The 57671-nt window shown below is 57.2% G+C and carries 53 protein-coding genes and 1 pseudogene (2 of these 54 running past the window's edge); 21 read left to right on the plus strand and 33 right to left on the minus strand.

The genetic code is table 11. The features are described 5' to 3' along the window. The 4 genes from ACHZBS_RS15165 to ACHZBS_RS15180 all read right to left on the minus strand — a co-directional run. Window positions 1-96, minus strand: partial view of a hydrogenase iron-sulfur subunit gene (locus tag ACHZBS_RS15165; protein ID WP_319407361.1) — the 5' end (the start) only. 1512 nt of this gene lie to the left of the window's left edge; the window shows 96 of its 1608 coding nt (coding positions 1-96); its start codon is at window positions 94-96; its stop codon lies off the left edge, out of view. A 70-nt stretch (window positions 97-166) separates the two neighbouring features. After that, window positions 167-634, minus strand: a complete 468-nt coding sequence (locus ACHZBS_RS15170; protein WP_319407362.1) for a hypothetical protein — start codon at window positions 632-634, stop codon at window positions 167-169. Between the two features lie 27 nt (window positions 635-661). Beyond that, window positions 662-1408, minus strand: coding sequence for a 4Fe-4S binding protein (locus ACHZBS_RS15175; protein ID WP_319407363.1), 747 nt, complete (start codon window positions 1406-1408; stop codon window positions 662-664). A gap of 108 nt (window positions 1409-1516) precedes the next feature. After that, window positions 1517-2032 carry a PocR ligand-binding domain-containing protein gene (locus ACHZBS_RS15180; protein ID WP_319407364.1) on the minus strand — a complete coding sequence of 172 codons (516 nt, stop codon included), beginning with the start codon at window positions 2030-2032 and terminating at the stop codon, window positions 1517-1519. A gap of 265 nt (window positions 2033-2297) precedes the next feature. Here ACHZBS_RS15180 and ACHZBS_RS15185 point away from each other — a divergent pair, with 265 nt between their 5' ends. The 7 genes from ACHZBS_RS15185 (at window position 2298) to mscL (ending at window position 8294) form a co-directional block, all read left to right on the plus strand. Next, on the plus strand, window positions 2298-2756 hold the full coding sequence (locus ACHZBS_RS15185) for a YaiI/YqxD family protein (protein WP_394707993.1): 459 nt from the start codon (window positions 2298-2300) through the stop codon (window positions 2754-2756). Between the two features lie 69 nt (window positions 2757-2825). After that, on the plus strand, window positions 2826-4250 hold the full coding sequence (locus ACHZBS_RS15190; protein ID WP_319407366.1) for a serine hydrolase: 1425 nt from the start codon (window positions 2826-2828) through the stop codon (window positions 4248-4250). 163 nt (window positions 4251-4413) lie between these two features. Then, window positions 4414-5133 carry an SDR family oxidoreductase gene (locus ACHZBS_RS15195; protein WP_319407367.1) on the plus strand — a complete coding sequence of 240 codons (720 nt, stop codon included), beginning with the start codon at window positions 4414-4416 and terminating at the stop codon, window positions 5131-5133. Window positions 5134-5311: 178 nt separating this feature from the next. After that, window positions 5312-6718, plus strand: a complete 1407-nt coding sequence (locus ACHZBS_RS15200) for a cytochrome ubiquinol oxidase subunit I (protein ID WP_319407368.1) — start codon at window positions 5312-5314, stop codon at window positions 6716-6718. Then, complete coding sequence (gene cydB, locus ACHZBS_RS15205; RefSeq protein WP_319407369.1) at window positions 6711-7736, plus strand: cytochrome d ubiquinol oxidase subunit II; 1026 nt, start codon at window positions 6711-6713, stop codon at window positions 7734-7736. The genes ACHZBS_RS15200 and cydB overlap by 8 nt, the downstream gene beginning before the upstream one ends. Beyond that, complete coding sequence (locus ACHZBS_RS15210) at window positions 7720-7842, plus strand: hypothetical protein (protein ID WP_319407370.1); 123 nt, start codon at window positions 7720-7722, stop codon at window positions 7840-7842. The genes cydB and ACHZBS_RS15210 overlap by 17 nt, the downstream gene beginning before the upstream one ends. Window positions 7843-7889: 47 nt before the next feature. Continuing rightward, window positions 7890-8294, plus strand: a complete 405-nt coding sequence (gene mscL, locus ACHZBS_RS15215) for a large-conductance mechanosensitive channel protein MscL (RefSeq protein ID WP_319407371.1) — start codon at window positions 7890-7892, stop codon at window positions 8292-8294. Between the two features lie 187 nt (window positions 8295-8481). Here mscL and ACHZBS_RS15220 read toward each other — a convergent pair whose 3' ends face one another. Continuing rightward, a complete protein-coding gene (locus ACHZBS_RS15220; RefSeq protein ID WP_319407372.1) occupies window positions 8482-9363 on the minus strand; it encodes a hypothetical protein in 882 nt (293 codons plus the stop codon). A gap of 427 nt (window positions 9364-9790) precedes the next feature. Between ACHZBS_RS15220 and ACHZBS_RS15225 the strand changes: the two genes are divergently transcribed. The 4 genes and pseudogenes from ACHZBS_RS15225 (at window position 9791) to ACHZBS_RS15240 (ending at window position 12232) form a co-directional block, all read left to right on the plus strand. Next, complete coding sequence (locus tag ACHZBS_RS15225) at window positions 9791-10030, plus strand: MoaD/ThiS family protein (RefSeq protein ID WP_319407373.1); 240 nt, start codon at window positions 9791-9793, stop codon at window positions 10028-10030. 176 nt (window positions 10031-10206) lie between these two features. Continuing rightward, window positions 10207-10890 (plus strand): annotated as a pseudogene (locus tag ACHZBS_RS15230) (SDR family NAD(P)-dependent oxidoreductase); the annotation flags it as partial. Window positions 10891-10915: 25 nt separating this feature from the next. Further along, a complete protein-coding gene (locus ACHZBS_RS15235) occupies window positions 10916-11929 on the plus strand; it encodes an ADP-ribosylglycohydrolase family protein (RefSeq protein ID WP_319407374.1) in 1014 nt (337 codons plus the stop codon). Window positions 11930-12043: 114 nt separating this feature from the next. Further along, on the plus strand, window positions 12044-12232 hold the full coding sequence (locus tag ACHZBS_RS15240; protein ID WP_319407375.1) for a hypothetical protein: 189 nt from the start codon (window positions 12044-12046) through the stop codon (window positions 12230-12232). Window positions 12233-12312: 80 nt separating this feature from the next. Here ACHZBS_RS15240 and ACHZBS_RS15245 read toward each other — a convergent pair whose 3' ends face one another. Further along, window positions 12313-12480 (minus strand): hypothetical protein, encoded by a 168-nt coding sequence (locus tag ACHZBS_RS15245; protein WP_319407376.1) that lies wholly within the window; start codon window positions 12478-12480, stop codon window positions 12313-12315. Window positions 12481-12603: 123 nt separating this feature from the next. Beyond that, complete coding sequence (locus ACHZBS_RS15250) at window positions 12604-13395, minus strand: dienelactone hydrolase family protein (protein WP_319407377.1); 792 nt, start codon at window positions 13393-13395, stop codon at window positions 12604-12606. Window positions 13396-13621: 226 nt separating this feature from the next. On the opposite strand from ACHZBS_RS15250, the gene ACHZBS_RS15255 reads away from it, so the two are divergent. Continuing rightward, a complete protein-coding gene (locus ACHZBS_RS15255) occupies window positions 13622-13819 on the plus strand; it encodes a hypothetical protein (protein ID WP_319407378.1) in 198 nt (65 codons plus the stop codon). A 218-nt stretch (window positions 13820-14037) separates the two neighbouring features. After that, window positions 14038-14814, plus strand: coding sequence for a lytic transglycosylase domain-containing protein (locus ACHZBS_RS15260; protein ID WP_319407379.1), 777 nt, complete (start codon window positions 14038-14040; stop codon window positions 14812-14814). Between the two features lie 171 nt (window positions 14815-14985). On the opposite strand, the gene ACHZBS_RS15265 is transcribed toward ACHZBS_RS15260, so the two are convergent. The 18 genes from ACHZBS_RS15265 to ACHZBS_RS15350 all read right to left on the minus strand — a co-directional run bounded on the left by ACHZBS_RS15265 (window position 14986) and on the right by ACHZBS_RS15350 (window position 34463). Next, the gene (locus ACHZBS_RS15265) at window positions 14986-16686 is read right to left on the minus strand and encodes an FAD-dependent oxidoreductase (protein WP_319407380.1); all 1701 of its coding nucleotides are present in this window, start codon (window positions 16684-16686) and stop codon (window positions 14986-14988) included. A gap of 316 nt (window positions 16687-17002) precedes the next feature. Further along, complete coding sequence (locus ACHZBS_RS15270) at window positions 17003-19471, minus strand: heavy metal translocating P-type ATPase (protein ID WP_319407381.1); 2469 nt, start codon at window positions 19469-19471, stop codon at window positions 17003-17005. Between the two features lie 153 nt (window positions 19472-19624). Continuing rightward, a complete protein-coding gene (locus ACHZBS_RS15275; protein WP_319407382.1) occupies window positions 19625-20143 on the minus strand; it encodes a c-type cytochrome in 519 nt (172 codons plus the stop codon). Further along, on the minus strand, window positions 20144-20371 hold the full coding sequence (locus ACHZBS_RS15280; RefSeq protein WP_319407383.1) for a hypothetical protein: 228 nt from the start codon (window positions 20369-20371) through the stop codon (window positions 20144-20146). It lies immediately after the preceding gene. Between the two features lies 1 nt (window position 20372). Continuing rightward, window positions 20373-20648: a cbb3-type cytochrome c oxidase N-terminal domain-containing protein gene (locus tag ACHZBS_RS15285; protein ID WP_319407384.1), complete on the minus strand. Its 276-nt coding sequence runs from the start codon at window positions 20646-20648 to the stop codon at window positions 20373-20375. Between the two features lie 12 nt (window positions 20649-20660). Next, entirely contained in the window at window positions 20661-20921 is a 261-nt protein-coding gene (locus ACHZBS_RS15290) for a hypothetical protein (protein ID WP_319407385.1), read from the minus strand. Between the two features lie 38 nt (window positions 20922-20959). Continuing rightward, on the minus strand, window positions 20960-21895 hold the full coding sequence (locus ACHZBS_RS15295; protein WP_319407386.1) for a cbb3-type cytochrome c oxidase subunit II: 936 nt from the start codon (window positions 21893-21895) through the stop codon (window positions 20960-20962). Further along, entirely contained in the window at window positions 21892-23262 is a 1371-nt protein-coding gene (locus ACHZBS_RS15300; protein WP_319407387.1) for a cbb3-type cytochrome c oxidase subunit I, read from the minus strand. The genes ACHZBS_RS15295 and ACHZBS_RS15300 overlap by 4 nt, the downstream gene beginning before the upstream one ends. Before the next feature lie 114 nt (window positions 23263-23376). Then, a complete protein-coding gene (locus tag ACHZBS_RS15305) occupies window positions 23377-24006 on the minus strand; it encodes a cytochrome c3 family protein (RefSeq protein ID WP_319407388.1) in 630 nt (209 codons plus the stop codon). 216 nt (window positions 24007-24222) lie between these two features. After that, window positions 24223-25407: a hypothetical protein gene (locus ACHZBS_RS15310; protein WP_394707994.1), complete on the minus strand. Its 1185-nt coding sequence runs from the start codon at window positions 25405-25407 to the stop codon at window positions 24223-24225. 91 nt (window positions 25408-25498) lie between these two features. After that, on the minus strand, window positions 25499-26008 hold the full coding sequence (locus ACHZBS_RS15315) for a DUF3341 domain-containing protein (protein ID WP_319407390.1): 510 nt from the start codon (window positions 26006-26008) through the stop codon (window positions 25499-25501). Next, window positions 25998-27317, minus strand: coding sequence for an NrfD/PsrC family molybdoenzyme membrane anchor subunit (gene nrfD / locus ACHZBS_RS15320; protein WP_319407391.1), 1320 nt, complete (start codon window positions 27315-27317; stop codon window positions 25998-26000). Before nrfD ends, ACHZBS_RS15315 begins: the two co-directional genes overlap by 11 nt. 77 nt (window positions 27318-27394) lie before the next feature. Then, window positions 27395-30340, minus strand: coding sequence for a 4Fe-4S dicluster domain-containing protein (locus ACHZBS_RS15325; protein ID WP_319407392.1), 2946 nt, complete (start codon window positions 30338-30340; stop codon window positions 27395-27397). A 371-nt stretch (window positions 30341-30711) separates the two neighbouring features. Beyond that, window positions 30712-31746 carry a hypothetical protein gene (locus tag ACHZBS_RS15330; RefSeq protein ID WP_319407393.1) on the minus strand — a complete coding sequence of 345 codons (1035 nt, stop codon included), beginning with the start codon at window positions 31744-31746 and terminating at the stop codon, window positions 30712-30714. Beyond that, window positions 31743-32450, minus strand: coding sequence for an ATP-binding cassette domain-containing protein (locus tag ACHZBS_RS15335; protein WP_319407394.1), 708 nt, complete (start codon window positions 32448-32450; stop codon window positions 31743-31745). The genes ACHZBS_RS15330 and ACHZBS_RS15335 overlap by 4 nt, the downstream gene beginning before the upstream one ends. After that, complete coding sequence (locus ACHZBS_RS15340; RefSeq protein WP_319407395.1) at window positions 32441-33598, minus strand: hypothetical protein; 1158 nt, start codon at window positions 33596-33598, stop codon at window positions 32441-32443. Before ACHZBS_RS15340 ends, ACHZBS_RS15335 begins: the two co-directional genes overlap by 10 nt. After that, window positions 33595-33882: a hypothetical protein gene (locus tag ACHZBS_RS15345; RefSeq protein WP_319407396.1), complete on the minus strand. Its 288-nt coding sequence runs from the start codon at window positions 33880-33882 to the stop codon at window positions 33595-33597. The genes ACHZBS_RS15340 and ACHZBS_RS15345 overlap by 4 nt, the downstream gene beginning before the upstream one ends. Before the next feature lie 17 nt (window positions 33883-33899). Continuing rightward, window positions 33900-34463 (minus strand): nitrous oxide reductase accessory protein NosL, encoded by a 564-nt coding sequence (locus tag ACHZBS_RS15350; RefSeq protein WP_319407397.1) that lies wholly within the window; start codon window positions 34461-34463, stop codon window positions 33900-33902. 293 nt (window positions 34464-34756) lie between these two features. On the opposite strand from ACHZBS_RS15350, the gene ACHZBS_RS15355 reads away from it, so the two are divergent. From ACHZBS_RS15355 to ACHZBS_RS15365, 3 genes are all read left to right on the plus strand, one after another. Next, on the plus strand, window positions 34757-35449 hold the full coding sequence (locus ACHZBS_RS15355) for a sulfite exporter TauE/SafE family protein (protein ID WP_319407398.1): 693 nt from the start codon (window positions 34757-34759) through the stop codon (window positions 35447-35449). Window positions 35450-35814: 365 nt separating this feature from the next. Then, the gene (locus tag ACHZBS_RS15360; RefSeq protein ID WP_319407399.1) at window positions 35815-36978 is read left to right on the plus strand and encodes a hypothetical protein; all 1164 of its coding nucleotides are present in this window, start codon (window positions 35815-35817) and stop codon (window positions 36976-36978) included. Window positions 36979-37012: 34 nt separating this feature from the next. Then, window positions 37013-37987, plus strand: a complete 975-nt coding sequence (locus ACHZBS_RS15365; RefSeq protein WP_319407400.1) for a sugar phosphate isomerase/epimerase family protein — start codon at window positions 37013-37015, stop codon at window positions 37985-37987. Window positions 37988-38059: 72 nt separating this feature from the next. On the opposite strand, the gene ACHZBS_RS15370 is transcribed toward ACHZBS_RS15365, so the two are convergent. The 6 genes from ACHZBS_RS15370 to ACHZBS_RS15395 form a co-directional block, all read right to left on the minus strand. Next, on the minus strand, window positions 38060-42061 hold the full coding sequence (locus ACHZBS_RS15370; protein ID WP_319407401.1) for a choice-of-anchor D domain-containing protein: 4002 nt from the start codon (window positions 42059-42061) through the stop codon (window positions 38060-38062). A 445-nt stretch (window positions 42062-42506) separates the two neighbouring features. Beyond that, window positions 42507-42983 carry a ferritin family protein gene (locus ACHZBS_RS15375; protein WP_319407402.1) on the minus strand — a complete coding sequence of 159 codons (477 nt, stop codon included), beginning with the start codon at window positions 42981-42983 and terminating at the stop codon, window positions 42507-42509. Between the two features lie 148 nt (window positions 42984-43131). Continuing rightward, complete coding sequence (locus ACHZBS_RS15380) at window positions 43132-44340, minus strand: histidine kinase dimerization/phospho-acceptor domain-containing protein (protein WP_319407403.1); 1209 nt, start codon at window positions 44338-44340, stop codon at window positions 43132-43134. A 197-nt stretch (window positions 44341-44537) separates the two neighbouring features. Beyond that, window positions 44538-45110 (minus strand): 2-oxoacid:acceptor oxidoreductase family protein, encoded by a 573-nt coding sequence (locus tag ACHZBS_RS15385; RefSeq protein ID WP_319407404.1) that lies wholly within the window; start codon window positions 45108-45110, stop codon window positions 44538-44540. Window positions 45111-45207: 97 nt separating this feature from the next. Continuing rightward, the gene (iorA, locus tag ACHZBS_RS15390) at window positions 45208-47028 is read right to left on the minus strand and encodes an indolepyruvate ferredoxin oxidoreductase subunit alpha (RefSeq protein WP_319407405.1); all 1821 of its coding nucleotides are present in this window, start codon (window positions 47026-47028) and stop codon (window positions 45208-45210) included. Window positions 47029-47257: 229 nt separating this feature from the next. Further along, window positions 47258-47911, minus strand: a complete 654-nt coding sequence (locus ACHZBS_RS15395; RefSeq protein ID WP_319407406.1) for a PAS domain S-box protein — start codon at window positions 47909-47911, stop codon at window positions 47258-47260. Between the two features lie 187 nt (window positions 47912-48098). On the opposite strand from ACHZBS_RS15395, the gene ACHZBS_RS15400 reads away from it, so the two are divergent. Next, the gene (locus tag ACHZBS_RS15400) at window positions 48099-49349 is read left to right on the plus strand and encodes an IS256 family transposase (protein ID WP_319407407.1); all 1251 of its coding nucleotides are present in this window, start codon (window positions 48099-48101) and stop codon (window positions 49347-49349) included. Between the two features lie 32 nt (window positions 49350-49381). Here ACHZBS_RS15400 and ACHZBS_RS15405 read toward each other — a convergent pair whose 3' ends face one another. Continuing rightward, window positions 49382-50200 (minus strand): transporter substrate-binding domain-containing protein, encoded by an 819-nt coding sequence (locus ACHZBS_RS15405; RefSeq protein WP_319407408.1) that lies wholly within the window; start codon window positions 50198-50200, stop codon window positions 49382-49384. 64 nt (window positions 50201-50264) lie between these two features. Beyond that, window positions 50265-54203: a PAS domain S-box protein gene (locus ACHZBS_RS15410; RefSeq protein WP_319407409.1), complete on the minus strand. Its 3939-nt coding sequence runs from the start codon at window positions 54201-54203 to the stop codon at window positions 50265-50267. Window positions 54204-54476: 273 nt separating this feature from the next. Between ACHZBS_RS15410 and ACHZBS_RS15415 the strand changes: the two genes are divergently transcribed. From ACHZBS_RS15415 to ACHZBS_RS15430, 4 genes are all read left to right on the plus strand, one after another. Further along, window positions 54477-55343, plus strand: coding sequence for a branched-chain amino acid ABC transporter permease (locus tag ACHZBS_RS15415; protein WP_319407410.1), 867 nt, complete (start codon window positions 54477-54479; stop codon window positions 55341-55343). A 180-nt stretch (window positions 55344-55523) separates the two neighbouring features. Beyond that, entirely contained in the window at window positions 55524-56516 is a 993-nt protein-coding gene (locus ACHZBS_RS15420) for a branched-chain amino acid ABC transporter permease (RefSeq protein ID WP_319407411.1), read from the plus strand. Then, on the plus strand, window positions 56509-57273 hold the full coding sequence (locus tag ACHZBS_RS15425) for an ABC transporter ATP-binding protein (protein WP_319407412.1): 765 nt from the start codon (window positions 56509-56511) through the stop codon (window positions 57271-57273). Before ACHZBS_RS15420 ends, ACHZBS_RS15425 begins: the two co-directional genes overlap by 8 nt. 1 nt (window position 57274) lies before the next feature. After that, window positions 57275-57671, plus strand: the start of a protein-coding gene (locus tag ACHZBS_RS15430) for an ATP-binding cassette domain-containing protein (protein WP_319407413.1). Its footprint extends 1709 nt past the window's final position; the window shows 397 of its 2106 coding nt (coding positions 1-397); the start codon lies at window positions 57275-57277; the stop codon falls past the right edge of the window.

The following is a 57671-nucleotide window of genomic DNA, read 5'->3' on the forward strand; positions in this document are numbered from 1 at the left end:
GGCAATTTTCCGTGCGCAGGCACCGCTGCCGAAGATCATCACTTCAGGCGGCGGTGAGGCTTGCCTCCGATGGTCGGTATACGTTCTTTCATCCATATCGATTATTTCTCACCGGCATGTTTTCAGCGCTTTTTCCTGAAGGCGTCGAATACCTCCCTCCGGCCTTTTACGAAGCTGTCAAGTATTGGACCAAATCATAGACCGTCTTTTCCGCACTGCTCACACTCTCGGCAATCGTCATCGGGCCGGTGGCCGCACCGGCGGTATAGATGCCTGCCGGTGCAGGGTGGCGTTCGCTTCCGTGAGGCGGCAGGAATCCGCTTTCATCCAAGGTCCAGCCCAATATGCGGGCCATGGGTTCACTGTCTCCAGAGGGAAGCAGTCCTATCGCCAGCACCACGATGTCAAATACAGATTCCCTGGATGCGCGGGTTTCCGGGTCAAAGTAAATGACTTCCAGTTCGTCCGTCTCGGTTCTCAATATATCGCCGGGGATAGCCCTGATCATGGCGATGTTTTTGCGGGCATTGAGATAAAAGGGCTGAAAATCTTTGCCGAAGGTCTGCATATCGATATAGAAAAAGGTGATCTGCGCTTCTTTCTGTCGGGATTGAATCAGTCGCGCAATTCTCATCGATGACCCGCAACATATTTTTGAACACTAGGGATGGCCTGACTGGGCGTCCCGGCTTCCCACGCATTGAATAAAGGCAATGTGTACGGCCGGTCGACCGTCCGACGGACGCTTCATTACGGCATGTTCGCGCAGTAGGCGCTCCGCATCCAGGCTGGTGATGACATTTTGAAACCGGCCGTAACCATACGGTTTGTCGCTGGGATTATAGGGCGCGAAACCGGTGGCTAAAAAGATGGCATCTGCCTGCAGGCTGCCCGATCTCGCCCGAGACCTCAGCGTGATGGCGCCTCGGGGGCAGATATCCCTGCACAGGCTGCAGGCGGCATTGTCGAAATAGCGGCACAGGTCCCGACGAATGGCCACATACGAACCGACGCGCGGGGCGCGGCCCTGGAGAATGGCGCCGGGGACCGGGCATTTTTGGATACAGATGCCGCACCCGTTGCAGCGGTCTGCGTTCACCATGGGCGAATGGGTTCGATAAGCAATCCGATAGGGAGGGGGGCCGCCGACGGTTTCGATCTGTGTGCCGGGATAGATGGCCACATGGGGGTGTCGGGTGGCACGCAGCAGACGGTCTTCGGCTACGCAGGCACCGCATTTGACGCAGGCATCCGTGGCCTTGCAATTGAGCTGGATGGCATGACCGCCGAGAAACGGTGTCTTTTCAATCAACGATACCTGTGCGCCCCAGGTGGCCAACGCGTCGACTGCCGTCAAACCGGCCACGCCGGAGCCGATGACAACGACGTGTTTGTTTTCGAGGTTCAAAAGCGTTCTCCACGTTTCAATTTCGATAAAAATTTTTTTCTTCGAAACGGTGGCGCTTGAATCAACGGCAACTTCACCAGCGGCGTCAATCCCCGGCAATCAAGCGATTCAGTGAGTGGTCGCCTGGTACGCCGCCACGATCCGCCCCACCCGTTCCTGAATGAACCGGCTGATTTCCCGAGCTTTTTCCATGGATATGGCCGGTATGCTTGTGGCCAGTTTCTTCAGGGCCGCTTCTTCAATCCCGGTAATTTTATTGACGAGAAAGGTATCGGCCACGCCATCGTCCAATAACAGGCCGCAGCCCGATACGGTACCGACAAATTCGTCTCCTGAGAAGATCGGCACCACCAGTTTAACCATGCCGGCATCGCATTCTTCGATTACCGGTTCGCGGGACGCTTTGGCGAGATTGGCGATATTCATATGCGCGGTGGCGCAGATAAAACTCTGCCCCTTGGGGTTGGCCTTGATTTCCGGGCATAGCGGGTTAGGCCAAACGGCTGGTGGAATAATGCGAATGCCTTCGGTGCTGAATACGCCCGCATTTAAGCCCGTGCGCTCGCGAATGTCGTCTTCAAGGGTTTTCCACGTTTCGAGAGGACAAAGGTCCAGCAATTCCATGGCGAATCTCCTATTGTTTAGGCTTTGACGATGGGGGGTAAGGATTGATTCGCGATGCACTATAGACGGATTGCGAAAAAAGTGCAAGATTGGAATTTTGCATAACTATTTTAAAGTGTTCAATATTTATTGTATCTCATCCCAAATCGGGATGTCTATCGATTCAGCGATGCGGATGAATGCCAACCGTCAACTGAAAAATGTGGTATACGATTAATTTTATACCAATATCTTCGTTGGGCTCACATTTCAAAGGATGGCTGCGTTGCTGAATATTTATGTCGATGCGGATGCCTGCCCGGTCAAGCAGGAAGTCTGCCGCGTCGCCGGGCGGTGCGGGCTGACCGTGACGTTTGTTGCCAACTCACCCATGCGCGTTCCCGATCCGGGCATATCCAGGCTGGTGGTCGTCGGCAGTGGCTTCGATGAGGCGGACGATTGGATTGTCAATCAGGTTTTAGCGGACGACATCGTGGTCACGGCGGATATTCTCCTGGCCAACCGGTGTATCGGCAGGGGCGCCCGGGTGATCGGCCCTGCCGGCCGGCCATTCACCCTGGAGAACATCGGCCAGGCTATGGCCATGCGCGAACTAATGTCCGATCTGAGAGAGGCCGGAAATATAGCAGGCGGACCGCCGCCGTTTCAAAAGAAGGACCGCTCCCGCTTTCTTCACCAGTTCGACCAGATGATTCAGGCGTTAAAACGTAACAACAAGAAATAGGTGGGGGGCCGTTGGAACCCCTGCCGACGATTAGGGAACCTGCACAGTAGACGATGGAAAGGATCTGCAATGAAGCGAGGCGTGAAAGGTCTTCTGGCTGTCATGGGGGTGCTGTCGATCGGGCTGGCGGTCGCCGCTGTATGGTTTCTGGCCCAGGCCATGCCCATCGGCACCGGCTACGTTGCCAAGTACCTGTGCACCAGCACCTTTATATCCAATAGAGACCCGGAGATCGTTTTTACCGAAGATATCAAGCCGGTCAACCCGCTGGCAAAATTCGTCACCTGGGACATTAACGCAGATAGACAATCCGTCACGGCCACGGCGTTCAAGGTCTTCCATTCCAAGGCCATCTATCGCGGCGGCTGTGGGTGCACCCTGATGGCCGGCATCGTTGAGGAGGAATTACGCAACCAGCGGTTTTATCGACCCGGTGAAGCGTATACGCCGCCGTCGCAATCAACCGCATTGCCCTGGCCGCAAGGCGGCGGGGGGGCTGTCGATCCGGCGGCGTTGGGTGTGGATCCCGGGAAACTGGAACAGGCCCTGGATGAGGCATTCGCCGAACCGGGACCGGAGAACCCCCGTAAGACGCGCGCCGTGGCCATCGTTTTCGACGGGCAGTTGATCGCCGAGCGATACGCACCCGGATTCGGCCCTGAGATGCCGATCCTGGGATGGTCCATGAGCAAAAGCATCACCAATGCGCTGGTGGGCATCCTCGTTCGCGATGGAAAGCTGGCGCTGAAAGACCCGGCACCGGTTCCCGAATGGCAGTCGCCCGACGATCCGCGGCGGAACATCACCTTGGATCAGCTGCTGCGCATGAGCAGCGGACTGGCCTTCGAAGAGGTCTACAAACCGCTGGCCGATGCGACGGATATGCTATTCGGCAGCAATGATTTTGCCGCTTTTGCCGCCGGCAAAGCCCTTGAAACGGCACCGGAGGAAACCTGGAACTATTCCAGCGGCACGGCCAACATTATTGCCCGCGTCGTCCGGCATGAGGCTGAAAAAGAGGCCGTTGACTACTACCGTTTTATCCGCGAAGCTCTTTTTGACCGGATCGGCATGACCAGCGCCATTATAGAGCCGGATCCTTCCGGGACCTTCGTGGGATCCTCGTACACCGTTGCCACCGTCCGGGACTGGGCCCGCTTCGGCCTGCTCTATCTCCAGGACGGCATGTGGAACGGCGAGCGGGTCCTGCCCGAAGGGTGGGTCGACTATACCACCACTCCCACACCCAAGGCCCCCAAAGGAGAATACGGCGCCCTGTTCTGGCTCAACGCCGGTGCGCCCGGCAATCCCGACAACCGCCTGTGGCCCCATGCCCCATTGGATGCTTATGCCGCCCAGGGATTTCAGGAGCAGAAGGTCATTGTGATTCCCTCCAAAAAACTGGTGCTGGTGCGCTTCGGCGCCACGGCCCCGAGGTCGGCCTGGGATACCGATGCCTTCATTGCTGATGTGATCCGGGCGCTTCCCGGATAAACCGCCGACGGGATGCCGGCCCCCTCACCCGGTTAAACCGGAAACAACCCATTAGAAGCATCCATTCTCAAATTTCATTCTGACTTTTTTACCCGATCCGATGGACAGATGCTGCTCGAAGTGGTTATTATCTTTCTCTATGGATGCAAGATCGAGGTGAACCATGAATCACGCGTTGAAAGATAAAACCGTGGTCGTCATCGGCGGCAGCTCGGGCATGGGGCTTGCCGTGGCCCAAAAATCCTCACTGTCCGGTGCCCGGGTGGTGATCGCCAGCCGGAGCCATGAAAAACTGAAAGCCGCCGCCGCGCAGATCGGCGGCGATGTGCACTGGCAGGTGGTGGACACCATGGACGAGGTATCGGTGTCGGGCCTGTTCGAGCGGCTGGGGGCCGTCGACCACCTGGTGATTCCTGGCAGTTCGGTAAAAACCGGCACCCTGCGGGAGATGCCCCTGGCCGACGGTCTGTTTACCATGCAGAGCAAGTTCTGGGGACCCTACTTGTGCGTTAAATACGTCCGGATCAATCCCGGAGGGTCGATCACTCTCTTCTCCGGTATACTGAGCCGGCGGCCCGGTCGGAACGACGCGGTGCTGGCGTCGGTCAACGCCGCCGTGGAAGCCATGGGCCGGGCCCTGGCCAAGGATCTGGCCCCGGTGCGGGTCAACGTGATTTCTCCGGGAATGACGGCCGGCACCGGTGCCTACCTGAAGATGCCGGAAGCGGCCCGGGAAGAGATGTTCACGGCCGTTGGCCGGCGCCTGCCGGCGGGACGGGTGGGCCGGCCGGAAGACATTGCCGATGCCGTGCTGATGTTGATGACCAACGGCTTTATCACCGGCATTGTCCTGGATGTGGATGGCGGTGGAATGATTGCCTGATCGTGTTGTCGTGTCGGACCACTTTCGGCAGCCGGTAGCTGATTCCACGCCTGCCATCCGTTTGCCTGCGGCCGCCGATCGTCGTTCAACTTGACTTTGCCGGCATACCCTCTATTATGGAAATTAAGCGTTTGCTCCCTGCCATTGACAACCCACTATAACCCATCGAGGTATTGCCATGTTCTCCCACCTTGATCCCGTATTTCTGGCGCGTGCCCAATTTGCCTTTACCGTGGCCTATCACATCACCTTTCCGGCGTTTACCATCGGCCTGGCCAGTTGGCTGGCCGTGGTCGAGTGGCGCTGGCTTAAAACCGGCAACCCGCTTTACGAGCAGATTTATCGCATGTGGGTGAAAATTTTTGCCGTGACCTTCGGCATGGGTGTGGTTACCGGTGTGGTGCTCTCCTACCAGTTCGGCACCAACTGGTCCGTGTTTGCCGATCAGGTGGGCAACGTGATAGGACCGCTATTGGGCTACGAAGTGCTTACGGCCTTTTTCCTGGAGGCATCCTTTCTGGGCATCATGCTTTTCGGCTGGAACCGGGTGAGCCGGAAGATGCACTTTGCGGCCACGGTGATCGTGGCTGCGGGGACCCTGATATCGGCCTTCTGGATCCTGTCCGCCAACAGCTGGATGCAAACCCCGGCCGGCTTTCGCGAGGGCGTCGACGGCCTGCTTTACCCCACCAACTGGATTCAAGTGATTTTCAACCCGTCTTTTCCCTACCGCCTTCTTCACATGGTCACCGGGGCCTATCTGACTACGGCTTTCGTGGTGGGCGGCATCGGCGGATACTACCTGTGGCGTGGCCTGCATGTGAAACACGCCCGGATCATGCTGGGCATGGCCATGATCATGGCCATCTTCGTGGCGCCCATGCAGTTGCTTTTCGGCGATATGCACGGGTTGAACACCTTGAAGCACCAACCGGTGAAGGTCGCGGCCATGGAGGGCATCTGGGACACGGAGCAGGGCGCCGCGCTGCGGCTCTTCGCCTGGCCAAACCAGATCGAGGAGCGCAACTCCTTTGAAATAGCCATTCCCAAGCTTTCCAGCTTCATTCTCACCCATGACTTCAACGGCGAGGTCAAGGGACTCAAATCGTGGCCCCGGGGAGATCGTCCGCCTGTGGCCATGGTCTTCTGGGCCTTCCGCCTCATGGTGGGCCTGGGAATGCTGATGATCGCCACCGGACTGGTTGCGCTGGTGCTCCATTTTAAGAAACATCTTTTTACCACGCGGTGGTTTCACTTGTGGTGTATGGCCATGACGCCGGCGGGATTTGTGGCCGTGGTGGCCGGCTGGTTCGTTACCGAGGTGGGCCGGCAGCCGTTCATCGTATTCAACGTATTGCGAACGTCGGAAACCATCTCGCCGGTGGCTGCGGGTCCGGTCGCCATTTCCCTGGCGGCGTTTGTCGTCACCTATGGTCTGGTGTTTACCGCCGGTGCCTATTACATTCTCAAACTCATCGACAAGGGGCCGGAAACCAAAGAAGAAGATGCTTACGGAAGCCACGGCGTCAAGCAGCCGCCGCTGGTAACGGATCTGGCTGCCGGAACAGGAGGGAAAGATGTTTAGTTTCGAGAGTTTTCTGGACCTGCCGCTCGTCTGGTATCTGTTGATCGGCACGGCCATCTTTCTTTACATCCTGTTGGATGGCTTCGACCTGGGCGTGGGTATCCTCTTTCCTTTTGCCCCTTCCGACCAGTGCCGGGACCGCATGATGAATTCCATCGCCCCGTTCTGGGACGGCAACGAAACCTGGCTGGTGCTGGGCGGCGGCGGCCTGTTTGCGGCCTTCCCCCTGGCCTACGCCATTCTCATGCCGGCTTTCTACATCCCGATTATTCTCATGCTGCTGGGGTTGATATTCCGCGGCGTGGCCTTCGAATTCCGCTTCAAGGCCACCGGTAAATCCAGGCGGATCTGGGATTACTCCTTCCACTTCGGCTCCCTGGTGGCCACCTTCATGCAGGGCATGGTGCTGGGCACCTTCGTTCACGGTATCGCCGTGGACGGCCGCAATTTCGGCGGCGGTGCCTTTGACTGGCTGGATGCCTTCAGCGTCATGACCGGCGTCGCCCTGGTAACCGGATATGCGCTGTTGGGCGCCACCTGGACGATCATGAAAACCGAGGGCGACACTCAGGACTGGGCGCGCAAGTGTGCCCGTTACGTGTTGTTATACGTGGCCCTGTTCATGGGACTGGTCAGCCTGATCATGCCGATGATGAACAGTGACATCAAAGACCTGTGGTTCAGTCTTCCCAACTTCTACTTCCTGCAGCCCATGCCGATTCTGTCGGTGGTTTTTTTCGTCATGCTCTGGCGGGATCTGCGCACCGATCGGGAATACCGACCCTTTTTTCTCACCTTGGGCATATTTCTGATGAACTACATCGGCATCGGTGTGAGCACCTGGCCCTGGCTGGTGCCCTTCAAGGTGACCCTGTGGGAGGCGGCCGCCGCTCCTGAATCCCAGTCTCTGCTGCTGGTGGGGACGGTGTTTCTGCTGCCCTGTGTCCTGGCCTATACAGGCTATTGCTTCTGGGTGTTCCGTGGCAAGGCCTCCCACGAACATGATGCGGCTTACTGAAAAACAGCGCCAGTGGTTGTGGTTCGCCGGCCTGTTCGTCGGCGGGATGATCGCCATGCTGGTGCTGGCCGGAATCGTGCGGGTGATGCTGGGGATGGGGGTATAGGTGCCACGCTGAACCGGTCAAATCATAATTTAACGGAGGAACGGATCATGAGCATGATTAAAGAGTTTAAGGATTTTGCAGTCAAGGGGAATGTTGTCGATATGGCTGTGGGCATCATTATTGGTGCGGCATTCGGAAAAATCGTTTCTTCCTTTGTCGGTGATGTGATTATGCCCCCAATAGGTGTGCTCTTGGGCGGCGTCGATTTTACCAATTTGGCGCTCACGGTTAAAGAGGCTTCGGGAGATCTTCCTGCCGTGGTGATCAGCTATGGCAAATTCATTCAGTCCGTGGTCGATTTCACCATCATCGCCTTCGCTATTTTTATCGCCGTTAAAGCCATCAACTCGCTCAAGCGAAAAGAGGAAGAAGCGCCTCAAGCGCCGCCGGAACCCCCTGCGCAAGAAGTCTTACTTAAGGAAATCCGTGATTTATTGAAGGAGCGAAAGTAACTTCTCGTCAGATCACGCGGGTAAAACGGAAAGCCGGAGGGCAGCTGGCTTCCCGAACAATTGCGAGCGTGGGTCCGCATGGGGCGGTTCACAGCAACGATTGGGATATGAACGGACGATGGCCCGCCCGGGGATCAGCAGTCTTTTGCCTGATTCCCATGTGCCTTTTCCAGACGCCTGATCCCATTCAGCTTGTGTCCTTCACTTTCCAGAATCTTTTTTCTTGGGTCATGACCCCCTTTCGTCGCTGCGGGTCAAGGAACCGCTGGTAAAGTTTTTCATTCATGTCGACCGATCTGCCGAGGAGTTTTTCTTCGATCAGTGACAGCGCTTCGATGGATTTGTCGCATACGGGGTAGCCTTTTTCGTCCAGATCGATCGAAGACCCCGGAGAAACCCTTGAGATGTTGTTGATGTCCACCAGACGGATGCCGCCGGCAACGGTGATGATCAGATTGCCTGCTCCGGCCAGATCGGGGATGTGCCCGGCTTCGGTGACCATCCGTTTGATTTTTTCGATGAACCCGGCTCCTTTTTTCCGGACTTCCTTGATCCATCGGGTTTCCGATAGGGTCAGCGTTCCGTCCTGGGCACGAAATGTTTCATACAACCCCGGTAGCAGTTCCGCGGTGCCAAGAATGGTCCACGGATCCAGGATCTCACCCCTGACATATTCCTGAAACCCGCACAGCACCAGGTCCCGGCCTTGGGGCCCCCGATAATCCACGATGCATTCTGTGGACCGGGCCATGAAATCGGGTGCCAGGTATCGCTCGACGATTTTGACCCGCCCGATTTCGAAAAGGGCGTTTTCGAGGGTTTCAAGACGGGCACGGAAAATGCGGAACATCCGGCGCGGCGGCGCTTTGGGAAACCATCTGACCCCGTCGATCACCTTCCCCGATTGCTCGATTTCCACATCCGACGCGTTGAGGATTTCCATGATATGCGATCGAAGGCCCTGCCTGAAATGTCTCCTGAACATATAGGGTGTGGACGATCTGACGAAGTTCAGTGCGGTGACATCGGCATGGCCGATGGATGATCTGTCCCTTATGTCTTCAGGCATATCTACTTTTCCGCTTGGTTGAAATACGGGAACTGCCGATTAAAAAGCCTTCCCGGTATTGCTTGGATGCGTTGGCCAAGACGGTTGCGCCTCCACGGTTCCAGTCGGCAGCATCATGCAAATTCACCATAGCGCACAATTTATCTGCTGTCACTCTCGTGGGAGTAACGGTGGTATTTCAATAGGTGGAGGTTATTTCCGGCTTTCAAACAAACAGTCTTTTGGTCATTCAGTGGTAGGTTAAACCCACCGTCTGTTCCTGTGCTCTTAATAAAACCTATTTAAAACGAGGAGTTGTTTTTTTCCTGCGCCTGCCGGCTAACCCGTCTGTTTCTGCTGCATCTTGAAGATCTCAAGCCGGTGACTACTGTTGAAGTGTACGATTTTTCATCAACTCAAACTGAATTTAAAACGTGTGAGGTGAACCATGAAAATTAATGTCAAGTGCTTTGCATCGCTTTCCAATGACGACACCTGCCGGCACGATCAGCCAATATCCATAACGATTGGTGAAGACAACGCTACCATCGGAAATTTAATAGACCACGTGCGGGTTCCCGAAAAAGAGATTGCCACGGTATTCGTCAACGGTAGACGGGTGGGACGCGATGGCCGACTGGCGGACGGCGACCGCGTGGCTTTCGTACCGGCTGTCGGTGGAGTGTAGGCTGTGGATGCCTGCGGCCAGGGGCAACTTGTGGCAGGCTATCAATATCGGGGCATCGATGCCTGCCGGTCCGAACTCGTCACCATCTTAATCTGGCATATGCAACCGGCGTCCCTGGGTCCCTGAAAATAAATGGAGAATGGGAAATGAGTTCAAAATAGTTTGTCGTAGTTGGCGGCACGTCGGGTATCGGACTTGAGATTACGCACCGAATGGCAGCCAAAGCGTATTCGGTAGTGGCGATTTCTCGGTCGGCGGGCAGTGTGGCTAAGTTGCCCGGCGTGACCTACCTGCCGGTGGATGTCACCCGGGAGGAGATTGATGCGGGTAACCTTCCGGACAGGATTCAAGGTCTGGCCTACTGTCCGGGTTCCATTCGACTGCGACCCTTTCACCGCATCAAGGAAGACGATTTCCTTGCCGACTTGCAGATCAATCTCCTCGGTGCTGTCAATGCCATTCAAGCTTGCCTGCCTGGCCTGAAAAATGCGGAAAGCCCGTCATCCATCGTTTTGTTCAGCTCGGTGGCGATGGGAACGGGTATGCCCTTTCACGCCTCCATTGTCAGTGCCAAGGGGGCCGTGGAGGGCCTGACCCGCTCGCTGGCCGCCGAGTTCGCACCGATAATCCGGGTCAACGCCATCGCCCCGTCCTTGACCGACACCAATATGGCCACCATGCTGTTGTCCGACGACGGAAAACGAACTGCGGCTGCGGATCGACATCCGCTCAAACGGTTTGGAAATGCGGGGGATATCGCGGCTGCGACAATATTCCTGCTCGAGAATGCATCCTCGTGGGTCACCGGTCAGGTGATTGCGGTGGATGGGGGTATGGGCGCGTTGCGGACATTTAAGTAACCGGTATTTAGGGTAAGGCGTCTTTATGGTCACTGCAGCGGACAGGGAATCCAGGATAAAAGGGGCGATCTTGGGCATGTACGTTGGCGATGCCCTGGCCATGCCGGTTCACTGGTACTACGACCGACAGGCACTTGAAAGGGATTATGGTCAGGTGCGTGGCTATCTGGCCCCGAAAAATCCGCATCCGGACAGCATTCTCTGGCGCTCCACATACACACCGATCAACACAAAGGCAGAAATCCTCCACGGCCAGGAGCGGTTCTGGGGACGTGCGGATGTGCACTACCACCAGTTTCTCGAGGCTGGTGAAAATACCCTGAATCTGAAGCTCTGCACCCTGTTGCTCAACAGCCTGTTGGAAAACAACGGCTACAATGCAGATGCCTATCTGGCTGACTACATCGCCTTCCTGACCACCGCCGGCAGCCATCGGGATACCTATGTGGAGGAGTATCACCGTCATTTTTTCAACAACTTTGCGTCCGGAAAGCCGCCACGGGCATGCGGCGTCATGGAAAAGCACATCAGCGGCATTATCGGAATGGTCCCGCTGGCCGTCTTCTACGTCGACGACCCCGACCTGGCCAGGCGGGCCGCATTCGAACATCTTGGCCACACCCATTTGGGTGAGCGCATGGTGGCCGCCGGTGAATTTCTTATGGATGTGCTGCTTCCCGTTTTGAGCGGTGAAGGTCTATTTGACGTGATTGCCGACAAGGTCCGGCGGCAGGACAACCCGCTGCTGGGCCACCCTTTGGTGCGATGGCTTGACGATCCTGACGAAATTGTCGTGGGACGGCGACTCAGCAGCGCCTGCTATGTGGAAGATGCGCTTCCGGCCATCGCCTACCTGGCCCTGAAATATCACGATGATGCGGCCCGGGGGCTGATTGCCAATACCAACCTGGGCGGCGATAACGCCGGAAGGGGAGCGGTACTGGGCGCCTTGTTGGGGGCGGCCAATGGCCACGGGGCCTTTCCCGAATTATGGATAAAGGGGCTGCGTCACCCACCACCGGAAGAGCTCATTCGTTGAGCGGGTGGTCGTGGAAATGAAGTGCTGCAGCATGATGATTTACCAAACTAAAAAACCATTGCCGATTCATCCTCGCTTAGAATAGTCGGCTATTGATTGAAAGGAAAGACACCTATGAGCACAGAAAACAGGGAAACCCTATATGTGAAGGTCAGAGATCTGGCGGGCAACGATTTTGTTTGTCCCCTGGACGAGTTGAGAGATCCGAATAGCATCAGCGATGCGGAAATGGAAAATTGTGTCGAGGACGCTGTGGTCGGCCGGTATGCGGGTCGGCTGAAAATTGTCGATCCTGTGCATTGAAACACTGTCAACCCGATTGACTAAATAAAAAGCGCCGTGAGTGAATGCCCGCGGCGCTTTTTTAGGGACCCTGAATCTAATTAAAGCTTTTCGGGGTTGCACAGGTTCTTGTCGCTTACCGCGCTGCGCCCGCAGTTTTTGCAAAAGTGCACTGCGGGCTGGATCAGTTTTTTAAACGCTTTTGTATTGGATTCGATAAAGCCCTCTTCCTGGAGGGCACACAGGGTTTTTTCTTCGGTATCGCTCATGTCGGTATCCTTTCTATCGTGAACATCAGGGTCTGCTGATGTGGGGTTTTCGGGTGTTGTTGCATACACTGCAACGCGTCTGACAAAATATCTCCGCTGGTCCGTTAACCGGCATAGCGGGATTCATTTTTCATCCCCGAGCACTTCATTGAAAAAGTTGGTCATTTGCTGCCAGGAGCGACGGTCCGCCGACGGATTGTAGGCTAGGGCGGGCATGCCATGCTTGTCCGCATCCGGATTGGTAAAACCGTGGCGGGCACCGCCAAAGACGATCAGCTGCCAGTCGATGGTTGAGGCGTTCATGGCATCGACGTAGGCGGTCAAGGTCTCAGGCTTGTTAAAGGGATCTTCGGCGCCGTGGCAAATCATGATTTTCGCCTGGGTTTGTCCGGCCTGCTCGGCGGAGGGTGAGATCAGGGAGCCGTGAAAACTGACCACCCCTTTGAGGTCGGCACCCCCATAGGCCAGCACCTGAACGGTGGCGCCGCCAAAGCAATACCCGATGGCCGCCATCCGGTGGGTATCCACACGGGGCTGTTTCTTGAGTACGTCCAGTCCGGCCGTTGCCCGTTTCAGCCACTGGTCCATGTTGGCGTTGATCGCTTTCATCCAGGCGGCGGCCTGGTCCGGGTGTTCGGTGGATTTACCCTTGCCGTACATGTCCAGGGCAAAGGCCACGTATCCCATCCGGGCCAGTTGTTCGGCGCGGGAGCGAACGTAGTCGTTGAGTCCCCACCATTCGTGGACCACCAGAATCCCGGGCGCCTTTCCGGAAACGGCATCATCGTAGGCGAGATACCCTTCCAGGGATACGCCGTCGTGCGTGTAGGACAGCGACTGGGAGACCACCTTGGCAAAGGCGGTTCCGGTCGACAACCAAAGAATGAGTGAAATCAAAAAAAGTTTGCTTTTCATGCGGACTCCTTTCAACAGGCCAAATGGCGATGAACCGTTTTCACCACCGCCCCGTTTTTTTGACATGACTGGGTTAAATCGCATCTTTCATGGCCGGTTTACCGCTGAACGGATGGAACATGTTGAACCGGCAGGTCGAACTGGTCGCGTTATCGATGGATGGCGAATGCCTGTCACGCTTTCCCGTTTTCTTCAACAGATGATCTGCCTTCATAGTAGGTAGGATTTGGGAAAGATCAAGGTGGCCGGCGCTGCCGCGGCTGGCAACCCGGCGAGCATGTCAGGGGGGGACGACGGGAAAAATAAAACCGACCAGGAACGCGAACGCATCCTGACCGGTTTAAGGCAAATCACCACATTTCCGGTGGTCGAAAAACTGTTGCGAGAAGCTAACCAGCGATATCGTGCGCTTCGACATCCTTGATTGCTGCACGGCGGGCACCAATCAACCAAAGCTGCGCATATGATAAGAATCGGGTGTCATGTTTTTGGCCGGAACCGGGACGAAATTGACGGGTGGCATGGCGCCTGTTGAATTAATCACCGCCAACCGTATTGTTTTCCGGCATCTTTGACCTTCTCGAAATTGGTATAAAAATTGAATATTTTTTAGTTCGAAAAATCAACACGGACGGGGCGATCATGATTCAGAAAACCGGTATGACCATCGATGCATATCTTAGAAATGCGGGAATCAAGCCAGTCGGCACGATGAGCCGCAGGCAGTTCATTCCCTTGAAAACCGGCACGACGCCATCCTTTTCAGAGGATCTGAATTCGGCGATATCTTCCAACCCTCCTGAAGCCGTCGGCGAAAAAACGGGGATGACGATTTCGGACTACCTGCATCGAGCCACCGCCAATGCATCGGGCGGCTTGTTCCGCAACTCGACCCTTCTAAACGGTTCCCTTCACCCCGGTTATTTGAATACGTTCAGCCTTATTCCCGTTCCGTCTAAAGGGGACCCCACCACCGCCGCTTTCGCGTCGCAGAGCCGTTCGATAAGCACCGACACCGGTGTCACCACCCCTTCGGACGGTGAAACGATTGTCGCCGAGAGTATCAAACGCGCTGCAAGGAAATACGACCTGCCGGAAAAGCTCATAGCCGGCGTGATTCGGGCCGAATCCAATTTCCAGGCGGATGCCGTATCCCCTGCGGGCGCCCAGGGGCTGATGCAGCTTATGCCGGCAACGGCGAAAGAGCTGGGTGTGAACGACCCCTTTGATGTCCGGCAGAATATCGACGGTGGCGCCGGCTATCTCCGGCAGATGCTGGATCGCTTCGGAGGCGATCTGAGATTAGCCCTGGCCGCATACAATGCAGGTCCTGGAACCGTGGAGAAGTATAACGGAAACGTTCCCTATCGGGAGACGCGGAATTATATCGAACGGGTTCTCAAGGGGGTTTCGGCCTGACAGGGGGGGCGATGTGCGCTTGTGCGAGGTTGTCCGCGAAAATCGACTCAAAACCTCATCAATGAATCATAACCCCCTGTTATTCGAATAAGATTGTATTGTTTGCCCCCTTGAGCGTTTTTAAAATTCCGATCCGCTGCCCCGGGTAAAAAAGACTATCCCGGTGGCGTTCTATAGATTCAACCCACATTTGTTCAGGGTTACGAGGCCCCCCTGCACGCTGACCGGATCGGCCAATCCCATCGCCCTCAGGTTGAGCTGGGCTTCGTAGGAGCGAACACCGGTGTTGCACAGCAGGATCAGGTCTTTTCCCGGAGGGATTTCTCCAAGGCGTTTGCGCAGTTCATCCTGGGGAATATTCATCCAGCGGTCCGGATATTTTTTCGCATAGGCGTCCCCATCCTGCCGGGCGCGGCAGTCGAGGATCAACAAATTGCCGTTTCCGTTGATCCATTTTTCGGTGAAAGTATCGGCGTCTATGGGATGGAAATGGCCGTCCAGCATGTTTTCGGCGGCATTGGCCAGCGCGTTGAGTACATCCATGGCTGAAGAGAATGGCGGGGAATAGGCCAGCTCCACATTGCTGAGCCGGTCGATGGTCGGCCGGTCTTCCAACAGGGCGGCCACCATATTGATTCTTCCCACCAGGGCGTCGCCTTCTTCTCCGAATCCCTGAATACCCAGAATCCGCCGCGATTTCCTTTCCACAACCAGTTCCAGGTGTATCATGGCCTTGTCCGGGTAAAAGTGGGCGCGGTCAAGCTGGGCCACCTGGATGCTGACGGCATCGAAGCCCGCTTTGCGGGCCCTTTCCAGACTCAATCCGGTTCCGGCCAGGGCGGCCTCGAATGTCTTGATCACAAAGGAACCGACAGCACCCTTGAACACGGCGCTTCCTCCGGCAAGGTTGGTGCCGATTACCCGACCCTGCCGGTTGGCCATGGACCCTAAGGGGTAGTAGCCTGGCTGGCCGGTGACCAGATTGCGGATTTCCGTACAGTCTCCGCCGGAATAGATGGCCGGGTCGGACGTGCGCATGTGTTCGTCCACCGCAATGGCGCCGGTTGGGCCGATGCGCAGTCCGGCTTCCCGGGCCAGTTCCACATTGGGGGTGGCCCCGATGGCGATGATAACCAGGTCCGCCTCCAACCGGCGTTTATTCGTCACCACGGCTTCAACGGTGTCGGTGCCTTCGATGGCCTGCACCTCTTCGTCGAGGAAAAAGCGGACATCATGTTTTTCCATTTGCCGCTGGGCCATACGGGCGAACTGGGGCCCGACGAAACCGGGCATGATCTGATCGAAATATTCTACCACCGTGGTATCCACCTCCCACATGTCGGCCAGGGCTTCGGCCATTTCCAGCCCGATAAAACCGCCGCCGATGATGACGGCCCGTTCCACCTGACCCTTGGTGACCAGTTCCTTGATCGCCTGGGCATCGTTCAGGTTGGCGGACGTATGCACCATGGGAAGATCGGCGCCGGGGATGTTCAGACGCCGGGGTCGACTGCCGGTTCCCAGCACCAGCTGGTCATAGGCGAGAGTGTCCGCGGTGCCGTCCGGCCGGAGAATGTGAAGTCGTTTGTTCTCTCGGTCGATCCGCTGGGCCCGGGTCTGGGTGAGTACCTCGATATCCTTGCAATCTCGGAAAAAAGCCTCGTCCCGCAGCATGTGAAAACTGGTCTTGCGAAGATCGTTGACATCGCTGACATCCCCGGAGACATAGAAGGGAATTCCGCATCCGCCGTAGGATACGAAGCGGTCCTGATCGACAATGGTTACCTTCGAACGGGGTTCCAACCGCTTGAATCGGCAGGCTGCCTTCGATCCGAGAGCGACGCCGCCAACGATGACGATGTTCTGTGACATTTTCAACCTCTTGTTTTACCTGTTGGTCATCATTTATCCTGCACCCTGGTTATCATTCGATGCAGGACGCTGACGGCCACTTTTGGGTACCATGGGTTACCGCATCGAGATAACGCGCAAAGGGGTATAAATTGTACCTTTTTTTGGGTTTGTCAAGGCTCGGCACAAGAAAACGGGAAGGCACTGCATGCCGGCTTTTAAAGAGGCATGAGGCGTTTCCAGTACGGTTCCATTGAACAGTAATAATCGGGTATTCACAAGGGGAATGGGGTTGCCGACAACCGGCGGCCGGTGAATATTAACGCTGACATTGGTTTCAATCCCGCCGGACCAACAGCAGGGTGTTGCCGATGACGGTCAGGCTGGAGAGCAGCATCGCCGTCGCAGCCACCAGGGGGGTCAGCATGCCGTTCATGGCGATGGGGATGCTAATCATATTGTAGATCCAGGCACACCACAGATTTTGGGTGACTTTGCGGTTGACCTGCCGGGACAAGGGGAAAAATTCCAACAATTGGGCAGGGTCTCCGCGCATGAGGGTAATGTGGGCGGCTTGCCGGGCCAGTCCCTGCCCGGAATGAACGGCCACCGCCAGATGGGCACGGGCCATGGCCGCCGCATCGTTGATGCCGTCGCCCACCATGGCAACCTGCCGCCCCCGTTCCTTCAACGCATCGATATAGTGTGCCTTGTCTGACGGCAACAAACCACCTCTGGCTTTGTTCAGGCCGATGGCCCGGGCTACTTCACGGGTGGCGGCGTCCCCGTCTCCTGATACCAGGTGAATGTCACGGGAATTTCCTTTCAGGGCGTCTATCATCGACGGTACCGTCGGTCGGATCGTATCGCCGAAGATCAGGGTTGCTGCCGGACGGTTGTCGATGCTGAGAAAGACGCGGGAGGTCAGGGTCCCTTCGGATTCCTCCGTGACGCGATCAGAAGACGCCATCTCCCCCCGGGTGAATCCCCGGTTTCCGATGCGTACCATTTTTCCATCCAACCGTCCCTGAACCCCATCTGCGTAAACCATAATATCCGCTGCCGCGGCTGGCGCGATATCCTGAGCGCGGGCATAGGCGTTGATGGACCGGGCGATATCGTGATCCGAGGCCTGTTCCAGACCGGCGGCCCAGGCGGTGATGGTCGCTGGATGGTATCCCGGTTCGCATTCGATATGACTGAGTTGCCAGCTGCCATGGGTCAATGTGCCGGTTTTATCGAAAACGATGGTGTCGATGGCACCGGCCCGTTCGAAGGATTCGATTTCCCGGACCAGAATGCCTCGGCGTCCGGCCAGGGAGATGCCTGCCAGCCGCGCCATGGGGATGGCTACACCCAGAGCGCAGGGGCATGTGATGACCATCACGGTCACCGCCCGCACCACGGCCTGGTTCACGGTCAAGCCGGCCATGGCGCAGAACAGCCCCGTTCCCCCGGCAAGGGTGATGATCATGGGGACGAACCACTTGAGCATTCGATCCGTGCGTCCTTCGAATGCACTTTTCTGCTCGAGGCTGCGGGTCATGATGGCGATCATTTGGCCCAGGACGGTATCGCCGCCTACCTTTTCCGCCGCTGCAATGACCCGGCCGTCGATTATCCGGGTGCCGCTTTTGATGGAATCGCCGATTTTGACAGCGACCGGTCTGGGCTCTCCGGTCAGCGAGGATTCGTCAAGGGCAGCGGTGCCGGATTCCACGCGGCCGTCCGCCGGAACGATCTCATCCGCTTCCACGGCAAACCGGTCTCCCGGTGCCAGTTGTCCGATGGCCACATAACGTCCCTTGGGTGAGGTATCGGTGATCAGGCGTACTTTGGCGGGCTGCAGGGCGAAGAAACTGTCCAGATCCCGGCGGACGCGGCCTTTGGCCTGCTGCTCCAGAACCTTTCCCAAAAGGACCAGGGTGATGAGCATGCAGGCGGTGTCAAAGTATAAATGGATGCTGCCGGTCAGCCAGTTATAGATGCTGTAAACAAAGGCACAGCCGGCACCCATGCCCACCAGGGTTTCCATGCCCGGTGCCCGGTGGATCAGACCGAACCAGGCTTTGCGCAGCATGGGGCCGCCACCATAGACGAAAACCACTGCCGCCATAGCCACGATGGGCAGGGAAATCTTGGATATGGCATCGTTGTCAAGGGCGGTGAAAAAGCCGGCGTAAAGCGCCCAGGAGAGCATCATGACATTGGCGGAGAGCAGGCCGGTGATCGCCAGCCGGATCAGTTCCCGGCGCCGGTTCTCCATTCCTGCGGTTCCGGCATCAGCTTCCCGGAGACCATAGCCCAGGCGCGTGACGGACTCTCGGATCTGGTCGGGCGCCACGCGGTCGGGACGATAACGGCAGCGCATGCGGTCCGTGGAAAAATGGCAGTCTACCGCCTGCACCCCGGCCAGCCGGGACACCGCTTTTTCGATTACCCAGGCGCAGGCGGTGCACCACATGCCGTCGACCATCAGATCCAACGCCAGGGTTCCGGACGGGTCCGAGGCTCCTTTCTCACCGCCCGCTGATCTGGCGGCGGTGTGTGTTTCCTGCTTTTCCTTCTCGTGAAGGCGGCGAAGATCCTCTTCGCTGGCGGGAATCACCCCGGCGGCCACACACTGACGGTATAAATCGGTTTCCTTGAACCGGGTCGGATTGTCGATTTCGGCCGATTCAAGCAGCATGGTGTAGACCATCCGGCATCCGTGGCAGCAAAACCTCAAGGGTTGATCATTGACGGAATGGGAAACGGTGCCGTAGCGCAGGGGTAGGCCGCAGAGATCGCAAGTGGGGGTTGGCATGAAATTCAGCCAGGTTTGGAATGAATGATGCCGGAATGGACATTAGACAATGAAAATGTCAAATGCCAAATGCTGGAATCCTGTCGATTTAAGAATAAGATCTCCCTAATCCTTCAATTGTCATTTGGGCTTTGATATTTGACATTGTCCGCATTATTGGCGCTGGCCGAGGCTCTTGACGTAGGCGATGGCATGCCAGCGATCCTCGACGGCCATGGTCGTGTCCAGGGCCGGCTGCCGTCCGCCGGGGATGCCGTAGCTGATCTCTTTGAACAGCACGCCCTCGGGCATGGACTGTATCCGGTTGCTGCGAAGGTCGCCGGGCGGTGGGGCAAAGCTCTGGCCCACGGTGCCGTAGCCATCGAAATTCTTGCCGTGGCAGTGGATGCAGTAATATTGGTAGGCGATTTTGCCTGAGGCGATGGCTGCCGTTTCATTGAGCGGAAAAGGCGCTGCGATTTCCTCGGCGGCTGCGGAGCGGAAGAGTGCCTCACCACCGTTAACGGGCATGCTGCCCGCCGCCATGACCGGGATGGGGTTTTCGTAGGGTTTGATGCCAGGGGTCTGCCACATGCGTCCCACCGAAAGGAAGTTGTCGTAACCGGTGATCACGCCCCAGGCCACCAGGGCAATTGTCGAAACGATCAGGCCGACTGACAGTATGCGAACCATTTATTCTCCTCCGGCCCCTCTGACGTGCTGCGGGTTGGGCAGCCGCTGGTATACGGCATAGGGTGACGATGCCGGTACATCTTTCACCGGGCGATAGGCCCAGGTGGGCTGACCCATGTCCGAGACCACATAAAAGGCCAGAAACCCTTTAAACAGGATGACGCCCAGCATGACGCCGAGCCATAGCCAGGTTCTGAGCAGGGATTCGTGATGATGGTCGTCGTTCATATCAGATTTTTACTCCCCATATGCCGTGCATGACAATGTAGAAAAAACCCCAGATGAAGGTCCCGGCGATGATCAGCATCATGAACAGGGGGTAGGGCGCGTCGCGCTCCTCGATGCCGTCGGCATAGCGGCCGGTGATTTTTTTCTTGCGTTCCTCGCTGTCCTTGCCATGCAGGTGAGCAAAGGCCAGGCCTACGCCGAAGACCACCATGAAGATCAGGGCCGGGAACAGCCACGCCATGGTATGCTGGAAACCCAACAGTTCATAAAATCTCATGGGTGTTACCTCTTATTTGCTGAAATACAGGGCAAAAGCCAACACCGTCGTTGTTGCGCCAATCCCCGCCATCGCCAGGAAAAAGAGTCCGTAAATTTCAAGCCGATTGAATCGGCTGGCTTTGACCGGTGGTCGGTCGTCATCGTCCCGCAGAGGCAGAAATCGCGCCCGCTGCTGGTCGGTGAACTGACCGGTCTTAAAAGCCCAATAAAACACGACCAGACTGATGGTCAGGCCGATGGTTATATAGGCGATGAAGTAAGGATAGTACATCGTTGTTCAATTCCAAATTTTAAATTAAGAATTCCTCATCAGGGTTCGTAAGCGGCATCGATTCCCTTTGGTTCCATGTTGGCGTCGCTGTCGTTGATGAAATTGACTGCCACATAGTTGCCGACGTCCCAGATTTTTTCCGACTCCAGTTCACGTTTGAAGTAAGGCATGGCCGTGCCGGTGATGCCGTTCATGATCTGATAGTAGAGGATTCCGCCGCTGATTTCCCTGTTTTTCAGGATGGTAAAGTTAAGGGGCGGCGGATAGATCCACGGCTGGGCCGGGCCCATGCCGTCGCCCACCGGACCGTGGCAGCCCAGGCAGAAATCCTGATAAATTTTATGCCCTCGTGCCAGTCCCGCCTCGCTGGTGGGATAGGGGTTGGGCACATCGCGCCATCCTTGGGGAATATGTTCGCTAAGCCACTGCACGTTGGCATCCGGTCCGGCTTCATAGGCCTTGGTGGCTTCCAACTTCCAGAATCGCTGACGCTGCATGCGTCGGTCGGCGTCCTTCATGCCCAGGCTTTGTACGTAGCGGATGAGGTTGCCGGTATTGCCGTCGCCCAGAAATCTGAAAGCCGGCATGATGGACAGCGGCCGCGTGTAGCGGGGATTGGTGAAGTGGGCGGCGTGCCAGTCGTCCGGGTGTTCGCCGCCATCCTGGGACAGGTCCGGCCCGGTGCGCTGGGAACCCAGCAGGATGGGGTAGTCGGCCACGTAGTCTCCGGCCTGGGCGATGCGTTCGGCGCCCAGCCCCCAGTCGATGGTGCGGATGGACTGGCTGTGGCAGTAGACACAGCCGTTGGCGATGTAGAGTTTCCGACCGGCGGCTTCGTCTGCCGCCCGCTGGCGGAAAATGTCCGATGGCGCGGTCTGACTGGTGTTGACATAGGGCAGCAGGATTACCACGAACACAATCGTGGCCAGGATGAGCAGTGAGCCGGTGACTACGGCAAGGGGTGTCATTTTCATGATGACGCTCCGGTCTTTCCGAACAAGGAACGGACAATGTTATAAAAGCCCAGGACCGCGCTGGTAAAGATCATCAACCCCAGGCCCGCGCGCACAACGTAGTAAACGTGGATTTCCGGCAGTACGCGGTAGACGGTTTCGCCGTTGAGCCAGGCGTTTCCCTGGATCAGGCCGGCGATGGTCAGCACCACGGTGAATCCGACCATGCCGATCAGGACCATCCAGTATTGGAAGTCGGCCAGAAAACGGCTGTAGAGGGGTTTCCCGGACAGTTTCGGTATCGTGTAGTAAAGCCCGCCCAGGGCGATCATGCCGGCAAAGCCCAGCACCCCGATGTGGGCGTGGGCGACCACCCAGTTGTTGAAATGGGTTACGCGCTGGACGTCGGGCAGGGCCATGAGCGAACCCTGGATGCTGACGAAGAAGTACATGATGGTGCCGGTGAAGACGAATTTGGCACCGATGTCGGCGTGGATTTCACCCAGTCTGCCCTTGGCCGTGTACCAGATGTTGATCAGAAAGGCCATGACCGGGATCACCATGGCCACGCTGTCCACGATGGCTACCACCTTGAGCCAGGTGGGCACCGGTACCTGCAGCAGATGGTGGGTGCCGATGTGGGTATAGACCACGATCAAGGCCCAGAAGCCCAGCAGGGAGAGGGTGTGGCTGTATAGGGGAGCCCGGCAGGCGCGGGGGATCACGTAGTAGGCCACCGCGGCCGAAAGGGGGGTCAGCAGCAGGCCGAAGACGTTGTGGCCGTAAAACCACAGCAGGATGGCGTCGTGGATGCCTACTAGTGCACCGCTGTCGGGTTTCCAGATCACGTTGCCCAGGGCGAAGGTGCATGCGGTGAGGATGATGCCGGCCAGCACGTACCACACCGAGACATACAGGATCGGTTCCCGGCGGTATTTGACGGTCATGATAAAATTGTAAAAGATCAGGCCGAAGGCGGCCACCACCATGATGTCGATCGGCCAGATCAACTCCGCATATTCACGGCCCTGAGTAAAGCCGGCGGCCAGGCTGGCCACGGCGCCGATCAGGGCGACGTTCCAGGCCACCACGGTAAAGACGCCCAACCGTTCACTGAACAGGCGGGTGCGCAACAGCCGGGGAATGAAGTAGAAGGCCGCCGAGAGCAGACCCGGGGTGACGAAGCCGAAGAGCACCAGGTTGACGTGGGTGGGCCGCACGCGTCCAAAAACGATGCCTCCGATGTTCTCGGTCAGGTCCGGGGCCACCAGTTCCGTGGCCCCCAGCAGTCCGAAAAAGGTGGCGATCATCATCCAGAAGGCGGAGGTTAAGGCAAACCCCTTGGAAGTGGTGTTGGCGGATTCAAGGGTTTGGGTTTCAGCGGCCAATGGCGACTCCTTGCAATTTTTAATTTTGAATTATGAATGTTGAATTAATGGTTGCGGTCCATTTTTAAAACGATAGAATTCCTCGATTCAAAATTCATAATTGTAAATTTTCAATTAACTGTGGCAGGCCAGCCAGCAGCCCAGATTGACCTTTTTCTCCCGGTGGCATTGGATGCAAAAGCCCATTTGGAACCGTTTGCCTTTCAGGCGGTCCATCTGCCGCACTTCATCGTGGCACGATTCGCAGGCGATTTCCTTTTTGATATGCCGCTCATGGTTGAACAGCACATGTTCGGGCAGCAGGTAGACTTTTACCCACGGCGTGGGGGTATCGGTGTTGAAATAGTTGTGCTCTTTTTGTATTTCTGGATGGTTGGCAATAATATAATTATGGCAGTAGAGGCACTTCTCCACGGGCGGCAATCCCGGATTGATGGACCGGTCAACGTAGGAATGGCAGAACCGGCATTCGATAGCCTTGTGGCCGGCATGGAGGCGATGGCTGAAGGGAATGGGTTGAGCGGCACCGATGCGGGTGGCCGGCGATGCATAGAAAAAGAAAAGGAATCCCAGTACCAGCACCACGCAGGCAGACACCCAGAACATGGGTCCCCGGTTTAGCCAGACCTGCGCCAGCGTCTCGCCGAATGCGGTGATAAAACGCATGGGCCGTCCGCGGGTGCCGATCAGGATGACAATCACGGCGAGGGTGAGCAGAGAAAAAGAGGTAATCAGAATTTCCATTATTGAAACTCAGGTGGTTAGGGGTTTAGGTTGAAGACTGAAGGCTAACCGCATCTCCTATTCAATCCCACAATCCCTCAATTCGAAATTCATCAATCATTAGGTTGATATCCCATTTCCCGTAACTCTCGTCAATCGGCCGAGGGAAACATGGACGGGGCCGGCAGGCGCCCATTCCATTTCTCAATCAATACGTCGACTTTTCATCGTCTGCCCCTAAACCCCTTCAACATTCACCCTATCCACCATATTTCCCTTCAGCAGTTCGGGAAACTGCTTGAAATAAGTCGTTACGGCGGCGGCCAGCAGACCGAAGAATCCTACGGCCACGGCCGCTTCCACCCAACCCAGCGGCAGGTGGTGGACATGGTGGTGAAAGGCGGGTCCCAAGAGCAGGTAGTGCTCCAGCCAGATGCCGGTCATGATCGCCAGGCAGATCCCGATCATGGCTTTGGGCATGGTTTTTATCCGCCGGTTGATCAGAATCAGAAACGGCGCGACGAAGCAGCCGACGAAAATGGTCCAGGCCAGCGCGTTCCAGGGAGCGGCCATGGTGCGCTCAATGATGTAGGCGGTCTCTTCGGGGATGTTGCCATACCAGATGACCACGAACTGGGCATAGAAAAAATCGGCCCACACCAGACAGAAAGCGAAAAAGAGTTTGCCGATATCGTGGAACTGATGCTCGTCGACATGATAGTCGTTTTTCTTGCTCAGATGTAAAAGGGAGCTCAGGACGATCAGAGCCCCGAATCCGATATAGACGGCTTTGACAAACGTGTAGGCACCGAAAAGGGTCGAGTACCAGTGCGGGTCCGTGGCCATGATCAGATCGTAGCCCACCAGGGAGAGAACCAGGGCAAAGGCCAGCAGATAGAGGATGCCGAAGACGGTCATGCGGCCGGCCAGGCGCGCCTCGTCGGGCGGATGCCGATCCCAGCGTGCCAGCAGCCGGCGGCCGAAGTAACCGGAGGCGCCCCGGGCTTTCAGAGAGAAGTAGAGCCGGTGGTACAAAAAGGACAGGCCGAGCCCGTAGAGCAGGCAGAGCCCGACCAGGTCCCGTTCGAACAGGAAAGGCAGGTTGAGCCAGACCTCCTTGCCGTGAAGGTCTTCGTGCAGCCAGGGAAAGATATGCTGGCGGCCGAGAAACAGGATCACGAACAGCAGCAGGGAAACCGGGAAGAAGGCGGCGAAGGATTCGGCCACATCTGCCAGTGGCCCGCTCCATTTGGCTTTAACGGTATGCATGAGGGCCGAGAAGAGCACGGCGCCCTGGGCGATGGCCGAGAAGAAAAGAAAGTTGAGCAGGTAAGCCTGCCAGGCCCGGGCCGGGTTGCCGACAAGGGCGACAACAATGAAAATCAGAAACCCGACGGCGGCCAGGGTGTAAAAAATCTTCATCAGCGGCAGTGGTTTTTCCTGATTGGTTAATGCTTGCGTTGACATGCTCGCCTTTCAAATCTGACTTTTTCCGTGTTCGTCTGCTTTTCAATCAGAAATCAGTTTTTATCTCGGCGCCTTTTTCCTCGAAAAAACGAGTCAATTCCTCCTGCTCGTCGGCACTGCAGCGGGCCAACACCCCGAAGTGACCCCCGGAAAAGCGCTCATCGTAGCCCGGCTGGGTATCAAACCGCGGCAGACGGGCCTGGGAGATCAGCCCTAGGACGTTGCCTAATACAGCGAACAAAATGGTGAATTCGAATCCCACGATAAAAAAGGGAACCAGCGCCACCACCGGTTTGCCGCTGACGATCAGCGACCAGCGCATGGAAGTGAAGGCCGCCAGCAAAAACCCGGAGAAGAACCCGACGATGCCGCCGGCCAGGGTAAACCAGCCCACCCGGCTCTTGGGCGGTTCCAGGGCGTGTTCGATGGCGTGGCTGGGGATGGGGCTGTGGACCCGCTCGATGGTCCAGGGAGTTTCCCGCAGCCCGTCAATGGCCGACGCGGCGCGGCGTTCGCTGGAAAATATCCCCATGATGGAAACCGGTTCAGCCGGCATGGGACGCTCCTTCATGCAGAGTTTCTTTCATTTCGGTCATGGAGACCGACGGCATGTGTTTGACAAACAGCACGAACAGGAAAAAGAAGAGGCAGAAGCTGCCGATCATGATGCCGAATTCGATCAGGCTCGGCGAGTAGAGCCCCCATGCATGAGGCAGAAAATCGTGGGCCACCGATCCGATGATGATTACGAACCGTTCATACCACATGCCCACGTTGACCAGCAGGGAGATGACGAAGAGGATGCGGATGTTGGTGCGCACTTTTTTAAACAGCAGAAACAGCGGAATGATGGTATTGCAGGTCACCATGATCCAGTATTCCAGGGCGTAGTCGCCCAGGGCCCGCCAGCGGAAGGTTTCCATCTCCACCGGGTTGTGGCTGTACCAGGCGATGAAGATTTCGGTGGCGTAGGCAAAGGCTACGATCAGACCGGTGAAGACGATGGTTTTGGCCACACTTTCCAGGACGCGGTCGGTGATGATGGCTTCGTATTTGAAGATCATGCGCAGAGGGATCATCAGGGTGAGCACCATGGCTAGACCCGAGTGGATGGCGCCGGCTACGAAATAGGGGGCGAAGATGGTGGTATGCCATCCGGGTACCACACTCAGGGCGAAGTCCCAGGAGACCACACTGTGGACCGAGATGACCAGCGGGGTGGCCAGGGCGGCGAAAAAAAGATAACCGCGCGTGTAGTGGCGCCAGATTTCGAATTCACCGGTCCAGCCCAGGGAGAGCACGGTGAATATTTTGCGCCGCACGCCATGGGCACGGTCGCGGATGATGGCCAGATCCGGTAGCATGCCGGTGTACCAGAACAGGCTGCTGACCGTCAGGTAGGTGGAAATGGCCACCACGTCGAACATCAGCGGGGATTGGAAGTTGGGCCACAAGGTTCGCTGGTTGGGAATCGGCAGCATGTAAAAGACCATCCAGACCCGTCCCAGGTGGACAAAAGGGAACAGACCGGCGGTGCACACGGCAAAGACGGTCATGGTTTCGGCGGCCCGGGCGATGGGGTTGCGCCATCCGGCCCGGAACAGGTGCAGGATGGCGGAAATCAGCGTTCCCGAATGGGCGATCCCCACCCAGAAGACGAAATTGATCAGATAGGTGCCCCAGTGCACCGGGTTGTTCTGGCCACCGACGCCGATGCCTACCAAGATCTGGTAGAGCCAGCACCCCGCGCCCATGAGCACGCCGGCAAAAAGCAGGGCCACGAGTGCCCAGTAGCTGCGCTGGGGCGGTGTCAGGGTGTCCAGAACCGTATCGTCAATTTTGCGGTAGGTGAGTGTCTGTTCCATTGCTACCTTTATTCTATCCCGGATGATTTGGAATCAGCAAAATACAAGCACCAAATCTCAAACAAAACACAATCCAATTAAACGGTTTGAGTCACTTTTTTAAGGTAAATCACCGCCGGTTTGGTATTTAGGTATCCCATCACCTGATAGGCCCGCGGATCCTTGATCAGTTGGCTCACCCGGCTGGCCGGATCCATGAGACTGCCGAAGGTCAGCGCCCCGGTGGGGCAGGTCTGGGCGCAGGCCGGCACTACCTCGCCGTCGCGGATGGCCCGCTTCTCGTTTTTGGCCGTGTTATGGGCGGCCTTGATGCGCTGGATGCAGAAGGAGCATTTCTCCATCACGCCCTTGCTGCGCACGGTGACGTTGGGATTGAGCTGCATCTGCAGCGGCTTGGGCCACTGCCAGTCGAACCAGTTGAAACGCCGTACTTTGTAGGGGCAGTTCTGGGCGCAGAAGCGCGTGCCGATGCAGCGGTTGTAAATCTGGTTGTTGAGCCCCTCTTTGGAGTGGTGGGGCGCATAGACCGGGCAGACCGCCTCGCAGGGGGCGTTGTCGCAGTGCTGGCACATCATGGGCAGGAAGGTGACCCGGGCCATGTCTGCCGGGTCTTGATATCGCTGGATCTGCAGCCAGGCCATCTCCCGGCCTTCAATGATGCGCTTCTCACCGACGATGCCGAGGTTGTTCTCCGCATAGCAGGCCGCCACGCAGGCCGTGCAGCCAATGCAGCGGTCCATGTCTACGATCATGGCCCAGCGGTAGCCGTCATGGTCGTGGGGCGGGTAGAGATCCCGTTCGGGGTCGTACCCCTCGGGGGTCGGCGGGGTCAGGGGAAAGGTATCCATGGTCAGTCCCGGCTTGTCGTGGCCGGACTTGTGGCCGATCTGTTCGATGGCCATGCTGAGGGCGATCTTGCGGCCCAGGGAGACGCGGCTGCCCGAGGTGGCGGCCAGCGACATGCGCGTGCCGGTGATTGCCATGCTTACCAGTGGTGTCGCGAACGACGGCGCCCCTGCGTCGGCATTCACCGATGGATCCAGAACCGACAGCGGGTTGACGCCCTGGCCGCAGGCCCAGCGGCCGAACGTGGTGTGGCCTAGTCCGGCAGGCACCACAACGGTTCCCGGGAAAACCCCCGCGTAGGCATAAACCGGCACCTCGATTTCTCCCGCGTGGGTCTCCAGGACGACCATGTCGCCGTCCTTGATGCCGCCGGCGGCCATGCGGTCCGGATGGATCAGGGCCGGGGTCTGCCAGGCGATCTGGGTGAGGGTATCCGGGATTTCGGCCAGCCAGGGCCGGTTGGCGCCCCGGCCATCGAAAAAACGGATGGAGGGCGGGGCCATGAGCACATCACCCGCTTTAGGCTCCGGCAGGGCCGCCAGGCAGGTTTTCAGGGTTGCCGCCGCTCTCAGGTTAGCCTTGGGGCTGCCTCCCGTAGTGCTGTTGTCACTGAATCGTCCTCCTTTCTGAATCGTTTTCAGCCAGGCCGCGGCGGTCTGACTGCCCTGGCCGGCCAGAACGGATCGGGTCACCAGGGCTTGGTAGTCTGCCGCCGGCCGCTTCTCGGGGGGAAGCAGATTGAGCAGCAGGTCTCCCAACGCGGGCGCCTGGGTGATCTTTCCCATGGTGGGCTGCAGGGTGGCCATCGTGGCGCTGTTGCTTTCATAAGCATCCCAGGTTTCCAGGGCCAGCTGCACCGGAACGATAAGATCGGCGAGGGCTGCTGTCTCATCCATAAAATTGGAAAAGGCCACCACGAAGCGCTTTTTGTCGCTCAGGATTTTGGCGATGCGGTTGCCGCCGGGAATGGAGAAGACCGGGTTGACATTGTTGATCAAGACCAGCTCCACGGATTTTTCATCCATGGCATCGAATGCGTCCAGTACCGTGGACCGACGGTCGGCGATCTCTACCCGGTGGCGATTGTTGAAGTCGAACAGGGACAGTTCAGGATCCAGGGCCAGGTTGAGAAAAAGGGCGGCCAGTTCGGCGGCAATTGAATGTTCACCGCCACTGCCGGCGCCCGTGCCCAGAACCAGGGGCCGTTTTGCCGCCAGCAACTGCCGGCCGACGACGGACTGGTCTTCAACGCTGACGCCCGACAACCGGGCCACCGCTTCGGGGGTGTACGCTTCGGTCGCGCCTGCCAGCGCATCCCGCAGATTCCGGTTCACTTGGCGGCCGTTGGCGTCATCGATCACCAGGCGGACCAACCCCATGATCACTGCGGCCTCGGTGCCGGGCCGGCAGCCAATCCAGCGGTCGGCATTGGCGCCGGTGAGGGATTGGAAGGGGCTCACCTGGATAAACACCCCCTTGCGGCCATCGTTCAGCTGATGCATGGACTTGAATTTGCGTGCGTATTCCACCGGTGAGAGCCAGGTCTCCAGAAAATCGGCGCCGAACCCGAGCAGCACATCGGCCCGGTCCATGTGCAGAACCGGCAGGACGGGGTCGCCGAAGAGCTGCTGGTGAGCAAACTTCAGGGACTCATAGGCCAGGGGTTCGAAGACGACGGGCGGCGGGCTTTTGAAGGTTTGCAGTACCGTGGCAAACAGGTCCAGTTGGGTCCGGCCCACGGTTTCGGTGACCATGGATATGCGGCCGGACCCGCGATTGGCTGCTGCCCCGGCCTTTTTCCGGATTAACGCCTCGGCTTTATCGAAAGGGATTTCCTGCCACCCCTTCTCCGTTTTGAGTTGCGGCATCCACAGCCGGTCGGGATTGTAGAGCCCCTGGAGGGCCGCCTGGCCCCGAATGCAAAGCGTGCCCCGGTTGACCGGGTGCAGGCCATTTCCTTCCAGTTTGATGACGCGTCCCTCACGGTTTTTGGCCAGCACCCCGCAGCCGGCAGGACATTCGCGGCAGGTGGACGCATACCAAGATTCCTGACCGACGACCATATCTTCGGTCGCCCGGACCATGGTGAACAGATTGTCTTCGGATTTGGCTGAGCAGCCGGCGGCCACGGCGACGCTGCCCATGGATGCAATCTTGAGAAAAGTTCTGCGATTCATACGTGATGCCCGTTCGTGCCAGGTTCCCCATGCCGATGACATGGGTTGATCGGGTCCGGTACCCATCCTGTTGCCGATGGATGGTTCAGTATCAGTGAGATTTTCAACCCGTGGTTAGCGGGGCGGTCGTTCTGTCGGTGAATGTCGGGAATAAAACGGTTTGGCGCAAAGTTGAAATTACGATATCAAAAGGCGGATGGGCTTGTCAATCGGTTAGCGTGAGAACCGATGCTATAAGCATATGATTAATATAAGGATTGATAGATTGTAGGAGCGGCTTCCAGCCGCGATCAGTCTTTGGTCTTCCGTCATTCGACTTCAGCCTATATGTGGGGTTGCGCCACAGGCCTTACCGGACAATCCGTTTTTAATTAGAAGGAGCCATCCAGCCAGACGCCGCTGCGCAGGCGCCAGGCGATGGCTGGGCCCGCGGTCAAGATCGTGAAACCGATCAGGGCGATGGATATCCGCCAAGCGGCCTGCCGGATGCGTTTGTCGGCCGGTTCCTTCAGAACCGGGATCCGGCCGCGGGTGCGGTCGGCCAGCCAGAGGGCCACGCTTTCCGTGACGACCACGGCCATACTGGCGAAAATGAAGAATCCGGCGCCGCGATAATCCGGCAGAAACAGGCACCAGGGGCAGGGGTGGGAGAGGACCTGATAATAATAGGCGGACCACACCTGTTTGACGGAAACGGTAGCCCCGACGGACCAGAGGAGGGCAATGGCGCATCCCAGGGCACCCGATCCGCGACCGGGGCGGCGGATGGCAGATACCGCCAGGACCAGCAATGCCGCACCGCCCGCCAGGCTGCCCCAGAGGCAGATCGGCGCCAGCCGTTTCATGGCAACGGATCCGGGTGCGTTATCGAGTACCTGGTCGTACACGGCCGCGCAGCAGCTGACCGGGGGAACGTTTTCGATCCGCATCAGGGCCTGCCAGGAGAAGAAGATCGCCAGGACCAGAAAAGGGGCTGCGCCGATCATTACCCGCGCCCCGGTCCGGGTTAAAAGCCCTTCGGGGTGATGGCTGTCCAGGCGGTCGAGGGTCCGCCAGCCATACAGGACCATCAGGGCGGCGCCCCAGAAAACCATGGCCCGGCTGCCGTCGGTTCCCATGGCCTGAAGGACGCCGGTACCGCACATGGCACCGGGTATAATCCGGTGCCAGACCACGGCAATGCCCACAAGGCCCAGCACGGCGGCTGCCGACAGGCTGCCCAGGGCCCAGTGCCCCAGCAGGGCAGCCATTTCCGCATGGCGTTCCCGCTGCAACTGATCGACATCCGCACGCGCCGGGCGCCAGTTCAGTACCACATCCACAGCCTGAAGGGCGCCGGTTGCGTAAAGCAACCCGCCGGTGGCCGCCGCCATCCAGAATGCCCAGACCAGGGGATGCCAGATCATGCTGGTTCCTGACTGGACCGGTTCCGGGTCAATGCTGCCGAGGCCAGATGAAACCGTCGGTCAACCCGGTTTGACGATCGCATCCGCGGGTCGTGGGAGCAAATGACGACCACCGCTCCTTCACGGGCTGCATTTTCTAGCTGTGCGCCGATCCGCGATGCATGCTCGTCGTCTTGAAAGGCGGTGGGCTCGTCGGCCAGGAGGTATCGGGGCCGGACCACCAGTGCCCGGGCTATCGCGACTCGCTGGCGCTGTCCGCCGGACAGGGCACGTGCCGGCGCGTCGGCCAGGCCCGACAGGTCGGCGTCCGTAAGCTGCCTGAAGATTTCATCCTGCATGCGGAACCAGGGAATTTGTCTCGGGATCATGGGTAAAAGGAGATTTTCCGCCACAGTGAGGTCCGGTATCAATGCGAGATGCTGAAACACGATACCCACCTGCCGCCGCCAGGGATCGCGGTGACGTGACGGCCAACGGGAGACCGGTTGGCCGTCGGCCCACACTTCGCCGGCCGTGGGGCGCAGCAGCCCGGCCAGCAGATGCAAAAGGGTGCTCTTGCCGCTGCCGGTCTCTCCGGTCACCAGGTTGACCGTGCCCGGAGCAAACTGCGCATCTATCGATTCCAGCACAAAAGAGGCGTCGGCCTGTTTTCCGGGCCACCTGAAATCCAGCTGGCGGCAGTCCAGTCCGGTGTTCAATCCCATGGGGCCGCCTGAAGCATGGTCCAGGGAGCACCGGCCGCTCCCCTAAGGCAGGTGAGAAAAACAGTGGCCAGAAAGGGCAGGCCCACCATGGCAGCGATTTCGAGCATGACAAGCGGGGCCCCGGTATCGGACAGGGTCAGCGCCGGCAGGTGCTGGCCGCCGGTGATCCAAAACGCGGTGACCCCTGCAGCAGGCGGATAGAAGACCGCGGCGTAAGCCGACCCCAGGCCCAGTACCACTGCCGGACCGCCCACGAGGGTCGCCTTGGTAATTTGAAGCCGAACGATGTCTGCGGTGGTCCACCCCATGGATTTGAGCAGACCCCAATGGGATTGCAGGCCGGTGGTGTCGACGATCGTTCCGGTGATGATCAACAGCATGGCCAGCAGAGCCGGGATGCCGGCCACCACCGCGATGCCGCCCGTGCGGACAGCCCGTGTGTGATGACGCAGTGCGCTGGTGCTGCGGTCGGTGATTCGCACGGGCCAGGGAAAGGCGGCGGCCAGATCGGCCTGGATGGCCTGCTCCTCCTCCCGCCGGAACAGGTGGACGGCCAGGTCGCTGGCCTGGTCCGGCGCCAGTCCCAGCAAATGGCGGGCATCCTCCGGGGTTGTCCAGACCAGGTCATGGGTGGCCAGACCAGTGTCGGCCGGGAATGTGTCTATGACATCCAGGGTGACGGGGCTGCGGCTGCCCAGATTCAAACGGCTGCCTGACAGGCGTCGGGCGATGCCCCGGCCCACCACGGCCTGGCCGTTGGCCGGGACCTTCAGCCCTTGGCGCACATTTTCAGGGATGATGCCATCGGTGGCCACGACGGTAACCGGACCTTGCGGGCCTGTTACCACGCCCCACAGGCGGGGGGTGGGGTCGAGCGCACCGGGAATTTTACTGGATAGGGCCACCGCGGTTCGGGCCGGAATGGGAGCCCATCCGCCGGCATCGATTCGCCGGACGACGAGATCCGGAGCCTGGTTGACGAGCCGGGCCCAGGTCGCGTCCAGTGCTTGGCTGAACAGCAGGGCCGTGGCGGCCACAAAAACGAGGCTGGCCAGGCAGGCAAACAGGAGCGTGGACCGGCACGGATGGCGCAGGACTTCCCTGGCGGCCCAGATGGCCATGGGCGAATAGCCGGGTTTGTGCATCACGGGTCCGTTTCCAGGCCGGGAGAAAAGCGCAGGTCAACCGCCGGATTCACCGTTTCCGGGTGACGCAGGGGGCTGCCGGCAGTATGCAGGGCCGGTGTGGAGAGGGAAAGTGCCTGCATCCACGCCCTTGCGGCGCGATCTTGACGGGGAACCCGCAGCAGCCAGTCGGCGCCGGCGGCCAGAACTACCAGCGTGCTGGCGAGGATGGCGATGGTCAACAGGCGCCGGGCACCCCGGCTCGGCGCCGGCGGCCGATGGGTTTTCACTTCGGGCAGGTGTTTCATGATTCGGGACTGCCGGTTCAATCCGTTTTGGCTTCCGGCAATTCGCGCCGGCTGATTTGCTTCCACAGATCGTCATCGACCTGATCGAGCGTAAATACGGTTTTGCCGCCATGACGGCCTTTGAAGACGGCCAGTTGCCCGGGGTCGCCCAAGGCGATGATCGCCGGACCCATGGGGCCCACCACATCGGAACCGGCTACCCAGGTGGCCGTTCGCCCGTCAATGGGCTGGCCGGAAAAGTAGTCCCGGACAACCAGACGATCGATTTCGGCCCGGGATCTTCCCAGGTAGACTGCGGACCTCAGCCAGGTCCTGAGCAGGCAGCCGTTGCCGCAGAAATAAAAGGTCTCGCCGCTTTTCAGTGTCATGGCAGCCGCCGTCTGGGGGCGTTGTGCGGGAAACATGGCGCAGACCGGACATCGGTCGGACTTGCTGAGGGTCATCTGCCCGTCGGCCGAAAGTGATTTCAATGCCGGTGCCGGCCCTCCGTCGGCAGCCGGGGTGGCGGCGGGTGATAGGAACAGTGCGGCGGTTACGACCGTTACCCACATCCATTGCCGTTGTTGTGATGAGAATTTCAAACCGGGGCCTCCTTTTATTCAGGAAAGTGAAAGGCACGATCCACTATTGAAAACGAAAGGAAACGAAAAAAGAGAGTATTAATGTAACTGCTTTTGTGCGAAACTGCAAGATCCTGTCATCCAGAATAGGCATCTTGAGGCCCATATCTGCGTTCTCGTGTTTTTGAAATCCTCGACGTAGCGCTGCTACACCAGCGTTTTCAAAAATCCTGCGGCCTTGATCCGGACCTCAACCCACCCATTCTGGAAAAACACGTAGATATGGAACAGGGAATTGAGGAACGGGTGAGAAGATGACAACGCCGATCGATACGATTTCCCTTTTCATGCTGGGCCTGCTCGGCACCGGCCACTGTATCGGCATGTGCGGCCCTTTAGTGGTTGCCCTGCCCGGACAGACCGGGCGGTTTTCCGCCCACCTTGCCTACCATGCCGGACGGCTGATCACTTACGGCATCATCGGCGCGGCCATGGGTGCCGCCGGCAGCGGATTGATCCGCCTGGCCGCAGCCGTCGGCGGCGACCCGATGGTGTGGATCGCCCGGGTTCAGGTGGTGATCAGCGTTCTGGCCGGGCTGTTTCTGCTCTTTTTCGGCCTGTCCCGCCTGGGGTTCGTGGCCGAACCGCGATGGCTGGCCATAGCCATGCCCAACCGGATGCCCGGCTGGCGGCGCCTCATGTCCCGGTCTGCCGGCGGGCGAAGCGATGCGGATCTTTTTATTTTGGGACTGATTCTGGGGGGCCTGCCCTGCGGGCTGTCCTATGCCGCCTTTGCCAAGGCGCTGTCCTGCGCTGGCGTGGTTTCCGGTGCCGCAGCGGCCCTGATCTTCGGTCTGGGTACCCTGCCGGGGATGCTGGCCGTGGGGGTTGGGGCGGCCGTCTTTCTGAATCGTTTCAGGCAGCAGGCGGACATCCTGGCCGGGTTGATCATGATCGGCATGGCGGCAATTCTGCTGGTGAAGGCGATAGAGGTGGTGGGGAAATGACCCCCTTCCGGACTGCCTTGAAGTCCTTTCCGCCGATGCAAATGGTCCCCGTATCCAGGCGCGCAAGGCCGGTAAGCATATTGATGGTCGTGATTGTTGAGGCCACCGTTGGGGCCGGGAAAATCGAACCGTTCGCCGCAGATGGCTCAAAAAAATCGATTGTTAATCAGCGGCCACCAACCGCGTCGGCGGCTTATAATTGGGGTCGGTCTTGACATCAAGCGAATTTAAGTTATTATCCCAATCTCTGAAAAATGTGAACCGTGCATATAGTTGTATATTGCGGCAGGAAGGTGTTAAAAAGAGACAAATCAAAGGTCCGGCTGGTACCTGGCCGTGCGATCGAAACGTTATAGCAACCGTGAATGTTTGACTACAACCAGATAATCGATTTCGATTGTGGAAAATTCATCCAGATAGACGTTGGGCTGGAACCGACATTTCCTCTTTTCTTCGGTTACGATATCGAAGATCATTTCATCGAAACCCTCGACCGTGCAACACGCCGCCATCCTGTAGACCGGGTTTTTTTATTGACCGATCCTTTTATTTTCGACCTTTTTGGTGATCCCTTTTTAAACAAGATCAAACGAACGTTTCCCGATACGGATATCTACTTTCTTCCCCGCGGGGAAACGTGCAAGACCTTCGACGTCCTTCAACAATTATGTGACGAACTTGTTGGAAAAGGGGTCAGCAAACGATCGCTTCTGATCGCTTTTGGAGGCGGTTCGGTTGGAAACATCACCGGCTTGGCCGCCGGGTTGATATTCCGGGGAATTCGTTTTGTCGAAGTCCCGACCACGATTACCCACCAGACCGACGGCATGCTGAGCAATAAGCAGGCCGTAAATGGGAAATACGGCAAAAATAATTTCGGACTTTTCCATGCTCCGGTTTTTGCGTGGGCGGACACGCGATATACCGAGACGGAACCCTTGCGGTTCAAGCGATCCGGCATCATCGAGGGAATCAAAAACGGGTTGATCGACCAGAACGCATTTATCCCTTTTTTGGAGGGCGCCATCAGGCGGAACGGCGATTATTCTTCACGACAACTGACCGACCTCTGCTTTAAATTGATCCGTTCAAAGCTTGAAATCCTCAAAAAGGATCCGACTGAAAGACATTACGGGATCATTCTTGAATATGGACACACCTTTGCCCATGCGATGGAGTGGCTTTCAAAGGGTGCCCTGACACACGGCGAAGCCGTTTCTTTCGGCATGAAAATCGCCGCCGAACTTTCCTTGAACCTGGGTTATATCGATGGTGAAGCGGTAAGCCTGCATTACCGGCTGATTGATGATATACTGGCACTGAGGCCAACGCTTCCCGAGCATCTTAACCCGTCGAATATCTTCAATACCATGTATGTCGACAATAAAAAAATCGGCGGAGATGTTCGGTATGTTCTTCTGCAAAGCATCGGACAATGCAAAAAAGGAAATGGCGACTATCTCGTGCACGTGGATAAAAAAATCGTTCAACGGGTGATCAAGGATTTCTTCAATGGTTATTGCAACTGAATCCAATTCGGTAGCGTATGATTAGGCACCTGGAATGAAAAATCCTAATCTGGGAAAAGCGTCTGACCGGGCATTGAAAAAGTTACCCGCGAATTTCCGGAGCAGATGGCTCCGGACGCTGAATGTGACGGATGCACCGGCGCACACCGACAGCCCCCACTGCGGGTCCATCGGCCATGTTCTGCCATTTCAGGAGAGCTGCCGATTGGCCCAAAAATTCGGATTTGACGCCATCAACGCGGATCGTCGCTTTTTGAGAGAACATGGACCCAGCCAGGCCATCAAACTGATGACGCAGCACCACTTGAAGCCGGGGGCATTCGCATTTTCGGCCGCTTTCAATGCGTGTTATTCCAACTCCGATTTCGAGCAAAGCCTTGCCCTATTCGAGCAGGACTTGTCTTTATGCCGGGATGCGGGTTTCACATGCTGCGTCGGGTATGTGCAGCCATCTTCCAATACGTTGGACTATTACGATCACTTCGCCCTTCTGCGCAGGCGGTTAAAACGGATCAAACCGCTATTGGAAGCCTATGCAGTGCGCCTCGGGCTGGAATTCATCGGCCCGACGACCATGCGACGGGAACGACGATTCGACTTCATCCACACCCTTGACGGCATCAGGGCGCTGATTGCGGCCGCAAATTCACAACACTGCGTGGGCATCAAGCTGGATGCCTTGCATTGGTATACGAGCGGCGCCGGACTGCTGGATCTAGAACGGCTGTCTTCCGAAGAGGTCGTTTATGTAGAGGTCAATGACGGTCTGGATGGAGATTACGACCGGTTCACCCTACCTGAATTTCAAAGGGAACTGCCGGGAGCAACCGGAATGATCGATTTAACCGGCATGCTTAAAACACTTGATGCGTTGGGATTCGATGGTCCGATCGTCGTCGAACCATGGAATGAACCGCTTCGTAAAATGAGTCCTCCGGATGCCATAGAGAAAGTCAAAATCGCGCTGGACCGATGTCTTGAAAAGGCCAATATCGTCCTCCCCGTTTGAGCGGATGTGACGATTACCGGTGTCCACGGATTCGACACCGTAATTGTTAAGGCATCAGCGGTTAGACACTTTTCATTGACATCCATACCCCGCTGATAGACCGGCAACACTGATGAGCCAACGGCATGCCCTCCCGCCGATACCAAGGTGATCACCCGAAACTGTGGTGATAAAACAGCCGCCGCCACCCCCACCACTTCCGCTCTGTGGTCCGTTTACACCCGAATCGTCACCACCCGCCGGTCCGGACGGATCGACGATCACCCCGTTAGCTACGCTGTCCGCGTCTCCATACCCGCCGTCGGTAAGTTCGATTGCCACGGACCGGCGGTCGACACTAATGGTCACATAGCCCGAATAATCGAACCAGCCGCTGATGCTGTCATGCTTGTACCAGGAGACATTCTCGGGCAGGGCGGTCGAATAGTATTTGCTCACCGTCACCGAGTCTCCGGGGGCCACCGCCAGCCTGAATCCGAACAAGCCGAAGGGGAGGTTGTCCGGCCTGCCGTCCGTGTCCGTGATTTCATCGCTGTCGATGCTGTAAAATTCTTCGACGGCACTGGCTTCCGTGTCTTTGAGGCAGGTCCAGCCGGAGCCGTCGGCCAGCGCCACACAGTGCATGTCCGCCTGGGAGAGATCGTCGTTTCCATCGGCGTCCAGATCCGATGTCGTCCCCGCGGCGACCTCTTGGTCGTCGGGAAGCCCGTTGCTGTTCCCGTCGCCACTGTCCGGTGTGGTCGTAAACATTTTCGAATCCGACCAGGGCCACAGCAGCCCATCGCTATCGATATAGCCAACCCGCCAATAGTAAGGGGTTCCGGGTTCAAGAACGCTGAATGGAACTGTTATCCCGGTTTTGTGGTTTTCGGAGGTACTATCAAGTATGGCGGCCGCTCCTGAAAAATCCGGGTTTAGGGAGATCTGCCAACGGGTTCGGGCATGAAGCGATTCAAGTCCCGTGGCTGCGTAGCCTGTTTCCAGCGGCAGGGAGAGAGCTTGCCCGGTCGCCAGGTGATCCGGTGAAACGAGCACCGCCACGCCGGGACCTGGTGTTTCCGCCTGGGGGTCGGTCCCGGTCCGATACTCCTGCAGGTTGGTCAATCCATCGTTGTCCGGGTTGAGGGCCGCATCGTCCGCCAGGGGATCGAGGCCGTTCTGTTGTTCCCAGACCGTTGGCATGCCGTCATTATCATGATCCTCGGCGGCATAGATGGATAGATTGAAAACGGCGCTGTTATCCGTACCGTCATTGACGATGACGGGGACTGTGAGAAAGCCGGTATAATCTTCGGCAACCGTGATTGTCGGGCCGGAACGATCGTAGTCGGCACCGTCCTGGACCGTGAGGGTGAAATCGTCGGGGTAGGTGTTGTCGACGTCGGTGACGACCAGATCGTTCAAGGTGATGGTCAGGGGAAAGGTTTCAATGGGACCGCGTGCAACTTGGTTGACGATTAGCGGCGCATCGTTAACGGCGCTTACCGTCACCGTGGCGCTGAACGTGGCCGACGTCGTGCCGTCTCCGTCGCTCAAGGTGAAATCGATGGTTCGCCCACCGGTGGTAGGGGTGGCCGTATCCGTGTTCTCATAGGTCACGGCCGCAATCAAGGTCGCCGTATTGGCGGCAGTGGCGCTGCTGTTCAAATTCACGACCAGATCCTCTCCGGCGGCAATGGTGCTCCCCAGAGTACCGATCAATGTCCCGTCCACCGACAGGTTCGATCCCATGGCGGTGCCGGCCATGGACACTGTCCCACCGGTATACAGGGACAAGGTGTCTTCGGCGTCATCCTTACCTGCGCCAATGGCCACGGTCAGTGTTCCGCCGTCGAAGTCGACGCTGTCCGCGTCGCTTACACCCGCAGCCGTTCCCTGGTCAATCACCACGGCGCCGTCGCCTTCCTCATAGGCCAGGGTATCGCCGGAGAGGTTGTCGATCACGGGGGCGGCGGCGCCGGTTCCCTGAATGCTGAAATTATAGGGATTCTCGTCAGTATCGTCATTCTCGATGCTGACCTGAGCCATGCGGGTCCCGGTTGCCGATGGATCGAACCGAACGGTAAACGTCGTTGTCCCAGCCGCCGCCACGGTGCCTGCCGGTTGCAGGCTTATCGTGAAATCCGCGGCGTTGCTTCCCGATATGGCCACAATGGGGGTGTCGCTGAGAGTCAGTGGGTCAGTACCGGTATTCAGGATGGTGAAGGTGCGTGATAATGTTACTGAGGCAACATCCACCGTTCCAAAATCCGTATGGTCCGTGATGGATGGTGCCGTATCGCCATCTGCAATGGTGCTGCCGTTGCCCTCGACGCTCATCTCCGGACCGGCACCGGCTATCGTCGGCGAACCCGATACATCGGCATGCGCCGTCCAGCCGGTCAGGCCTGCCGGCGTCGCGGCAACGGATTCTTTGTAATACAGGTAGTCCTCATCCGTATCGTCGGTATCCACATCTATATTCCAGTAGCGTGTACCGCTGAAGTCATCATTGAACAGATAGAAGGATAGCGATTCATGTTTCCAATACTGGAACTCATTAACGATTCCCTGATGAACATAGGTGCCGTTCGCCGCCACCGGCTCGGTGATGGTTGAAATTACCAGATCCCGGGGGGAGAAGCCGTCGCCTTGAATGGAGAACGTGTATGTGCCTTCGTCGCTGTCGTCGCTGGCGATGGAAACCGTTGCCGATTTTGTGCCGGTTGCGGCCGGCGCGAAGGCAACGACGAAGGTCGTGGAATCCGCAGCGGCAACAGCTGCGGCCGGTGTCGCGGTCAAACTGAAGTCGGAAGCGTCTGTCCCGCCGAGGGTCACACCTGATATATTCAGTGTCGTGTTTCCCTGGTTGTGAACGGTATATGTCCTTTCCCGTGAACCGGACGCGATATCCACCGAACCGAAATGGGTGTGATCGCTAAAGGAAGGAGTGGTATCGTCGTCGGCAATATCTGCACTGTTGCCCTGAACATTGATTTCGGGGATCGGTGCTCCCACGGAGATAAACGGATCACCATCGGCACTCGTAGTTGCATTGGCTGTCCATCCGGTGAGCCCGGTGGGTGTCCCGCCTTCGGAAGCGATATAAAAAAACCAGTCTTCATCCGTATCGTCGGTATCCGCATCCAAATTCCAATAGCGTGTCCCGCTGAAGTCGTCGTTGAATATCCAATAGTCCTCAGTTGTGTGTTTCCAATACTGGCATTCATAGATGACGCCCTGATGGAGATAGGTTCCGTTGGCGGCCGCCGGATTGTCGATGTTTGACACCGTCACGTCCGCGGGCGTGAATCCGTACCCCCGGATATCGAAGGAATAACTGCCTTCATCGGCATCGTCATTGGCAATGGTAATGGTTGCATTCCGGTTGCCGACAGCGGACGGATTGAAAGTGACGGCAAAAGACGTGGAACTGGAAGACGCAACCGACGCCGCCGGTGATGCGGATATTGAGAAATCGGAGCTGTTTTCTCCGCTGATGGATACACCGCTGACGGTTAGAGCTGAAGATCCGTTGTTTTGTATGGTAAATGTTCGCGCTGTTGTTCCTGATGAAATATTGGCGGAACCGAACTGGGTATGGTCGGCAAATGTCGGTGTGTCATCTCCGCTATCGATATTGGTGGCGTTGCCGGTCACATTGATTTCGGGGAAATCGACTCCGCCAATCGACACGGTCGGAGACCCGGTCCCATCCAAAGGCGTCCAGTCGGAACCCACCATGTCGGGGGAAACCAGATCGGCGAATGGAACCGGGTCGGACAAATCCTCATCGCTGTAGAAATAAACTTCATCATCATCGTTCAGATCGACATCGATATTCCAGTATCCCTTGCCGGAGTATTCATCAGAATAGATATAATAGGCTCCGTCGTCACGGACCCAGTATTCATGCCCGAAAGATCCGTGCGTTCCCTGTTTTTCATAGGTGCCGGTAACATCGGGAACAAGGTTGTTTCCCGTGACCTGGACAGATTGCGGTGTTTCGGCAAAAAGGCTTCCGGTGATTGAAAGTGACAGCAAACAAAGAGCAACTGCGTATTTCAAGGTTTTCAGAATAGTTCGCTTCTGCATTTCTCCTCCCAGCGTTCAGATCAGCTTTTTGAATCAGCAGTTGCCAGAGTGTGTTACGAAGCCCGTCTTGCCAGCCTCATGTTTTATACCGCGGAGTCTTCATTCTATTTCCAGAAGAGGATACTCCTCATCATTTTTCAGGGTCGGAGGAAAAAATCTGCCTTGTCGCCAACAGAGAACGTCTTTATACCAACATGCCTGTTTTGACAAGCCGGCTCACCAATGAGGCGATCAGACTGCTGTCAATGACGATGCCGATTTTCCCGGAACCATTGCGTTGCCCGGGGAGGATGCCAATGGCGGGAGATATTGGGAGAAGATTCGAGCAGTTTTTCAGTTCCAGAGAATTCGGTTCGGCAGGAAAAGCCATGCTGAAGGCTGTGGGGAGCACCAGGGTTTTGGAAAAAGAACCAATTGGCGAGGCATCGGAAGTTCCATACGATGTTCACGTTGTGGCCATATGGTTTGCAGACAACATTTTTCTGAAAGTAGCGATATGCTTTTTTTCCTCCGTAATGATCTGCTCCAGCTGGCCCACCGCTTCCGGGTCGTCGATGAAGGCCTTCAGGATCTCATAGAACGCAACGGTGTCGTCTTCGAAACCGATAAAGGTGCGGATCATTTTATCCGGGGTGTCGATGGTTTCAAAATCGACTTCCTGGAGGGAAAATACCTGCCCCTGGACTACATCCTCCACCAGCGCCCGGCTCAGATCCGCCATCAGATGGTGATCCTCGCCCTGGGTCAATCGGTTTTTTAACTCGGTAAACCAGCGGGCGTGGTTGTGCTCTTCCTGGGCGATCCAGGTCAGAAGCGTCTTTAATTCTTCATCCGTGATGTGCTGCCGGGCTTTCCGGTACGTTTTCTCACCATTATTTTCCAGCCGTATGGCAATGTCCAGAATATCGTGGGCGGTGAACATGGCAATTCCTTATCGTTAGCAAAGGTTCGCATCAAGGCAGATGTAATGGATTCTTCGGAAAGTATCAAGATGGACCGTCGGCAGCAGCGGGCAAGGCAACAGGACGGAGGGGGCGTTGTCGCCGCGCAACTTCCGCCGGGTTGAACGCTCATGAAACGCCGGAGGCTTTTTCGATGTCGATGATCTGCTGGTCCAGATAGGGTTTGGTCTCATAGCGGGTGACATGCATCAGCTTTTTCGTGATCTGCCCCACTTTGGCGACCTGTTCGACAATTTTTTTAAGCTTTTGAACATGGGGGCCGTCTTCGGGATAGTCCATCAGGATCAGTTCCGCATAACCGGTGATGGCCATGAGCGGCTGATTCAAATCATGGCAGACGGCACCGGCCAGTTCCAGCGCCCCCTGGAGGCGTTCGCTGTTTCGGGTCGTTTCCTGAAGGGCCGATTCGGCCTGTTTCTGTTCGGTTACATCATCGAGAATGACCACACAACCGCTGAATTTTTCACTGACATCGAGCATTCGTTTAATCTTGATGGAGAGATGTCGACTGCCCAAGGCCGTCTGCACCCATTTTTCTATGTTTTTTTCGCCTTTTCCACTGGCGACGAACCGGTCGATTTCTGAGGAAAGCCATGCTGCCGGTGGGTTGATTCGCGTATCATCGTAATAGTCGGCGCCCGGCACCGTCCTACCATCGAAAAGGGTTGCCCAGGCGTGGTTCATGGTGTCGATGCGACGGTTTCGATCAAACACCGCCACCGGTGATTGAAAGCTTTCGAAGATGGTCAGATATTTGTTTTTTTCGTTGGTGATCCTTCGGTTTGCCCGCTGGAGTTCAGCTATCGGATCATTTTTATCCGGTGCGATCCAGGCGGTCATCAAACCCATTTCGATGCGGTCGAAAAACCGATTCAGGGTGAGGGAAAAGCGGCGCCCGCTTGCTGGGTCCGGCGAACGTCGATCGATCAGGTCCAGGTAGCTCTGGCGGTAGTATTTCATCAGGCCTAGAAACATGGCCTGGTTGACCCCCCGTTTAAGGTGGCGATGGGCCTCGGTGATGCCGAAGCAGGCTAACGGGTCGCCGGTGAAGTCTTCATCGGGATTCAGTTCCACATCGGGCAGGCCCTTTTCCAGGACGGCAAGCAGGGGGGCTGAGAGCCCGGCGATGGATTGCCGCCAGGCTTCCCGCAGGGTGGATGTATATCGGGCGTACCCTTGGCGTTTGGCATAAAAAAGGATCCGGTCAATCAACCAGGCTTCATTGCCGGCAATGATGGCGTGAAGCGATGCAGCATCGGTTTCGGATTGATCGGCCAGTTCCGTCGGGCTCATCTCCTTCTCTCTTTTATTCTCCATGTGCTCATTCTCCTGCAAACCCTGAAATGTCAACGCGGAATGGATGCCCGGAATCGGGGTGCTGTATCTCAGATTAAATTAAATCCGGCTTGGTGTAAAGGCGGCAACCCCCTGCGCTGCAGGAACCTTTCGGCCGTGACGGCGGGGGGAAGTACGACCACTTTCCTCGGTTCGCACCGGTTTGCCGAAGCGGGTGTTCAGGTCGCCGTGGTGCTCTCGGCGCCGGCCCTGAGCGCCCGGAGGGACGACTGCAGCCGATTTGTTTTGCCCTTCAGGCGGTTTTCCAGAACGGTTGCGATATCATTGAGGGAACAATGGAGCGACCCATGGCCAAAACCTTCCCGTTGGGCGCTGGAAAGGGTAAATCCAAGCATGATGAGATTCACGGATCGGGGGTCGTCCATTTCTCGGGCCAGCCGGTCTGCATCGAGGTAGAACGGTGTTGACGATGCCTGCATCTTCAATGGCGCAGGGCCGTTTACCGCAGCCCATCCCCCCGGCTTGAGAAAACCGCCGTGCTGGTCCAGGCTTTCAGCCTTGAGGGCAATCATGCCGTCGGCTCTTCCCGGGCTGATCAGCGGGCTGGCAAATTCACCGATCTTGAGATGCGAGATCACCGTGCCGCCCCGCTGGGCCATGCCGTGGGTTTCCGAAGTAAAAACGGGCAAGCCTTTTTCGATAGCCGCTTCTGCCAGCAGCCGGGTAATGAACAATACGCCTTGTCCGCCTACGCCGCTGATCACAATCTGATAATGGGATTTGCTTTGCATTGTCTTTTTCAACCTACCGTCTCAATTGTGGGTTCGGCTGCTTAAGGGCCGTGAAGGGTCAACCGTGATCCGTGAACGGTGAACGGAAACCATGGAGCTATGTTTTTTCAATGATCGCCCCCTTGGGGCAGATGTCCAGACACACACCGCATCCGTTGCAGACCAGGGGGTCGACGGCGGTGCGCTGGCCATCGTCAACAGCCACCAGTGCCGGGCACTCGAAATGCTGAAGGCAGAAACCGCATCCATCGCACGCTTCGGTGACCATGACCTCGATCGGGTCGGCGGCCTTTCCCTGTCGCGCCAGGTCGATGATGCAGGGGTGCCGGGCGATGACCACGGCGGGCCCTTGGATGCGGCTGTAAGCCACCGCGGCCTTGACTGTTGCAATGAACCCGTTGGTATCATAGGGATCGCCGACCTCAAGAAAATTCACGCCGCAGCCCTTGACCAAGGTCTCCATATCCACTTCGACCAGGGTTTCTCCGGTGGCGCTTTTGCCAGTGGCCGGCGTAGGCTGGCTGCCGGTCATGGCCGTGGTGCGGTTGTCCAGGATCACCAGGACGATGCGCACGTTCTGGTTCACCGCATCGACGAGGGCGGGCACACCGGCATGAAAGAAAGTGGAATCGCCGATTGTGGCCACGATATCGGGCCGCTTTTTCTCGTGCTTGTAGGCATGATAAAACCCGGCGGCCTGGCTGATAGCCGCGCCCATGCACAGGACGGTGTCCACCGCTTTTAGATTGAGCCCCAGGGTGTAGCAGCCGATGTCGCTGGTGTAGATGGCCCGCGGCGCCGCTTTCTTGATGGCAAAAAAACTGGCGCGGTGCGGGCAGCCCGCGCACAGGGTCGGCCGGCGTCCCGGGGCCTGGGTCAGCGTCGGCAGGTCGATCTCAAGGCCGGTAAAATCGGCCAGCAGGGATATGATTTTCTCGGGCAGCAACTCGCCTACTCGCGGGACCATGCCATTCAGCTTGCCTTGGATGCGGGAGCGGTCGGCCAACTGCATCTCGATGACACCGGTGGTTTCTTCCACGATCAGTACATCGTCAAAGTCCGTCAGCAGCCGGTGGATGAATGCGGTGTGCAGGGGGAAAGGCTGCAGCACCTGAAAAAAAGGCAGGCGGCCCCACAATCCAAGGTCGTTCAGCCCTTCGGCCGTATAGGCCGCGGCTACGCCGCTGGCAACCACGGCGCATCTGCCTGTCGCTTTCGGGTTGCGCAGCACCGGTGCGGTGGCCGGATGTTCCGCAATGCGGGATAGTTTTTCCTCCAGTTCGAGATGCAGCTGGTAGCGGAATTTGGGCGTTGCCGCCCAACGTGAGGGATCTTTCTTGAAGTCCGGTTTCCCGGTCATCGGAGAGATCTCACCGGGCCGCACGTCCTGGCGGGAGTGGCATACCCGGGTGGTGGGACGCAGCATCACCGGCGTTTTGAAGGTTTCGGAAAGCGTGTAGGCCATACCGACCATCTCCCTGGCCTGATGCGGCGAGTCGGGATCCAATACGGGGATCTTGGCCATCATGGCCATCATGCGGCTGTCCTGCTCGGTCTGGGAGGAGTGCGGGCCGGGGTCGTCGGCGCTGATGACCACGAACCCGCCGGCCGTGCCCATATACGCCGCGCTCATCAAGGGATCCGAGGCCACGTTGAGCCCCACCTGCTTCATGGCCACGGCCGTTCGCAGGCCGGTCTGGCAGCCGGCGTAGGCGATCTCCAGGGCCACCTTTTCGTTGACCGCCCACTGCGTGTGCATGTCGATGCCTTGCTTCTTCTGATAGGCGGCCACCGCGGCCAGAATTTCCGAGGCCGGCGTTCCCGGATAGGCCGTCGCGATGCGGCAGCCGTTTTCAATCAATCCGCGGGCAATGGCTTCATTGCCCATCATGAGTTCTTTTTTTACTGCCTGGTTCATGTGCGCCTCATCGGTAGAAGAAGTCAGAAGTCGGTCAGGCAGGGGCTGGAAACTGCTCCTGGCCGCCAAACTCCCGGTTGCTTTTACACGGTAATGGATGAAATGTCGAGAGTGGCGATGCGGAAGGTGAATGCACGTGAAATGAACAGGTGGATGGCAATATGGGGCAACCGAACGCCGTCTACCTGCTGTCCCCCCGGCTGGAAACAGCGGTGCGGGCAGGTCAGGATTATTTTTTGATGTCAGGATAGTAGATGTCTTTACAATCCGGGCAGATGGTGTGGGTGAAATCCGAATCCGTATGGACCCGGACATATTCATCCAGGGGCCACCATTTACCGTCGTCATCCCGGATCCTTCTGCAGCCGCTGCAGATCGGCAGCAATTTGCGCAGTACCTTTATCTCTTTCAATAACCGTTCTTTGTCCGCCAGGGCGGCGAACAGTTCCTGATTCAGCTTTTCCAATTGCAGTTCGGCTCTTTTACGGGTTGTGATATCCCGTGTAATGCCGATGATTTTAGGCCGGCCACCATATTCTTTAGCCAGTTTTGCCCTGACCTCGACCCAATAGGTGTCGCCGCTTCTACGCACGAGTTCCAGTTCTATCGACCGTGACTCTGGTTCGCCGCTTTCATGATCTTTCAATCCTTCGAATAACGCCGTTTTTGCCTTTTCCGAAGATTCCGGGGTCAGTCGATCGAAAACAACCGTGCCGATGAGTGCTTCAGGGGCATAACCGCTGATTTTTTGGATGGAGGAGGTGATATATTCGTATTTCAGTGTATCGGCATCGACTACCCAGACAGCGTCGACCAGGCTGTCGGTGATCAGGCGATTCGTTTTTTCCAATGCCTTGACCTTGTCCTTGATTGATTGGGGCACCGTGAAAATCCTTTCTTTTCAATTTCATCCTAATCTTTATTTTAGGACGGTGAGGTTCAATTAGGAATACGAGGCTTATCGGGGAGCTATAATCAAAAGTTGTGTTTAGGAAAGTAGGTGGTGTATCCCCCGGTTGACTGTTTACGAGGCATTCAACCGGCCAACAATTGGAAAGGATACACACACCATGAGTAAAGATAACTTAATCAAGCTGAAAAAACCAGATGTCTTTGTGGATGACCCGATCACCGATATTTTGCGTCAGGGAGCCAGAAAGTTGTTAACCCAGGCGCTGGAGGCCGAGATCGAAATTTTTGTTCATCAATACAAAGACCTGGTTGACGAACTGGGCAGGCAACGGGTTGTTCGAAACGGCTATTTGCCAAAACGGGAGATTCAAACCGGGATCGGCCCGGTTCCGGTTAAAGCCCCACGGGTTCGGGATCGATCGGGTCAGTCCTCAGACAGGGTTTATTTCAACTCGTCCATCTTGCCGCCCTATCTTCGTAAAACGAAAAGCCTTGAGCAACTGATTCCCTGGCTTTACCTGAAAGGGATTTCCACGGGTGATTTTACCGAAGCACTGGCAGCTTTGGTTGGAAAAGGTGCCCCAGGGTTGTCCGCGCCGACCATCAGCCGTTTGAAAACGGGCTGGGAGAAGGATTTCCAGGATTGGCAAAAGCGCAACTTGTCAGGCAAGGATTACGTTTACTTTTGGGTCGATGGTATCCACTGCAACGTACGCATGGATGACAAACAGTGCCTACTGGTTATTATCGGTGCCACCCGTGACGGCAAAAAAGAACTGGTGGCCATCGATGGAGGTTTCCGGGAAAGTGAACTGTCGTGGACACAGCTATTAATGGATATCAAATCCAGAGGGCTTGAGATCGGCCCTAAGCTATGTGTAGGCGATGGTGCCCTTGGCTTCTGGAAAGCCATTTCCCAAGTATATCCTGACAGCCGCTGGCAGCGATGCTGGGTTCACAAGACGGCCAATGTTCTCAACAAAATACCAAAGAGCATCCAGCCCAAGGCCAAAGAGAAACTTCATGAGATCTGGCATGCTGACACCAAAGATGACGCCGAACGTCACTTTGACAACTTTGTTCAGGTATACGAGGCGAAGTATCCGAAAGCCGTACAGTGTTTAAGAAAGGACCGGGAGGCCCTGTTAACCTTTTATGAATTTCCTGCCGAGCATTGGCGGCACATTCGAACGACCAACCCCATCGAATCGACGTTCGCAACTGTCCGATTAAGAACGGCAAAGGTCAGGGGATGTTTTTCTGCCACCACTGTCACCACGATGGCGTTTAAGCTTTGTCAATGTGCAGAGGGAAGATGGATAAAGCTGCACCATCCTGAACGTTTGGCAGAAGTAATAAAAGGAGTCAGATTTGTGAATGGAATAGAAGAGAATCGGATCGCCGCCTAATTTTTCCATACACAACTATTGACCATAACTCCTTATCGGGTCACATTGCTGGCTTTGACTGCTGCGGTTTGATACTGTTCAAATACCCCTTCGGCTTTCATTTGTCTAAGGACTTCGGCCAGTTTCGGCGCCAAGGGGCTATGCTTTTTATGTAAGAATGGATATAACGTGATCTCTTGCATGACGCCGACTTGATGAATCCCCTTATCTTTGAAGGACTCCCGGGCGAGAATGCGCATCACGATAGCTTCGGTGCCGACAAATATGTCCGTATGACCTGCCTGAAGTTTTTTAAGCCCTTGCGAAATTGTCCCGACGTCGGATAGCCGCTCCGCAGGAACCCGTTGAGACAATTCACGTTCCGTGTTCACTGAATTTTTGAGATATTCGACACGATAGGGGGTATTTTTCAAACTGTCCCATCCGTTGAGGGACAATGACGGGTTGCCGGCAAAGGCAGCGGTTTTCAGCGTGAGCACCGGTTCTTCCACCCGGATCAGATTGGGATAGGCGTTTGCGTAGTTCCCGACGCGCGCGGGTTCCCCGTCGACCTCGCCATTGTTGGCCATCACGCCACACCGCAAGGTGGGATATTGACGATGGGCAAATCCCAGTCCCAACCGCCGAAACGCTTCCCTGTAGACCAGTTCGGCCGTTTTGAACAGCACATCCTGCTGCTGGTTATCGATAAATGCCATGGTGATGGTCTCCGCGGCTGAAGAATGCATGGGAGCAAAGACGCCCCCTGCAAACAGGAGGCACCAGGCGATGCATACCTTGTAACGATCGGTTCTCTTGGGATTCAGAGGGGGCAGCATGATGAATCCTTTCCGGTAACGGTTGGTCTTCATGACATCGGTCGCTTGTGGTTCAACGGGGCGCCTCTGACCCATCGAATTTTTAATCGGGACCGGGTTATGCCAGTACCGCACGGATCTTTACCGCCAGGTCTTTCAATGAAAATGGTTTTTGAATAAAGTTGACTCCTTCGTCAAGAATGCCCTGGTGAGCGATGATGTCGGCGGTATATCCGGACATGAACAGATGCCGCATGCCCGGCCGGATTGCCAGCAGTCGGTCGGCCAGTTCACGGCCGTTCATTTCGGGCATGACCACGTCGGTGATGAACAGCTGGATGTCCGTGTGTTCGTCCTCGGCCATTCGGATGGCCTCGCCGGGGGTTGCCGCCGGGAGAACGGTGTACCCCAGACGTTGAAGCATCAGCAGACCCATTTCCCGCATGGTGGGATCGTCTTCCACCATCAGGATGGTCTCGCCCTGGCTGTACGGGATCGCATTGTCCCTGTCTTCGATTGTGGTCCCGGCGCCACCGGCATGCCGGGGCAGGTAAATATCGAAGGTCGTGCCGATGCCGGACTCACTGTAAAGTTGGATAAATCCCTGGTTCTGCTTGACAATACCGTATACGGTGGCCAGCCCCAATCCCGTGCCCTGGCCGAGTCCCTTGGTGGTAAAAAAGGGTTCAAAGATATGGTCCTGGGTCTCCCGGTCCATGCCACAACCGTCGTCGCCGACAGTGATCCGTACGTACTCCCCGGGGACACAGTCGGCATAGGCGCTGCAAGAGATTTCGTCGAACAATATCGTGCAGGTCTTTATGGTTATTTTGCCGACCTCCGCGATGGCATCCCGGGCGTTGACGCACAGGTTGGCCAGGATCTGGTCCAGCTGGCCGGGGTCCATACATACGGAGCATTTTACGGTCGCTGGCTGCCAGACCAATTCGATGTTTTCACCGATGAGCCGGCGCAGCATTTTCAGGGTGCCTTCGATCGAGGCGTTGAGGTCGAACACCACCGGTTCGATTGTCTGTTTCCGGGCGAAGGCCAGGAGCTGCCGGGTAAGGTTGGTCGAACGCTGGGCGGCGTCGAGGATCTTGTTGAAATTTCTGCGCATGGGGTCGGACGAATCCAGTGTGCTCATGGACAGTTCGGCATACCCCATGATGGCTCCCAGCATGTTATTGAAGTCGTGGGCCACCCCTCCGGCCAGGACGCCCACGGCTTCCAGCTTCTGGGATTGTTGCAGCTGAGCTTCCAGACTTCTGCTTTTGGTGATATCCTGCAGGATGAAAATCAACGTCACTTCGTCCGAAATACGGATCATTCGGGCTGAATAAACACCGATCCTCCTGTTACCGTCTTTGCGCCGGAATTCTATTTCGCGATGCAGGACATCACGGCCGGCCATCAATTCGGTTACCATATCCTCTCGAGCCGACGGATCGGCCCAGAAATGAATGTCGGCCGATGTCCGTCCCACGACTTCGCTTCTTTTCCAGCCGGTGGTCTCCTCGAAGCCGATATTGACATCGATGATCTTTCCGTCCTGCAAGCGGGTGATGGCGATGATATCCGGTGACATGGCAAAAATTTTGGAAAATTTCTCTTCGGACAGGCGCAGCATCTCCACGGCACGCTTGCGGTCGGTGATGTTCCGCGCAATGCCCAGCACGCCAATCTGCCTGCCTTGCGCGTCAACCATCGGCGTCTTAACGGTTTCCACGAGTTCGCGATGGCCATCGTCGGCAAAGGTAATCTCTTCCTCATTCAGGCAGGCGCTGCCTGCCGCCATGGCGGCCTGATCTTTTTCCCGGAAGAAATCAGCCAACGCCGGGTCTACAAAATCATAATCGGTCTTACCAATGATATCGGATTCTTTCGTCCCATACAAACGTTCAAAACGTTTGTTGCAGGCCAGGTAAACCCCCTGCGGATCCTTGAGCCAGACCAGATCAGGCAGCGTGTCAATCAGTGTTCGCAGGCGTGTTTCACTGGTTTTCAATGCCGCCTCGACCTGTCTGTGTTTGGTGGTGTCGAGGCATGTTCCGCAGACCCTTAGCGGGCAGCCGTCCGCATCCTTTTCGATCACGCGGCCTTTGGCGAGCACCCAGATATAATGCCCCGCCTTGTGCCGCAGGCGATGTTCGATCTCGTAAAAATCCGATTGACCCTCCAGGTGCAACTGCATGGCCTCGTTCGCGGCAGTTATGTCTTCAGGCGCGATCAACCCTCTCCAGTTTTCGAGAAGCGGCCCGATTTCGTCGAACCGGTACCCGATTATCTTCGCCCAATTATCGTTGACCGTCATTGTGTCGAAGGGTATGCACCATTCCCAGGCACCCAGATCGGCGCCGTGCAGTGCCAGTTCCATCTGATTTTGGGCTTCGATAAGACTGCGGGTGCGCTCTCCGACCAGCCTTTCCAGTTGGTCCCGTTTACGATGGACGGATCCGAACCATCCCGCCAGCAGGATCGTGAGTGTCAACCCGGCGATCAGGACCAGCCACGCCACCTGCACGGGGTAGAGCCTCAGGAAGGCCGACCCCGCATGAGCAGTTACCAGGAATACCTGGCCGAATTCGAAGATTGGGCATACCACGGATAACCGGGTGTATAGGAAGCGGCCTTGTTCCCGGGACTTGGCGAGGGTTTCGATGGTCGTCCCGGAAATTCCAATCGCCAGTTCCAGAAGTACCGCATCGGTTGGGCGTGCGCTTTTCAGAAGCGCGGCAGGTTGGAGATCGGCCAGTGCAAACCCGCGCAGGCGGGAGGCATCGTCCTGCGCAAAAACGGGTCGGAACACTTGAATGATTGCCGGGCGGTTCGGTTCACCCGGATTGCCGATGGGGGCGCTGCAGGTGGTCAGACCGGCGTGTGCGGCCGTTTCCAACGCCTTTCGTCTCAACGGATCGGAACCGAGATCGAATCCCAGAGCATCCCGCTTTCTTTCTAAAGGGGCTGCATGGATGATTGGGCAGTAGCCGTCGTCGCGCTTTGGGACGGGAAGGCGGTTGCCGTTTACATCCCGCTGCCAAATCGTAAATTCAGAGAGACCCTCGGCATGGATTTGCTCCTCCATGCGCTCCCGGTCCGAAGTCGGCATCCATTGGGCCCAGGCCCAGGTCCGGATCACAGGATTCTTTAGCAGATAATCGGTGTAATCGTTGAACTCTTTTGGGCTTACGTACTCGCTGACTTCAAAAAGACGCGCCAATGCTTCCAGTTCGGTATGATGCAACGTCTGGAGGCTCTTGGCGATGGCGTTGGCCTTGTCCTGTGCCAGTTGCCGGAAGGCATGGCGGCGTGAATGGATGCTTTGTTCATTGGTTATCCAGGCCGTCGACAAACTCAGGAACGATCCAGTGACGACGATTGCAAGAATTATCTGCCGGTATCGGCTCCGGTGGGGTGACTGATCGTTACCATTGGAGCGTCGGTGGATAAGGTATGCCCCGACGGTTAATAGCGCCATCGTGACCAGGGTAAGCCGGATCGGTGGTAATGCAGTTTGCTTCAGTTCCCGTTGCCAGTCGCGGGCATCGAAATCTATTCCCAGGACCGCGACCAGGGCATCCGAATCAGGATCGGTCAGGGGTACCAGGGCACTGACCCATGTCCCCCAGCGGTCGCTGGCAGGCCCCGAGGTCAGGGCCGTCTTCTCTTCAAAAGCCCTCAGGTCCTCGTTGGAAACCTCTCCGTAAATCTGGCCGGCCGGGGATTCGTCTTCGGAGCCAGGCGGTTCGCTATCCACAAAGAAGAAAACAGAGCCATTTGCCCGGCGGCCCAGGAGGTAAATGAATTTACATCCTGGGCTGGCTTTTCTGGTACAGGCCAACTGCTCCTTGAGGCGGAGATAGTCAGCGGCAGTCAGGTCGGCATCGGAACCCGAAAGCAACAGGATCCGCTTGATGTCCACTGTCTGAGCCACGAGACGGGCCTGGTAAAGCAGGTCTTCGCGCATACAGCGGTCCGATTGCCTGACCGTCCACCAGATGAAAAAGGCACCCCCCAAAAGAATACCGACAAGGACGCTGATTATGGTCCGGCTCATCCATGAATTCCTGGCGGTCGGCTTCGATTCAGTCATAGGTGCATGATTCCTTTATCGTGGCTGCCGATTCAATCCATGGTGTAATCTAAATTTTATATCACAGCGGTATTGTTTCGACCATAGATTTCATGCGAGACATCTGCTGCCCTTGCTGGTCTCCCGGCTGTATAATGGCTTACGAAAAAAACTTCACATTTATGGACTTGACCTGAGCCGGCGGCTGGCATAGTCTGGGCCTCTTTAATTTCGAAAATGTTTCTACGCGGAGGAACAGTGACCGGTTTTCAGGACCTGCTGCAATTCCTATTTGCCGGCGTTACCAGCGGTGCCATCTATGCCCTGATCGCCTTGGGATTCTGCGTGGTGCACAACACCATCGGCATCGTCAACTTTGCTCAGGTGGATTTTGTCTCTCTGGGAGGCATGTTCCTGTTCAGCGGCCTGTTCTGGAGCGGTCTGCCCATGGTGGTTGCCCTGCCGTGTGCCGTGGCCGCCGTTACCGTGGTGGGCATCGTTGTGGAACGGCTGGGCGTTAGGCCATCGCGTTCCCAGAATCACCTGGTGCTGATCTTTCTGACTATCGGCATCTCCATTATTCTGCGCGGCGGCATGAAGCTGGTCTGGGGTAAAAACCGAATGGCTGTGCCGCCGCTGGCCGGCGAGGAACCTCTGCGCATCGCCGGCGCCGCCATTTTGCCGCAGGCCGTGGCCATCCTGATCATTACCGCCATTGCCATCGGCCTGCTGGTCTTTTTTTTCCGCGGCACCCGGCTGGGCCTGTGCATGCGTGCCGTGGCCTCCAACCAAACGGCAGCCGCGGTGGTGGGCATTCCCGTGGGGCGCGTCAAGGCGGCTAGTTTTGCCCTGGCCGGCGGATTGGGTGGACTGGCCGGCGTGCTGGTGACCCCCATCACCACCTTGAGCTATGACGTGGGGGTCTTGCTGGGGTTAAAGGGATTTGCCGCCGCCATTCTGGGCGGGTTCGGCTCTTTCCCCGGCGCCGTATTGGGAGGCGTGATGCTGGGGCTGCTGGAATCCCTGTCGGCCGGATATTGGAGCAGTGCGTACAAGGATGTATCGGCATTCGTGGTTTTGCTGCTGGTGCTTTTTGTAAGACCCAAGGGGTTGCTGGGAAAGTGAAAAAAATAGAAGTCAGAATTCAGGAGTCAGAAGCCAGAAGAAAGGGGATGTCGCTTCGCTCCGCCGTTTTAATCAAAGATTGAGCCGAAGGCGAATCCACTCTTCTGACTTCTGACTCCTGGCTTCTGCATTCTCAAATTGTTGATATGCTGATATTGATCGGCGCTCCGTTGAAACGCCATGCTAACGACCAGAGACAACATCTTCTATTTTATCTACCTGCACCGCACCGGTCTGACCGTTCTGGCCTTGTCCGCCCTGCTGCTGGTCTGGCCGATGATGGAGAGCAACCCTTACAACCTTGGCCTGTCCAACCTGATCGCCATCTATGCAATCGTGGTGCTGGGGCTGAACCTGTTTATCGGCTATGCCGGCCAGATCAGTCTGGGGCACGCCGCTTTTTTTGCCATCGGCGCCTACGGATCGGCCATCGGCACTGCCACACTGGGCGTACCGGCCTGGCCCGTAATGATGGCGGTCGCCCTGGCGGCCGCCCTGGTCGCCCTGGCTGTGGGACTCCCCGCCCTCAAGCTGAGCGGACACTACCTGGCCATGGCGACCCTGGGGTTCAACATCGTGGTGTATACCCTCCTGGTGCAATGGGATGCGGTCACCGGCGGCCCCAGCGGTTTCGCCGGCATCCCCTACCTCACCATCGGTTCCGTGGTGTTCGACAACGAAATCTATTTTCACTACCTGGTGTGGACCTTTGCCATGGTTGCGCTTCTGCTGTGCCTTAATCTGGTGCGTAGCGGTGTGGGACGGGGCCTGGCCGCCCTGGCGGAAGATGAAACCGCGGCGGCGGCCTTGGGGGTGGATACCCGCCGTGCCAAGGTGAAAGTGTTTATCCTTTCTGCCGTGCTGGCTTCGGTGGCCGGCAGTCTGTTCGCCCATTGTTATGCTTTTGTGAGCCCGGATTCTTTCAATATTTTCGTTTCCGTGGATTTTGTCATCATGGTGGTGGTGGGCGGCGTGGGTTCCATCTGGGGAACCCTGTTCGGTACGGCCCTGATTACCCTGCTGCCCGAATGGATCGAGGCCCTGGAATCGTTCAAAGACATCATCCATGGCCTGATTCTGGTGCTTATTCTGCTCTTTCTGCCCCAGGGACTGGTTACGGGCATTGTAGATGCGGTGCGCACCAGGATTGCCCTGAGTCGCCATCATGCTTGAACTGCAAAAGGTGAGTAAATGGTTCGGCGGCCTGCCGGCCCTGCAGGATGTCTCGTTTCGCATTACCCCGGGGCAGGTGACGGCGCTCATCGGACCCAACGGCGCCGGAAAATCCACCCTGATCAATTGCATCAGCGGCGCGGACCGGGCCCAGACCGGAAGCATCCTGTTGGCGCAACGCCCGATTGACGAATTGCCGGCCCATGAAATTGCCGCCCTGGGTGTTGCCCGTACGTTTCAGAATCTGAAACTGTTTGCCAGGCTGTCCGTGTTGGACAACGTATTGACCGGCCTGACGGTTGCGGCCGAGCGTTCATTTGCCGTTTCCATGCTGCGTCTGCCGGCCCTGCGCCACCAGGAGCGGCAGCTTCGCCTGCGCGCCCTGAATGCCCTGGATGATTTCGGGCTGGCAAAAAAAGCGCACTGGCCGGCATCGTCACTTTCCTACGGCGAAAAAAAACGGGTGGAGATGGCCCGCGCCTTCGTGAGCGATCCCCGTCTGGTGCTGTTGGACGAGCCGGTGGCGGGACTGAACACGGAAGAAACGGCGCAGATTGCGCGCCACATCCGCCGACAGCGCAGCGCCGGCCACACCATGCTGCTGGTGGAGCACGACATGGAACTGGTGATGGGCGTGGCGGACCAGGTGGTGGTCCTGGACAGCGGCCGCTGCATTGCCTGCGGAAAGCCGGAGGCGGTCCGCAGCAACCCCCTGGTTCTGGAGGCCTACCTGGGCCGCATGGAGGCGACTGCCTGACATGACCCAACCCCATTTGCTCTCCATTGACCAACTGACTGCCCATTACGGGGCTGCACAGGCCCTGTTTGGGGTGGATCTGACCATTGATCCGGGAGAGACGGTCGCCCTGGTGGGCGCCAACGGCGCCGGGAAAACCACCCTGTTGAAATGCATCATGGGTCTCATGAAACCCTCGGCAGGAGAAGTGTTACTGGAGGGTCGTGACGTCACCGGGAACTCACCGGTCCAGATGGTTCGCCAAGGCTTGGCCCTGACCCCGGAGGGAAGGGAAGTCTTTCCGCACCTGACCGTAGCGGAAAATCTGCAGATGGGCGCGGCTGCATTGAAAACCGGACGAAAAGAAGTCACCCTGCGCATGCAGGCCGTGTACGACCGTTTCGGTCGTCTGGCCGAGC

Source organism: uncultured Desulfosarcina sp. (assembly GCF_963664155.2).
In the GTDB taxonomy this organism is placed as follows: Bacteria; Desulfobacterota; Desulfobacteria; order Desulfobacterales; family Desulfosarcinaceae; genus Desulfosarcina.

Bases quoted from the DNA above. Each gene is read 5' to 3' on its own strand.
- ACHZBS_RS15305 (WP_319407388.1), bottom strand. From the start codon at position 24,006: ATGGAAATTCTGATTACCTCTTTTTCTCTGCTCACCCTCGCCGTGATT.
- ACHZBS_RS15345 (WP_319407396.1), bottom strand. From the start codon at position 33,882: ATGAAACACCTGCCCGAAGTGAAAACCCATCGGCCGCCGGCGCCGAGC.
- ACHZBS_RS15250 (WP_319407377.1), bottom strand. From the start codon at position 13,395: ATGAAAAGCAAACTTTTTTTGATTTCACTCATTCTTTGGTTGTCGACC.
- ACHZBS_RS15180 (WP_319407364.1), bottom strand. From the start codon at position 2,032: ATGGAATTGCTGGACCTTTGTCCTCTCGAAACGTGGAAAACCCTTGAA.
- ACHZBS_RS15400 (WP_319407407.1), top strand. From the start codon at position 48,099: ATGAGTAAAGATAACTTAATCAAGCTGAAAAAACCAGATGTCTTTGTG.
- mscL (WP_319407371.1), top strand. From the start codon at position 7,890: ATGAGCATGATTAAAGAGTTTAAGGATTTTGCAGTCAAGGGGAATGTT.
- cydB (WP_319407369.1), top strand. From the start codon at position 6,711: ATGTTTAGTTTCGAGAGTTTTCTGGACCTGCCGCTCGTCTGGTATCTG.
- ACHZBS_RS15370 (WP_319407401.1), bottom strand. From the start codon at position 42,061: ATGCAGAAGCGAACTATTCTGAAAACCTTGAAATACGCAGTTGCTCTT.
- ACHZBS_RS15225 (WP_319407373.1), top strand. From the start codon at position 9,791: ATGAAAATTAATGTCAAGTGCTTTGCATCGCTTTCCAATGACGACACC.
- ACHZBS_RS15335 (WP_319407394.1), bottom strand. From the start codon at position 32,450: ATGGGATTGAACACCGGACTGGACTGCCGCCAGCTGGATTTCAGGTGG.
- ACHZBS_RS15410 (WP_319407409.1), bottom strand. From the start codon at position 54,203: ATGAGCCGGACCATAATCAGCGTCCTTGTCGGTATTCTTTTGGGGGGT.
- ACHZBS_RS15285 (WP_319407384.1), bottom strand. From the start codon at position 20,648: ATGAGATTTTATGAACTGTTGGGTTTCCAGCATACCATGGCGTGGCTG.
- ACHZBS_RS15385 (WP_319407404.1), bottom strand. From the start codon at position 45,110: ATGCAAAGCAAATCCCATTATCAGATTGTGATCAGCGGCGTAGGCGGA.
- ACHZBS_RS15265 (WP_319407380.1), bottom strand. From the start codon at position 16,686: ATGTCACAGAACATCGTCATCGTTGGCGGCGTCGCTCTCGGATCGAAG.
- ACHZBS_RS15310 (WP_394707994.1), bottom strand. From the start codon at position 25,407: ATGAAGATTTTTTACACCCTGGCCGCCGTCGGGTTTCTGATTTTCATT.
- ACHZBS_RS15290 (WP_319407385.1), bottom strand. From the start codon at position 20,921: ATGTACTATCCTTACTTCATCGCCTATATAACCATCGGCCTGACCATC.
- ACHZBS_RS15425 (WP_319407412.1), top strand. From the start codon at position 56,509: ATGCTTGAACTGCAAAAGGTGAGTAAATGGTTCGGCGGCCTGCCGGCC.
- nrfD (WP_319407391.1), bottom strand. From the start codon at position 27,317: ATGGAACAGACACTCACCTACCGCAAAATTGACGATACGGTTCTGGAC.
- ACHZBS_RS15315 (WP_319407390.1), bottom strand. From the start codon at position 26,008: ATGCCGGCTGAACCGGTTTCCATCATGGGGATATTTTCCAGCGAACGC.
- ACHZBS_RS15355 (WP_319407398.1), top strand. From the start codon at position 34,757: ATGACAACGCCGATCGATACGATTTCCCTTTTCATGCTGGGCCTGCTC.
- ACHZBS_RS15360 (WP_319407399.1), top strand. From the start codon at position 35,815: ATGTTTGACTACAACCAGATAATCGATTTCGATTGTGGAAAATTCATC.
- ACHZBS_RS15220 (WP_319407372.1), bottom strand. From the start codon at position 9,363: ATGCCTGAAGACATAAGGGACAGATCATCCATCGGCCATGCCGATGTC.
- ACHZBS_RS15365 (WP_319407400.1), top strand. From the start codon at position 37,013: ATGAAAAATCCTAATCTGGGAAAAGCGTCTGACCGGGCATTGAAAAAG.
- ACHZBS_RS15200 (WP_319407368.1), top strand. From the start codon at position 5,312: ATGTTCTCCCACCTTGATCCCGTATTTCTGGCGCGTGCCCAATTTGCC.
- iorA (WP_319407405.1), bottom strand. From the start codon at position 47,028: ATGAACCAGGCAGTAAAAAAAGAACTCATGATGGGCAATGAAGCCATT.
- ACHZBS_RS15325 (WP_319407392.1), bottom strand. From the start codon at position 30,340: ATGAATCGCAGAACTTTTCTCAAGATTGCATCCATGGGCAGCGTCGCC.
- ACHZBS_RS15420 (WP_319407411.1), top strand. From the start codon at position 55,524: ATGCTAACGACCAGAGACAACATCTTCTATTTTATCTACCTGCACCGC.
- ACHZBS_RS15295 (WP_319407386.1), bottom strand. From the start codon at position 21,895: ATGAAAATGACACCCCTTGCCGTAGTCACCGGCTCACTGCTCATCCTG.
- ACHZBS_RS15210 (WP_319407370.1), top strand. From the start codon at position 7,720: ATGATGCGGCTTACTGAAAAACAGCGCCAGTGGTTGTGGTTCGCCGGC.
- ACHZBS_RS15275 (WP_319407382.1), bottom strand. From the start codon at position 20,143: ATGGTTCGCATACTGTCAGTCGGCCTGATCGTTTCGACAATTGCCCTG.
- ACHZBS_RS15380 (WP_319407403.1), bottom strand. From the start codon at position 44,340: ATGGAGAATAAAAGAGAGAAGGAGATGAGCCCGACGGAACTGGCCGAT.
- ACHZBS_RS15240 (WP_319407375.1), top strand. From the start codon at position 12,044: ATGAGCACAGAAAACAGGGAAACCCTATATGTGAAGGTCAGAGATCTG.
- ACHZBS_RS15235 (WP_319407374.1), top strand. From the start codon at position 10,916: ATGGTCACTGCAGCGGACAGGGAATCCAGGATAAAAGGGGCGATCTTG.
- ACHZBS_RS15405 (WP_319407408.1), bottom strand. From the start codon at position 50,200: ATGAAGACCAACCGTTACCGGAAAGGATTCATCATGCTGCCCCCTCTG.
- ACHZBS_RS15280 (WP_319407383.1), bottom strand. From the start codon at position 20,371: ATGAACGACGACCATCATCACGAATCCCTGCTCAGAACCTGGCTATGG.
- ACHZBS_RS15375 (WP_319407402.1), bottom strand. From the start codon at position 42,983: ATGTTCACCGCCCACGATATTCTGGACATTGCCATACGGCTGGAAAAT.
- ACHZBS_RS15270 (WP_319407381.1), bottom strand. From the start codon at position 19,471: ATGCCAACCCCCACTTGCGATCTCTGCGGCCTACCCCTGCGCTACGGC.
- ACHZBS_RS15190 (WP_319407366.1), top strand. From the start codon at position 2,826: ATGAAGCGAGGCGTGAAAGGTCTTCTGGCTGTCATGGGGGTGCTGTCG.
- ACHZBS_RS15195 (WP_319407367.1), top strand. From the start codon at position 4,414: ATGAATCACGCGTTGAAAGATAAAACCGTGGTCGTCATCGGCGGCAGC.
- ACHZBS_RS15245 (WP_319407376.1), bottom strand. From the start codon at position 12,480: ATGAGCGATACCGAAGAAAAAACCCTGTGTGCCCTCCAGGAAGAGGGC.
- ACHZBS_RS15260 (WP_319407379.1), top strand. From the start codon at position 14,038: ATGATTCAGAAAACCGGTATGACCATCGATGCATATCTTAGAAATGCG.
- ACHZBS_RS15170 (WP_319407362.1), bottom strand. From the start codon at position 634: ATGAGAATTGCGCGACTGATTCAATCCCGACAGAAAGAAGCGCAGATC.
- ACHZBS_RS15330 (WP_319407393.1), bottom strand. From the start codon at position 31,746: ATGATCTGGCATCCCCTGGTCTGGGCATTCTGGATGGCGGCGGCCACC.